This is a genomic window from Jeotgalibacillus malaysiensis, assembly GCF_044789845.1.
GTDB lineage: Bacteria > Bacillota > Bacilli > Bacillales > Jeotgalibacillaceae > Jeotgalibacillus > Jeotgalibacillus malaysiensis_A.
The window spans coordinates 2495621-2553291 of sequence record NZ_CP085252.1; the positions used below are offsets into that span (position 1 = coordinate 2495621).

A 57671-nucleotide genomic window follows, 5' to 3' on the forward strand; every position below is an offset into this window, starting at 1 on the left:
TCGGCAGTGATTCCCTTTCATCTGTGATCGCAGTTGTCATCCTCACACAGATTACTCTTAAATCCTGCTCCTCTACCCCATCGGATTATGATGTGGTGATTATTCATTTTACTGAACTATTATAACAAGCGACTCTCTTCAATTCAAGATTAATTTGTTGGAATCGGGACTTCTAATGAAGGAGACATGCCATCTCCGACATTGTAAATTTCAGGTACCTGTCCCTGAATGAGCCCCATCGCAACCGGAATGTCCTGTTCGATTGTCGTTTCCTCTGTCGCAAACGGCACAATGATCTGTACTTTAACGACAAGATGGATGTTGATTTCTACAAAAGCGTTATTTATGCCGAACTCTGTAATATTGGATTTTATGTTTGATGTCACATTTCCTACTGCATGAAAGCGGATCGGCACTTTGGGGCCCAGGTTCCCGAGCAGTGCATTTCCGGTTGCCTGACCAAGTGGCACTGTATAGACAATCCCCTCAAGATTCCCTGCATCCTCCACTTCAAGATCCAGCTCAGTCAGTGATTTTAATATACTCGTATCTCCTCTTTCAATTGCCCTCAGCTGCTCCTGTACAAGTTCGGTTGTTTCTGCGAGTACTCTGTTGATGATTTCTGTATTAAACTTTGTTGTAACCATTTCAGCTGAATCAGTCGGTACATTTTCAATGATTTCGTTAATATCCATGACGTTTGCGATTTCTCTGTTGACTGCTTTACTAATAACGAGTGCACCGATCTTTTTTGTCTGCGACTCTGCATAGATCATCAGTGTCGGCTTCACACCTGTGTTAATCACGGCAAGTCCGATGACTGTCATCAATAGAAACAGCAGTAAAGACAGCAGCCAGACAGAACGAGCTGTGAGCGGCTTGATCATTATTCTTTTTCTGCGCATAAAAAAGCCCTCCTATAACGCAGTGTATGCGCCCAGGGAGGGTTTTTTACAAAGAATTATTCAGTTACGAATGCAATATCAGTCTGAGCGATTGTACAGTCTAAGTGGGTGGCCAGATCAATTTCATAAGTAGCAGGGACAATAGCGCCATTTTCTTCAACAACCCTGATGACCGGCCTCATTGAAACAGCTTTATTCTGTCTTGCCACAATTCCTTTACGTCCATCACTCAGCTGAACTGTCAGCCCGTTCGGATAAATAGCGATTCCTTTTTGAAAAGCCTGAATGACTGTCGGATCAAATAATGTGCCGGAGCCTGCGAGCAAAGTCTCCACTGCATCAGCAGGCAGCATTTTCTCCCGGTATACCCGGTTAGAGGTACAGGCATCAAACACATCTGCAACCGCAAGAATTTTTGCATACGGATGAATATCCTCAGCGGTTATTCCTCTTGGATAACCCGAGCCGTTTAACCGTTCATGATGCTGAAAAGCACAGTGAGCAGTCAGTAATGAGACATTGTGAAGGTTTTTCAGCACTTCAAAGCCATGCACCGTATGCATTTTAATTTCTTCAAATTCCTCCTGCGTGAGAGGGCCTTCCTTCATTAAGACGGATTCATCAACCATTGTCTTCCCGATATCATGCAGCATAGCTCCAAGTCCCAGCTGCTCAAGCTGCTTAACCGGAAGCTTCAGCTCTTTTCCGATTGCAAGTGTATAAAGCGTAACATTATAAGAATGGTCAAAAATGTATGAATCATATAGATAAGTATCTGATAAAATCATCAGGAGGTCCTGATTTGCATCCATTTCACTCATAATGTTTTTCAGGATATGCTGAATTTTTGATGCCTTGCTTTCAAGCATATCTGCCATGTTTTTTTGCTTGCAGCCTTCAATCGATGAGAAAGCCTGTCTGATTTCCCTGATTGATTCCTGTCTGACAAAAATCGGTACACTTTCTTTTACTTCAATTCCTTTTGACTGCTCATCTGCAATGTAGACGTACTGCACTTTTAAAAGACGCAGCCGTGCAATCATTCCATCTGTCAGCATCACACCCGCCTGAAGTAATGGCTTTTCATTTACGTTATAGATTGTATGTCCCAGCACCATGCCTGCCTTTAGAACCTTTGTGGATATTAACCTCATTGACTGATCACCCTTCTCTATCTGTTTCTATTTTTAACGGGCTGTATTGCTCAGCTTGTCTTTTAAAATATCACGCAAAAATTCAGGCATGAAATACTGTTTTTTTGCACGCTGCATTCCCGGGAAAAAGAACCCGAACGTAAACATATCAACCGTTGCAATTTTGTACACCTGATCTGCACGGACAGCTTCCCCATCTATGTAAAACTGATGATCCTTCTCTTCCAGCCCTTTATAAATAAACTCTCCGAGGATCGTTCCTCTGAACCCAAGCCCTCTGATCACAGTTGTCGGCCAGTTCTGGTGGCGCGACTCCCTGATGACTTCTTTCAGTTCACTCCCGGTCAGTTCAACAAGGCACGGGTTGATCGGGTGGGGCAGGATTTTATGAAGGTCGTATTCTGTAACCGGACCCGCTTCAAGCGGATGAAGCAGCAGTCCTCCTGTCACGATTGACAAATCCGCATTACACCAGTCAAGAATGGCTTCAGCCAGTAAATTTGATAATGGTGATGCAGCCTGGAGCGGGTTATGCAGAATCGGCTGATCGAGCACTGTAATTTCATTTGATAATAGCTCCTTGCCTTCTTCAAGCCACGTTTCATTCAGGTCTTCCGCTTCAGGAAGCTCACTTGTTTCATATAGTGTAGCCGTTTTGCCTGATACTTCTCTGCTGACATGATCAAACTCAATTTCCACTTTTCCAGTATACATTCCGTATTTCCCTGCGGCAGCTAACAGCACCTGATTATGCAGCCTGCCGTTTTCGAGCACATGGTGTGTGTGGCCGCCCATGATCACGTCAATATCAGGGCACTCCTCTGCCACCCACTCATCCTCTCTGATTCCAAGGTGTGATAGCAGAATCACAATATCCACTTTATCCTTCATCGCCCTGACCTGCGCCTTCAGCTCGTCTTTTGCAGACGTAATATGCCATCCGAGCTTTTCATAAAAAACGGGGTATTCAGCTGTTACAGCCGTGATTCCGATTTTTATTCCACTTTTGGTTGTCTTGATGAGATAAGGACATGCCCAGTCCGGTCGATTCCCTTCTGTCGTAAAAAGGTTCGCCAGGATGACTTCAAAGTCTGCGTGCTGATACAGTTCATTCAGTTCTTCATATGAGAACGTAATGCCTTCATTGTTTCCAATTGTGACCGCATCATAATGGGCTTCATTCAGCAGATCAACATTCCGCTTACCCGCTGACCCCTCAGTTAATGGATGAGAGCGGTCAGCGTGATCCCCTATATCAAATAGAAATACATCCTCCCCGTCCTGTTTGAGCATATTTCGCTCCTGCTCCAGGAACTGATGAATGCGGGGCCAATTCTCAAAATGACTATGTAAATCATTTGTATGAAAAATTGTAATTCTTTCTTTCACGATTCATCACCTCTCAAATCCAATTAACCTAATCCCTCGATAATCGATCTGATGCCGATCAGTACGAGTATGATTCTAAGCACAAATACCAGCTTGTCTGACTGAAGCTTCTGGTTCATCCAGGCACCAAGCTTTGCACCAAACCACGCGCCTGGCGCAAGCAGTGCCACATAAAGCCAGTCCACATTGCCAAGCGCAATATGTGAAGCAGAGCCGAGTATTGCCGAAAGAAATACCATTAGCATCGATGTTCCCACTGCTACATGAGGCGGGAATAAAAATGCAATGATCATAATCGGCACCATAACGGATCCGCCACCGATACCAAATAATCCTGATGCAAATCCGACTGCAAATGCTGCAATAACCCCTGCAACCGGCGGAAAGCCGTATTTCCATTGTACGCCCTGCGGATCTGTAAAATGCCGCTGGTAGGAAGCCGACTTGAACTTTTCAATTGGCCTGATTTTGTTGCGGATCAGCAATATAAAAGATAAAAAGATCATAAACAGTCCAAAATACAAATGAAACGATCCTAATGTCAGATACTGATTCGCATAGGACCCTGCAACTGCACCGGGACCGCTTCCTGCAAAAAAGATCAGTCCGCTTTTTACATCAACGGTTTTCGTTTTTAAATACGCAAGTGTCGATGATAATCCTGTAAAAATCATCACAACTAAAGAAATCCCGACAGCGGTCTGCGGCGTTATGCCATCGATCCACATGAGTGCCGGTCCAAAAAAGAGCAGCGCAGGTACAACTATCACACCGCCTCCAAGTCCGATCAGCGAGCCGATTGCACCCGCCGCAAGCCCGATTAAAGGCAGTAAAAACCATTCCATTTATTCTTCATCCCAATCTAAAATAAGTCGAGCTGTCTAGGGGCAAGACCTCCATAATCCAGTCCCAGAAGACCGATCATTGTTTTCGCATTGGCTGCTGCATGGCCGCCTGAATTATTATTAAAGAGTACATACACTTTATCGGACGCCCGGTCCAGCTTTTGAAGAATCGGCACAAGATCTTTAAGCTCTGCTCCATTATAATCATAAAGATAGCGAACTTCCCGCCAGCTGTTTTCGTTGCCTTTCTTCGTCCAGCCGGCTACATTCCTGCCGTGCAGTCTGAAAACCGTGACCCCTTTATGCGTGCTTTCAGCAATCAGCGGAATTGACCCTTCACCTGCCTGCGGCTCATCGCAGACACTGTGAATCAGCTCTTCATCCTTTAAAAACTGAAGCGTCCTGTCGCGGAACTCATCTGAAAACCAGGTCTGATTTCTGAATTCAATTGCAAGCGGAAGCCCTTCAAGCTGCTGCTTGCAATATCTTATGTAATCGACATTCTGCTTCTGGCAGTCAAACCACGGTGGATACTGCAGCAATACCACACCAAGCTTATCCGCTTCTATAAAAGAAGTGAGTGACAGGCGAAATGCTTTAAACATGTCCTCCCTAGAATCAAAAGGAATATCTCCCCGCTGATGTCCGGTCATCCCCTGATAAGCTTTTACAATAAACTTGAATGAGTCAGGCGTTTCAGCTACCCACTTTTTCATATTCCGTTCCGGCTGAACCGCATAAAAAGATGCATCCAGCTCAACAATTGGAAAATGACCTGCATAATCCTTCAGCTTATCCTGCTTTGATGAATGCTCATCATACACATCCGGATGATCTCCCCATCCGGTTAAACCGATATAAATCACACAATCACCTTCTTACGCCCAATTTAATATGGTTATTGTATCACAGTTAAGCTGGTGCATGACAAACAGGTGATCGGGTTGTAAATGTCAGATCATTTCTGTTCCAACAACTATTTCCAAAAGGAAGCGCTATCAGAAGAACTCTTTTTAAAAATGAAATTATTGCTATTGTAACCCTGGTAGATTCTTGTTAGGATTACCTTTATCACATCACAGCGTTGCACTTAAAAAGGCACAGGAAAGGAACACGATTATGCAACAAAAGATCCCATTCTCTACTTATCTGATGATCGGCACGATGTTATTCGGGCTTTTCTTCGGGGCAGGAAATCTGATATTCCCGATCCAGCTCGGCCAGCTTGCCGGTACATCATTCTGGCCTGCACTGGCAGGATTTCTCGTTACTGCCATTGGACTTCCGCTACTGGGTATCCTTGCGATCGGATTATCAGGCAGTAAAGGGCTGCACGATTTGGCAAGCAGAGTTCATCCTTTATTCGGTACAGTCTTTGCACTGATTCTATACTTAACAATCGGACCGTTCTTTGCGATTCCTCGTACAGCCACTGTTCCATTTACAGTCGGGTTTGAACCTTTCGTCAGTCCTGCACAGAGTCATTTATGGCTTGCAGTTTTCAGCATTATTTTCTTTGCAATTGTCTATGTGCTGTCACTAAAAGCTGAGAAGGTTATGGACATCGTCGGAAAATATTTAACACCGGTCTTCTTATTTTTCTTATCAATCTTAATCCTTACGGCAATCGTTAAACCGATGGGCAGCTTCCAAGCACCAGCTCCGGGTTATGAGTCACTTCCTTTTATGAGCGGATTCCGTGAAGGCTATAATACAATGGATGCGCTTGGCGCACTGGCGTTTGGCATCATTGTGATTCATGCGATTAAAAATCTTGGGATTACTGATAAAAAAGCCATTGCCAGCACGACATTGAAGTCAGGTCTCATTGCGACCGGCCTGATGATGCTGATCTACGGGCTGCTTACCTACATGGGCGCTTCAAGTCCTTCAGCTGTCGGTACATTCGAAAATGGCGGACTGACTTTTGCCGCAGTTGCCCAGCATTATTTCGGTCCATTCGGCTCAATATTGCTTGCATTGATTATCGTCCTGGCCTGTGTGAAAACCAGTATCGGGCTGATTATCGCCTGCAGTGAATTTTTCCATCAGCTTTATCCTAAAGTCAGCTACAAAATGTTTGTCTTAATTCTGACACTGATGTCACTGGTTATTGCAAACTTCGGCTTAACGAATATTATTCAGTATGCGATTCCTGTATTGATGTTCTTATATCCGCTTGCGATTGTGCTGATCTTACTTGGCATGACTTCGAATCTGTTCGGTCATAAGCGCAGCATCTATGCAGGCGCAATGTTCCTGACATTCTTCGTCAGTCTGATTGACGGCTACAATGCACTGGTTGGCACGCTGCCTGGCATTGCAAACGGGGCACTAGATGCTGTAACAGATTTTTATATGATTTACCTGCCTTTATATGAAATTGGACTCGGCTGGATGCTGCCGGCATTGGTTGGTGCGGCGATTGGCTTTATGTGGAGACCTGCTTCTGGTGGGAAGGTTTCGGAGGATTTGTCTTATTAAAAAGTTATCACTGCATATGGAGTACGGTGATTTACGTTACAGGGGGACGCTTTCCGCGGCCGGGCGGTGAGCCCGCAGGCTTCGCCATGCCTGGTCTCACACGTCCCTTCCTGCCGCAGGAGTCGCCCCCTTCCACTCCAATCACCTGTTGTGCAGGGATATAGATGATCTTTAATAAAGTAAACTCCAAAGACTGCCGCGGCAGTCTTTTTTTTTGGCTGTTGATAGTTACTGGTCAGGGGTCGGTGGTAAATGCTGCTGTTTCTGCCGGAGTTGTCGCGGTTTATGCTGAATTTGTAGCGGTACGCCCGGGGATTTGTTGCAATCGCCACCCGAATTGTCGCAATCACTTCAGAGCTTGTCCAAGTCCCAGTCCATATAAAAAACCCGCACTTCAAAAAGTACGGGTTTTTGTCATATTAACCGATAGAACCTTCCATCTCGAACTTGATCAGACGGTTCATCTCTACTGCATATTCCATTGGAAGCTCTTTCGTAAATGGTTCAATGAAGCCCATTACGATCATTTCAGTTGCTTCCTCTTCAGAAATTCCGCGGCTCATCAGATAGAATAGCTGCTCTTCAGAAACCTTAGACACTTTCGCTTCATGCTCAAGTGAAATGTTGTCGTTCAGAATTTCGTTGTATGGAATTGTATCAGATGTTGATTCGTTATCCATAATCAACGTATCACACTCAATGTTAGAACGTGCACCGTGTGCTTTACGTCCGAAGTGTACAATACCGCGGTACGTTACTTTACCGCCCTGTTTAGAGATCGATTTAGATACGATTGTTGAAGATGTGTTTGGCGCTAAGTGATGCATTTTAGCTCCTGCATCCTGGTGCTGACCTTTACCTGCAAGTGCGATTGACAGTGTCATACCACGTGCACCTTCACCGCGAAGGATGACTGCAGGGTATTTCATTGTCAGCTTAGAGCCGATGTTTCCATCTACCCATTCCATCGTTGCATTTGCATCACATACTGCACGCTTCGTTACCAGGTTAAATACGTTATTTGCCCAGTTCTGAATGGTTGTGTAACGGCAGTAAGCGTCTTTTTTGATAATGATTTCAACAACGGCACTATGAAGTGAGTTCGTTGTATAAACTGGTGCTGTACAACCCTCAACGTAGTGTACGCTTGAACCTTCATCTGCAATGATCAGTGTACGCTCGAACTGACCCATATTTTCAGAGTTGATTCGGAAGTATGCCTGTAGTGGTGTATCAACTTTTATGCCTTTAGGGACATAGATGAATGATCCACCTGACCATACTGCTGAGTTCAGTGCTGAGAATTTGTTATCACTTGATGGAATAACTGTTCCCCAGTACTGTTTGAAAAGCTCTTCGTTTTCTTTCAGCGCTGAATCAGTATCCTTGAAGACAATACCCATTTCTTCAAGATCTTCTTTCATGTTGTGGTATACAACTTCTGATTCATACTGTGCAGATACACCTGCAAGGTACTTTTGCTCAGCTTCAGGAATACCAAGCTTGTCAAATGTACGCTTGATTTCCTCTGGAACCTCGTCCCAGCTGCGCTCGCTTCGCTCTGATGGCTTAACGTAGTACGTAATTTCATCAAAGTTCAGTCCGCTTAAGTCGCCGCCCCACTGAGGCATTGGCATGTTGTAAAACTGCTCAAGAGCTTTTAGACGGTAGTTCAGCATCCACTCCGGCTCTTCTTTCATACGTGAGATTTCTTCCACGATTTCACGTGTCAGTCCACGCTTCGAACGGAAAATCGATACGTCTTTATCATGAAAGCCATATTTATAATCGCCAACTTCGGGCATTTTTTTAGCCATGATGATTCCTCCTTCTTTGTTTGCAGTTATTCAGACTGCTGGTCAATCCCTCTCTCCATTGCTTTCCAGGAAAGTGTTGCACATTTGATACGGGCAGGGAATTTTGCTACACCCTGCAGTGCTTCAATATCACCAAGGTCTACTGAATCATCGTATTCTTTACCAAGCATCATATCTGAAAAGATTTGAGAATATTTAAGTGCTTCCTCTACGGGCTTGCCTTTGATCACCTGAGTCATCATAGAAGCAGACGCCATTGAGATTGAGCAACCTTCACCATCGAATTTCGCTTCTTGCACAATTCCATCCTGCACATCAAGTGTTAAATGAATTCTGTCACCGCATGTAGGGTTATTCATATCAACAGTCACACTGTCTTCGATTTCACCTTTATTACGTGGATTCTTATAGTGATCCATAATCACCTGACGATACAGCTGGTCTAAGTTATTAAAAGACATCGCTGAAATACTCCTTTGTTTTAACGAGTCCACTTACTAAGCGGTCAATATCTTCTTCTGTGTTATACAGATAGAAGCTTGCACGGGCTGTTGAAGAGACATTAAGCCATTTCATCAGCGGCTGTGCACAGTGATGACCTGCACGAATCGCAATACCGTCTGCATCAAGTACAGTGGCTAAATCATGTGGATGAACGTCATCAAGATTAAATGTCACAAGGCCTGCGCGCTTAGATGGATCTTTAGGTCCGTAGATGGTCAGGCCATCGATTTCAGACATTTTCTCCATCGCATAAGCTGCAAGGTGGTGCTCATACTTCTCAATTTCATCCAAACCGATTTCATTCAAGAAGTCGATTGCTGCCCCAAGACCGATTGCTCCGGCGATGATTGGAGTACCGCCTTCAAACTTCCACGGAAGCTCTTTCCATGTGGAATCCTGAAGACCGACAAAGTCAATCATTTCTCCGCCGAATTCTACCGGCTCCATTGCGTTTAAGTGCTTCTTCTTACCATATAAAACGCCAATACCAGTCGGCCCAGCCATTTTGTGGCCTGAGAATGCAAAGAAGTCACAGTCAAGATCCTGCACATCCACCTTCATATGAGGTGCAGCCTGTGCACCGTCCACCACCATCACTGCGCCATTTTCATGTGCAATCTGTGTGATTTCTTTAATCGGGTTCATTGTGCCGAGTACGTTTGAAACCATCATGATCGAAACAATTTTCGTGTTTGATGTGATTGTTTCACGTACATCATCAAGTGACAGCGTGCCGTCTTCCTGAAGCGGTACATACTTCAGTGTTGCACCGGTTCTTTTCGCCAGCTGCTGCCATGGAATGATGTTACTGTGGTGCTCCATGTGTGTGATGACGATTTCGTCGCCTTCTTTTACATTGTCCTGACCATAGCTTTGTGCGATGGTATTAATCGCCGTTGTTGTACCGCGCATGAAGATGACTTCTTCAGAAGATGCGGCATTAATGAATTTACGAACTTTTTCGCGAGCTCCTTCATACCCGTCTGTCGCCCGGGTTCCAAGCGTGTGTACACCGCGGTGCACGTTTGAGTTGTACCCTTTATAGTACTCGTCAAGCGCCTGGATCACAGACAGCGGTTTTTGAGAAGTAGCTGCGCTGTCAAGATAGACAAGCGGCTGACCGTTTACTTCCTGGTCCAATATTGGAAACTGTCTGCGGATCTCTTCGACATTCATACATTCACTTTCCTTTCAATGACTTCTGTAAGCTGCTGCTTTACGCCTTCAATTGGAAGCTTTGTCACAACTGGTGCAAGGAAACCGTGGATGACAAGACGCTCTGCTTCTCTTTGAGAAATACCACGGCTCATCAGATAGAATAGCTGCATTGGATCTACGCGGCCTACTGAAGCTGCGTGACCTGCAGTTACATCATCTTCATCAATCAGAAGGATCGGGTTTGCATCACCGCGTGCTTTTTCACTTAACATCAGTACACGTGATTCCTGCTCGGCATTTGCTTTTGTCGCGCCGTGCTCGATCTTACCGATTCCGTTAAAGATAGAAGAAGCTGCATCCTTCATTACACCGTGCTTCAGGATATATCCTTCTGAATTTTTACCCCAGTGTCTGATATTTGTCGTAAAGTTCTGCTTTTGATTTCCACGTCCGACTACAACCATTTTCGTGTCGCCGTGTGAATTATCGCCAATCAGGTGCGTGATGTTTTCTGAGATTGTATTCCCGTCATTCATCATGCCAAGTGCCCACTCGATTTTTGCATCACGTGCTGCTATACCGCGGCGGTTCACGTAAGTTGTTGTACCTTCTGACAGGTTATCAACCGCTCCGTATACAACGCGTGCGTTATCTTTTGCTACAACTTCAGTGATGATGTTCGCAAGCGACTCACCCGCACCCTCAGTTGCAAGATAAGATTCAACATAAGTGACTGCAGAATTTTCTTCAGCCACAACCAATACGTGATTGAAAAGTGCTGCTTCTGCATTGTCGTGAACGTATACAGCCTGGATTGGCTCTTCAAGTTCAACATTCTTAGGAACATAAAGGAATGCTCCGCCATTTACAAGTGCTGCATGAAGTGCAGTCAGCTTATGCTCATCAACCTGCACTGCATCCTTCATAAAGTACTGTTCTACAAGCTCAGGATGTTCCTTCGCTGCAGTTAAAATATTTGTGAAAATAACACCTTTACTTTTCAGGCTGTCAGACAGCTTCAGGTATGCTGGTGTATTGTTGCGCTGAATATACAGGTTTTCCTGCTTCTCAGCGTCTACAAGAGACTTCACTGATTCAGGAAGCTCTTCTAATGAAGCATAAGCTTCGCTTTCTACAGTATGGCTTGCAAACTGTGTGAAATTCCATTTATCAATTTTCGTTTTATCCGGCTTCGGCAATGGCAGCTCTTCTGCTTTCGCAAGTGCGTCCAATCGAAGGGACGACAGCCAGCCAGGCTCGCCGTTCTTTTCTGAGAAAGCCTGCACCGCTTGCTGATCAACCGGCAATTTCATTTGTGTCGTCATATTCATCCTCCTATCAGTTACGCTTCTTGTCCTACAGTTTCGTCTTCAATACCAAGTTCCTGTTTGATCCAGTCATAACCTTCACTTTCAAGGCGCTGAGCCAGTTCAGGTCCACCCGATTTAACTACGCGGCCCTGCATCATAACGTGTACAAAATCAGGCTCGATGTAGTTAAGAAGACGCTGATAGTGAGTGATAATCAGGCAGCCGAAGTCTTCGCTGCGCATCTGATTAATTCCTTTAGATACAACTTTAAGTGCATCAATATCAAGACCAGAGTCAATCTCATCAAGAATACCGAATTCAGGTCTGATCATCATCAGCTGAAGAATTTCATTACGTTTCTTCTCACCGCCTGAGAAACCTTCATTCAGGTAACGCTGTGCCATGTTCTGATCCATTTCAAGGAAGTCCATGTTTTTATCTAATTCTTTAATAAATTTCATTAAAGAGATTTCCTGACCTTCTTCACGGCGTGCATTGATTGCAGAACGAAGGAAGTCTGCATTTGTTACGCCAGTGATTTCACTTGGATACTGCATTGCAAGGAATAGACCTGCAAGTGCACGCTCGTCCACTTCCATTTCAAGAACGTTTTCACCGTTCAGCAGTACTTCACCTTTTGTTACTTCGAACTTAGGGTGTCCCATAATTGCTGAAGCAAGCGTGGATTTACCCGTTCCGTTTGGTCCCATAATAACGTGAATCTTACCGCTATCTAATTCAAGGTTTACACCTTTTAAAATTTCTTTGCCTTCGATCTCAACATGAAGATCTTTAATTACTAAAGTTGAAGCCATTGTCTAATTACCTCCGTTTGTATATGAATTTGAAATGGAAGAACCATTCTCAATTTATTCTCATTCTAATCTTATAACAAATTAAAACTAGAATCAAATGTCGCTGACCCTTGCCTTTACAATCAAAAAAGTCAGTGTAAGATACACTGACTTTTTCACTTCATTACTATTATAAATGATTGATGACTTTACCTTCAAGTTCCTGGACTAAGTCCTGTGACTTTTTATAATCTTCTTCACGTTTCATTTCCACATTCATACGCACATTGTGATCTCTCATATACGTTTCGTAACCAATTCCGTGCGAACTTAGCATCTGCTTCTCCATGTCAGTTGTAAAATCAACTTTAATAGGATGGATAATGAATCATTCCTTTTCGATTTTTTGTCCGTGACTCCGTTTCCATATTTTTTCTAAAACTGTTTGCTAGTTGGTGTATTACCCGCTAGAAAACTTACTAAACACACTATCATCTTTTTTTGACTATTACAAATATTCACCCGGTATATGTAAGGGTTTACATTGTTTTTATAGCAATGGATGCGCTATTTTAAAAAAATTTTTGGAGGGAGGTTTTTGTTTTTGGTAAATATAACAGCCGGATATCGGAATTACTACAATCTCAGGCGTGAAAACAGAAAACTTCCCAGGTGTATTGCGACAACCTGAGAAGTGATTGCTACAACTCCGGCCAAAATAGCGACAAAAAGCAGCAGCCCTGCATGTCCTTCGGAAGCTGGCTTTTGTTACTTAAGGTCATTAAGAGGGCGTCGTGCAATGCAGGCTTGAGATGGAAACCGATAAGTAGAGAGATGAATTGCAGCAACCTCCACTCCATATAAAAAACTGCCCAGTCATAGACTGAGCAGTTACCAAACAATTATTCAGCGTCAACCGGTACGACAGCGCCGCCCCATTCTTCAAGAATGAAATCCTGAATTTCTTCAGAAGTTAATACTTCTACAAGCTTCTGAACAGCTTCGTTTTCTTCTTCACCGCTGTTAACTGCAATCACATTTACATAAGGTGAATCTGAATCTTCAAGGGCAATTGAATCCTCAAGCGGGTTAATACCAGCATCAATTGCGTAGTTAGAGTTGATCAGTACAGCGTCACCTTCTCCGTTTTCATATAGCTGTACAAGAAGTGCTGCTTCATAATCTGCTTCAAATTGAAGGTTTTTAGGGTTGTCCTGAATATCAGAAATTTCTGCTGCTGTTTTTTCAACTTCAGGATCAAGTGTGATCAGCCCCTGTGCTTCAAGCATTGTCAGGATACGGCCGTGGTCAGCTACTGAATTACTCATTAAGATTTCTGCACCATCAGGAAGGTCTTCAAGTGAAGCGTGCTCCTGAGAATATACGCCGATTGGCTCAATGTGAATACCGCCAGCGTTTGCAAAGTCATAGCCGTGTTCTGCGATCTGTGACTCAAGATATGGAATGTGCTGGAAGTAGTTCGCATCAATTTCTCCTGATTCAAGATCCTGGTTTGGCAGGATATAGTCCTGATACGTTTCGATCTGAAGGTCTACGCCTTCTTCTTCAAGGAGCGGCTGTGCCTGCTCAAGGATTTCAGCGTGAGGCACGTTAGATGCGCCGACTCTCAGTTCAACCGGCTCGCCATCTTCGCTTGTACCGATACCTTCCTCTGAATTATCTGAACCACAAGCTGCCAGTGCGAAAATACTTGTTACTGCGAATGTCCCTGCTACGAATTTTTTCATGTTTAAATCTCTCCCTTTAATGTGTTTTTATAATTAGCTAAATTAGCGTTTATCCAGTTTGTTGGTGAAGAAGTCTCCAAGGAATTGAATGATGAAGACGATTGCTAAAATGATGATTGTTGCTGCGAGTACTACGTCATCACGACTCCTCTGGAAACCGTCAAGAAATGCCAGGTTACCAAGTCCTCCTGCTCCGATGACACCAGCCATCGCCGTATAACCGACCAGCGCAATGGCTGTAACAGTAATTCCTGAGATCAGAGCTGGCATTGATTCCGGAATTAATACTTTAAATATAATGGTGCTTATTTTGGCCCCCATTGATCTTGCTGCCTCAATGACGCCCTTATCAATCTCACGTAATGCAATCTCAACCATACGTGCGTAGAAAGGTGCTGCACCGATAATCAATGCCGGTAGTGCTGCCTCTGCTCCCCTGATCGTCCCTAGTAGAAAACGTGTAAATGGGATGAGCAGAATGATCAGGATAATGAAGGGGATCGACCTGAAAATATTCACAACTGCTGTTGTAATTGTGTAAGCAATTTTATTTTCCAACAGGTTCCCTTTAGAGGTAAGGAATAAAAGTAAGCCGAGACCGATTCCAAGAATAAATGTAATGACAACTGAAATGACCGTCATATAAATCGTTTCATAAGTTGCTTCCCACATGACCGGCCAGTCAACGTTCGGAAAAATCTGTTCAATCATGTGTCATCACCTCCACTCCAACACTTGCCGCTTCTAAAAATTCAATCGCACGCGCCAGCTCGTCGGACTTCCCGTGTAAATGTATAAACAGGGATCCATATGCACCATTTTGCGTTTGAGAAATTTTTCCCTGCAGAATATTCACCTGCAGATCAAACGAACGGATCAGGTTAGTGACAACCGGCTGCTCTGCTGATTCACCAACGAACGTCAGCTTGACAACTTTTCCGTCCTGATATTCCTTCAGCAGATGTTCAATTGTATCTTTTGTTTCTTCAGGTTCCGTTACCTGCTGAACGAAACGTTTTGTGATATTTTCTTTCGGCTGTTTAAAGACGTCAAGCACATCTCCAAGCTCTACAACCTTCCCGCCTTCCATAACAGCAACGCGGTGACAAATCTTTCTGATCACGTGCATTTCATGTGTGATCAGTACAATGGTCAAACCGAGACGTTTGTTGATATCAACCAGCAGTTCAAGGATTGAATCAGTCGTCTGAGGATCAAGTGCTGACGTAGCCTCATCACAAAGCAGTACTTCAGGGTCATTTGCAAGCGCTCTTGCAATCCCTACTCTCTGCTTCTGACCGCCACTGAGCTGAGATGGATAGGCATCCCCGCGCCCTTCAAGTCCTACGAGTTCAATCAACTCATCTACTCTTTTTAATCTTTCCTCTTTTGGAACGCCTGCGATTTCAAGAGGAAATGAGATATTCTCTCTCACCGATCTTGACCAAAGAAGATTAAAATGCTGAAAGATCATACTGATTTTCTGTCTCGCTTTGCGTAAGTCTCCTCCTTTGATAGAGGAAATCAGCTTACCGTTTATATCAACCTTACCTTCTGACGGCTGTTCAAGACCATTCAGCATACGGATTAATGTACTTTTACCGGCACCACTGTAGCCAATCACGCCAAAGATTTCGCCTTCCTGAATTTTCAGGTTAACTTTGTCAACTGCAGTCAGTGAACCGCTTTTTGTTTTAAATACTTTTTTCACATCTGAGATGGTAATCATACCATCACCCACTTTCGTAAATTAACTTATTATCCCGTTAAAGCAGGAAGTTAAAGTGCTGCCATTAAATAGCCCTTTATATATAAAAAACGCCTCTCTGCGTGATGAGCAGAAAGGCGTCAAAAATTAAACGGCTTTCTCTCATCTGCCAGGTTTAAACCTGTGTGACTTGGCACCTTTCCAGTAAACTGTCGGTTGCCGGGCTTCATAGGGCACTTCCCTCCGCCGCTCTTGATAAGAGTTACGCGTATTCAGTTAAGATTCATTAAGAGTACGAGACAAATCGTATCATGTTCTTAAATTTACTGTCAACGAATTTTTTTCAAAATTGGACATTTACTGATTTGCCGGCTGTCTTGACAATTCTCCGAATGCTTCAAAAATCGTTGGTACAGATTCAAATTTATATATTTTGCGGACCATTTGTCCATCCTTGAATAACAGCAGACACGGTACACTCTCGATCTGGTAACGCTCAGCCAGCGGTTCAACATAATTCAGGTCAGCTTTTCCGATCTCAGTATCCTGAATCGCCACAGCCGTTACCTCAAGCATTTTACCGGCAAGCTTACACGTTCCGCACATCGGGGTGTATAAATACATCGCTGACTGCTTTTTTTCCTTCAATCGCTGGTCCAGATCTTCTATTGTCCATTCTTTTATCATTAAAGATTCATCCTTTTTTCTAAAAACTCAGTATAAATATCAATGTTCGCACCGGCTAAAATGACTGCCAGGTGCTGCTCAGGAGCTGTTGCGACCTCACGATAGGCTTTGTCGATATACAGATGATCCGCTTCAGGCATCTCTCTTTTAAACTGTTTTCTGAGCTTCTCACCTGCATCATCCGCATCCACAAGCACATAAACATCTTTTTCATACAATTCATCAATCAGTTCATCCATTTTCGTCAGGCTGATTGTACCATTTGTACAAATGATATCAACCGGCTCTCTAATAATCGGCTGAACCTTGCGCTTATCAGACTTACCCTCAACAATAATAACCTTTTTGCACTGCATTTCCCATCACACCCTCACCTAAGGATCGCACGGCTTTCTTACATGGTATGCTGCTGATTTAATTGTCGCCTGTACTGTGGATAATTGCAAGTAAATGAGATGGCTGGTGATGTTACTTCCATTATTTATGCGGCGCAGGCGGGACGGAGTTGAATGTGTCGTTTTTAGAATGATTACAAAAATGAACCACTCAACTCCGTCCCCACTGTGCCGGTTACAAAAAAACCGCTCACCCTACCAGGTGAACGGCACTTCAATCAGTCTTCGTCTGTCATTTTGTCATATGCTTCAGCATCCATCAGTGCGTCAACTTCTGAGTCATCAGAAAGTTCCACTACGACCATCCAAGCTTTTTCATATGGAGATTCGTTAACGTATTCAGGGCTGTCTTCAAGGTCTTCGTTCACCTCAACGACTTTACCGCTGACTGGTGCGTAAAGTTCTGAAACTGTTTTAACAGATTCAACGCTGCCAAACGGCTCGTCTGCCTGCAGCTCGTCGCCTACTTCCGGAAGCTCAACGAATACGATATCGCCAAGCTCTGACTGTGCGAATTCAGTGATACCAATTCGTGCTTTACCGTCTTCAACTTTTACCCATTCGTGTTCTTCTGAATAACGTAATTCTTTTGGTGAACTCATGTGTTTTCCCTCCGCATATGAATGATTTCTATACTACTTCATATTGGCATAACAGGTGCCCGAAAACAAGAATTGTTTCTGATTTAGCCCTGCCATTTTTCCTCGAATTCAGGTTCTTTGAATCCGACTGTTACCTGACTGCCGTCAGTTGTCAGCGGACGCTTGATCAGCTTACCGTCTGAAGCCAGCAGTTCAAGCTTTTCATCATCTGACATGTCAGTAAGCTTATCTTTCAGACCAAGCTCGCGGTACTTTACGCCGCTTGTGTTGAAAAACTTTTTCAGCTCAAGCCCGCTCTTTTTATATAGCTCAGAAAGTTCCTCTTTTGAAGGCGGTGAATCAATTAAATGAATTTCTTCGTATGAAACCTCATTTTGATCCAGCCATTTTTTCGCTTTGCGGCATGTTCCGCATTTTGGATAAGTATAAAAAGTAATCGACATGTTCATTCCTCCCTTTTAATAACACCGGTCTTCCACGGTAATAATCAGATGCTTTAACGTTTCCAGCGCTCCCTCAAGAGCAAGGGAATAATTGCGCTGCGTTCCATGCTGTTCCATTTTTAAAATACCCTGTTCACGAAGAATTTTCAAATGATGAGAAACAGCAGGACGGGAGAGTGGCAGCTTGTCCGTTAATTCGTTCACTGTCATTGAATCTGTTTCTGAAAGCATTAAGACAATATCCTGACGGTAAGGATCACTCAATGCCTGAAATAACGGTATACAATCCCGAAATGCTTTTTCTGCCTGTTCACCCATTGTTGTCACCTCACTACTCTCTTTCCTGTGTTTTCCTGACAATATTTGCAGCTACTGACCTGGATATGAGACGGCTCGCTCTGGACTGAAGCTTGTTCATGCCTCCAGGAATAATCTGCTTTTTCCCATTCATAAATTCGATAAACGCAATTTTTGCTACCGCTTGCGGCTTCATGGTGCCGTTATTAAATAACTTTGAATCATTCAGTTCTGCCGTATCCTTAAACCCTGTACTCGTAGGACCGGGATATAATCCTGAAACCTGCACGCCATGTTCAGCCCACTCGTTATCAAGTGCTTCGGTAAATGATTTTACGTATGCTTTAGATGCATAGTACACTGCCATTAATGGCCCCGGGAAGAATGCTGCAGTTGACGCCACGTTCAGTATTCTTCCTGACTTCGCATTCACCATCTCCCGTCCAAAAAGCTTTGTCAGTTCAGTTAAGGATGTCACGTTCAACTGAATCATTTCCTGCTCCTTTTGAAGATCTGTCTGATGAAACTCTCCAAAAAGTCCCACGCCTGCATTATTGATTAAAATATCGACCTTCATATTTTCTGATTGAACCTGATCAAAAAGTGCCTGAGCAGATCCTGTCTTAGATAAGTCGCTTTTAAAAATATGTGTTTCAATCGTATATTTCCCAGCAAGCTCAGCCGTCAGTTCATTCAGCTTATCCTCACTTCTCGCTGCAAGAATCAGTGTATGACCCTTCTCAGCAAAAAGCTTCGCCAGCTCTTTCCCAATACCACCTGATGCCCCGGTAATTAACACATTCATCTAACCACTCTCCTTATGTCTATACGTTTAAAAGTTTAAACATATCGTAAGGATTTATGCATTATAAGTCAATTAAAGATGCTTTCCACACGAAAAAACCGCCTAAATTGTAGACGGTTTCTTACTTAGAATTATTTCATTAAAGTTTATCGTACAAACCAGCTAGTGATTGGAGTGGGGACGGAGACTCCCGCCCCGGGAAAGGGCAGGTGAGATCCCGCAAGGCGAAGCCTGAGGAAGCTCACCGGCCGGGGGCAGGAAAGCGCAGTCCCCACGGAAATCATTAGCGGCTTACAAGGGTATGATTAAACGACAAACTTCTCAGCATCAATCAGCTTCGCAGCCGCTTCACGCTTTGTTGGAATCAGGTTCACCGGTGTGAAACGAGTGAACTTACGAAGTGCAGAAAGCATCATGCGAAGTGAATCTCCGCTTTCAGCAGCAATCAGTGTTTCTTTTGCATGCTGTTCAATCTCATTGAACGCTTCCTGACAGAAGATCTGTGTATAAAGAACCTTCTGCTGGTTCTTTTCAAGACCGGACTTTTCAACAGCCTTTTGTGTACGAAGAAGTGAAGATTCCATCGCATATGCAAGTGATACGATATCAGCAATGTTCACAAGGATTTCCTGCTCTGCTTCAAGCGCTTTGCCGTACTTTTGTGCAGCAAGACCTGCAGCCAGCAGACCAATTTTCTTCGCATTCTTTACAAGATACTCTTCCTGCTTTAACGGCTCATCGCTGATTTCTTCAGGCATCATCGACATCAGTTCTTCCTGAAGCGCCTGTGCTTTTTGAAGTAATGGCAGCTCGCCCTTCATTGCTTTACGAAGATAAGTCCCTGGAACCAGCAGACGGTTAATTTCGTTTGTTCCTTCAAAGATCCGGTTAATACGTGAATCACGGTAAATACGCTCTACTTCATACTCCTGCATGAAGCCGTAACCGCCGTGCAGCTGAACTGCTTCATCTGCAATATAGTCAAGTGATTCAGTACCGAATACTTTGTTTAGAGAGCACTCAATTGCATATTCAGCAATTGATTTCGCTACTTCTTTACCATCTTTGATTTCTTCATCAGACAGCTGGCTCATACGATCTTCAAACAACCCTACTGTTCGATATACTGAGCTTTCTGTTGCATAAAGCTTTGCACCCATTGTCGCAAGCTTTTCCTTCGTCAGGTTAAAGCTTGAGATTGGTGTGTTGAACTGTTTACGCTCGTTTGTATATTTCACAGCAAGCTCAAGTGCACGTTTTGAGGCTCCAACTGTACCTACACCAAGCTTGTAACGCCCGATGTTCAGGATGTTAAATGCAATGACGTGACCTTTTCCAGCTTCCCCAAGCAGGTTCTCAACCGGAACTTGAGCGTCTTCAAGAATCAGTGTACGAGTTGAAGAACTCTTGATCCCCATCTTCTTCTCTTCAGCACCAACTGAAACGCCGGAGAAGTCGCGCTCTACGATAAATGTAGAGAAGTGCTCGCCGTCGATTTTTGCATACACAACAAATACATCAGCAAAGCCTGCATTTGTGATCCACTGCTTTTCACCGTTTAATACGTAGTGAGTGCCTGCTTCATTTAGCTTAGCAGTTGTTTTTGCGCCGAGTGCATCAGAACCTGAACCTGGCTCAGTCAGAGCATAAGCAGCAATCTTCTCACCAGTAGCAAGTAGTGGCAGATACTTCTGCTTCTGATCTTCGTTACCAAAAAGAACGATCGGCAGTGAACCGATTCCTACGTGTGCACCGTGAGTGATTGAGAAACCGCCAGCGCGAGACATTTTTTCAGCTATTAAAGCTGAGCTGACCTTATCAAGTCCAAGACCGCCGTACTCTTCAGGTACATCAGCACCTAAAAGACCGAGGTCCCCTGCTTTTTTCAGAAGTTTAACTGAACGGTCAAACTCATGGTTTTCGATGTGCTCAACTTCAGGAACAACTTCATTGATAACATAGTCCTCAGTTGTTTTAGCGATCATTTTCTGCTCGTCAGTGTAATCCTCCGGTGTGAATACGCTTGAAGCTTCAACATCCTCAATCAGAAAGCTGCCGCCTTTAACCAATGCTTTTGTTTCGTTTGACATGAAAAATTCCTCCCTTTATGTTCTTATTATTAAAATTGACATTAGTACCAAGTAACTTTCCAGGCTGCGAACGCAGCGAAAGGCGGCGACTCCGGGACGATTAGTTGGAAGCTGAGACCCCACAGCCGAAGGCGAGGAGGCTCAGCAACAACCGTCCGGAAAGCGTCCGCCTGAAGCGGAGTGAGCAGCCGGTCTATGGAAAGTTAATTAATCATTTCAAAGACGCCTGCTGCGCCCATTCCGCCGCCGATACACATTGTAACTACACCGAATTGCTGTTGTCTGCGCTTTAGTTCATGAAGCAGTGACAAAGTCAGCTTTGTTCCTGTACAGCCCAGTGGGTGACCAAGTGCGATCGCACCACCGTTTACATTAACAATCTCTTCATTCAGGCCAAGCTGTCTGATGACCTGGATTGACTGAGAAGCAAAGGCTTCATTCAGCTCGAACAGGTCAATATCAGATAGAGAAAGTCCTGCAAGCTTCAACGCTTTTGGAATCGCTTCAACCGGTCCGACACCCATGATCTCAGGTGGCACGCCGCCTACTGCAAATGAACGGAACTTAGCGATTGGCTTTAGTCCAAGTGATTCTGCTTTTTCGCGCTCCATCACCATGACAGCTGCAGCCCCGTCACTTGTCTGTGACGCATTACCCGCTGTTACTGACCCGGTCATTGAGAACGCCGGACGAAGTTTACCAAGGGATTCTACTGAGGAGTCAGGGCGTACGCCTTCGTCTCTTGAGAATGTAAAAGTCTCTTCTTTCAGCTTATGATCTTTCCCAACTGTTCGGCGTGTCACTTCCACCGGCACGATCTCTTCATCAAATACGCCGCCGTGAACCGCTTTAGCTGCTTTTTGATGACTTCTGACAGCAAATGCATCCTGGTCTTCACGCGAGATGCCGAATTTCTTCGCCACTTCCTCCGCTGTGTGACCCATGCTCATATAATATTCAGGCATTTCTTCTGCGATTTTTGAGTTCGGCCGCACTGTATGACCCATCATTGGAACAAGACTCATTGATTCTGCTCCGCCGGCGATAATTGTATCTGCATGGCCAAGCATAATCCGCTCTGCACCATATGCAATTGACTGAAGGCCGGATGAGCAATAGCGGTTAATTGTGATCGCCGGTACTGTGTAGTTCAGTCCTGCAAGTGCACCGATATTACGCGCCATGTTCATACCCTGTTCCGCTTCCGGCATTGCACAGCCGAAAATCAGATCATCAATTTCCCCGTCATAGTTTCCTGCACGCTTCAATGTTTCTCTGACAGCAAGTGCGCCCAAATCATCCGGACGTACATGAGCCAGCGATCCTTTTTTTGCTTTACCGACCGGAGTTCTCGCTCCGGCAACGATTACTGCTTCACGCATAATGCTCCCCCTTAAATGCTGGTGTGGTTTTTCAAAACCGTCGATTTCCGCTTCAAGGGGACGCTTTCCGCGGCCGGGCGGTGAGCCCGCAGGCTTCGCCATGGCCTCACACGTCCCTACCTGCCACAGGAGTCGCCCCTTACGCTACAATCGACTAAATGATTTATCCAAATAAGATTGTTATTCGTAATCTGTATGCTGAATCGTAAAGTTATTTCACTCTATTAGCTGTTGATCTTCGTTACGGACGGAGACTCCTGCGTCATAGGAGCGGTGAGACCCTGGAGACGCAAAGCATCGGAAGGGGCTCACCGCGCGGACGCGGAAAGCGTAGTCCTCCACGGAAATCAACAGCGGTTATTAACTACAAATTAGTTACGCAGCGGCTTTCCTTTTACAAGCATGTGCTGCATGCGCTGTTGTGATTTAGGCTGTTCGATCAGGCTGAGGAATGCTTCTCTTTCAAGCTGAAGCAGATATTCTTCATCCACTTCTGTTCCATAAGGTACTTTTCCGCCTGCGATCACGTATGCGAGTTTCTTAGCAATTTTCAGATCGTGCTCTGAGATAAACCCTGACTGATACATCGACTGTGCACCAAGAAGCAATGTTGCGTATCCCGGCTCCCCGACAACTGGCACCTTCTTCTTCACAGGCTGCGTATAGTTTTCAGCTAGATGAAGGACTGCCTGCTTCGCGTCATAGATCAAATGGTCTCCGTTCACACTGATGCCGTCAGACTGGCTCAGGAAGTTATAGTCTCTCGCTTCAGCTGCAGAAGTTGAAACTTTCGCCATGGCGATCATTTCGAACACCTTGTTTGCTACTTTCTGAAGATCGAAGTCTACACCTTTTGGCAGGCTGTTGTAGTAATTCAGGTAAAGTTCTTTGTTGCCTCCTCCACCCGGGATGAGTCCAACGCCAACTTCCACAAGACCCATATACGTTTCAGCGGACGCCTGAATATGGTCAGCCGGCAGACAAACCTCTGTTCCACCGCCTAATGTCATGCCAAACGGCGCAGCCACAACCGGGAATGAGCTGTATTTCAGCTTCATCATTGCCTGCTGGAAGTGCTTGACGACCATATCAATTTCAAAAATATTATCATCCTGTGCTTCCATCAGGATCATCGCAAGGTTTGCACCAACACAAAAGTTTTTACCCTGGTTGCCGATCACAAGACCTTTATAATTTTTAGATACTTCATCTACTGCGTAATTGATCATCTGGGTAATATCCATACCAATCGCATTGTTAGGAGAAGTAAATTCAAGCAGCGCTACGCCATCTCCAAGATCAATCAGGCTTGCACCTGAGTTTTTCTTAATGACACCGTTTCTTTTCTTCAGACGCTTCAGGTTGATTACTTTTTCGTTTTCTTCAACCGGATGATATGAACCGTTATGATAGAAGAAAAGGTCACCATTTTCTTCTTTATAGAATGAATCATGGCCTTTTGCGATCATGTTTTCTACCCATTCAGGTACGTTCAGCCCTTCAGCCTTCATGCGCTCAACTGATTTTGCTACGCCGATTGCATCCCACGTTTCAAATGGTCCTTTATCCCAGCCGAAGCCCCATTTCATTGCCTGGTCAATACCTGTGATATCGTCAGCAATTTCACCATTTAGCTCAGCTGAATAAACGAGCACCGGTGAAAGGATGGACCAGAGCAATTCTGATGCACGGTCTTTTCCGTATACGAGCGTCTTCATCTTGCCTGAGAAGCCTTTTTCCTGCTTAGCCATCTCAACTGAAGCTGCCTTCAACTTACCGCGCGTTTCATATTCAAGCGTCTCAGGGTTTAACTGAAGAATTTCTTTTCCTTCTTTCTTAAAGAAGCCCTGACCTGATTTGCTGCCAAGCCAGCCGTTATCACGCATTTTCAGCATAAAGTCCGGCACTTCAAATACTTCCTTTTCCTGACCTTCCACCTGATCGTAGACGTTTTTCGCTACATGGATAAATGTATCAAGTCCAACAACGTCAAGCGTTCTGAAAGTGGCACTCTTCGGACGGCCGATTAATGGGCCTGTTACCGAATCAACTTCACCAACGCTGTAGCCGCCTTTCAGCATTTCTTTTACAGTCACCAGTAAACCATATGTTCCAATTCTGTTCGCAATAAAGTTAGGCGTATCCTTTGCAAACACGACCCCTTTACCAAGCGTGTCTTCTCCAAATGTCTTCATGAACTGAACAACTTCCGGGTCTGTTGACTGAGCTGGAATCACTTCAAGAAGCTTCAGGTAACGCGGCGGGTTGAAAAAGTGTGTCCCAAGAAAGTGCTTACTGAAATCCTCAGATCTGCCTTCTACCATTGCTTCTATTGAAATACCTGATGTGTTCGAACTTACAATACTGCCAGGCTTTCGATACTGATCTACTTTTTCAAATACTTTCTTTTTAACATCAAGGTTTTCGACAACCACTTCAATGATCCAGTCGGCTTCACCAAGCTGGTCCATGTGGTCATCCAGGTTACCTGCTGTAATGAGTGCTGCATGGGATTTTGATGATAGTGGTGCAGGCTTTTGTTTAAATAGTTTTTGTACAGCTCCCTGACTCAGGCGGTTTCTGACCTGTGGACTTTCAAGCGTCAGCCCTTTTGCCTGTTCCGCTTCTGTTAATTCCTTTGGAACGATGTCCAGCAGAAGCGATGGAATACCGATATTTGCAAGGTGGGCAGCAATGCCTGACCCCATGACACCCGAGCCGATTACTACTGCTTTTTGAATGTGTCTCATCTGTTAAAGATCCCCCTTTGAACTGAATCCGTAATTTTTGAATGAATACTCATTCATTTTACGGCAAAAAAATATAAGAAAATTCTCTACATTTCTATCTTAATAAAGTTTTCAGAATAAAGCAACAGAAAATTAGAAGCGCTTTCATAAAATCATGGAAAAATTTTCAGCATGTAATTTTGGGTGTGAGGGGCAGGGTTGTACCTTTTATTGGCCGGGATGTAGCAATAGGGATTTAGGTTGTCGCGATACACCCTCAAAACTTGTTTCACTCCACCAGCACAATCAAAAAGACTGCCCAAAATCTGGGCAGTCTCACGTTTATTTACTGATAATCCCTTTTGCCACAAACGCCACATTCTGCGGGCGTTCTGCAAGGCGGCGCATAAAGTAGCCGTACCAGTCAGTACCAAATGGCGTGTACACACGCATTTTATAGCCCTGCTTATGTAACTCTCTCTGGCGTTCTTCGCGAATGCCGTAAAGCATCTGGAATTCAAATTGGTCCTTTGAAATCCCATTCTTTTCAACAAGCATCAATGTATAGTCAATGATTGCATCATCATGTGTGGCAACAGCTGTGTAGTTACCATTTAATAAATGCATTTCAATGATCTTTTTGAAGTTTTCATCTACATCTCTTTTTTCAGGAAATGCTACTTCAGATGATTCCTTGTAAGCCCCTTTTACAAGTCGCAGGTTTGGAGAGAATTCATTCAGCATTTTCATATCTTCTTCCGTCCGGTAAAGGTAGGCCTGGATCACTGTGCCGATGTTATCATATTCTGATTTTAGCTGTGTGAACACGCCGAGCGTTTTACCGCATCGCTTATAGTCTTCCATATCAATTGTGACAAAAACACCGTGCTCAGTTGCCGCATCAAGGATTCTTCTCATATTTTCAAGGACAATCTCCTCTGAGAGATCAAGCCCTAAAGATGTCAGTTTAAGTGAAAGCTCTGAGTCCAGATTGTTTGTACCGATTGCTCGGACGGCTTCAATACAAAGCTCTGTGATTTCTTCTGCCTCCTGCTCATTATCTACAAATTCACCGAGACAATCGAGGGTTACACAAAGACCTTCTTCGTTCAGTTCTTTAATTGTTTTTACTGCCTGTTCAACTGTTTCTCCTGCAACGAATCTGTTAGCACCAAACTTTAAACCATACTGCTTAGCTGCTTTCGTCATCGGTTTGTTAGAAGATAAGAATAAAAAGAAATCACGCATCACTTTTTCCATGATGACAAACCCCCTGAATCATAAATTTTGCAACCGCTTTCTATTTTTCTAAAATAAAGAATACTTTAGCGGACTAGCATAATCTTATCATGCCATTCAGCATTTGAATACAAAAATCGACGCATGTATTTCCAAAACCTGCACAACATAATGTTGACGAAAAAGGAGGCGAAAAATATGACGCAGCAACAACTGTCAACAAAAGACCTTTTATACTTAAAAGACGTACTTGAATGGAATCTGCTGGCTGCAAAGAAAGCACATTTTGCAGCTTCCCAGTGCACAACACCACAGTTAAAAACCATGTTTGAATCATGCTGCACGATGCACAAGAATCACTATGAGAAAACGTCTGCTTTCCTGTCAGGTCAGCCGCTTCAATAAACTAAATACTCAGGAGGAATTTCAATGCAGGACATTCAACAGACTGCCACAATGTCTGAAAAAGACTGGGCAACTGATCTTCTTATTTTAGAAAAACATCTGGCTGTCAGTTACAGCGTTGCTTCTAATGAAGCGAGTACTAATCAGCTTTTTCAGTTTCTACAGTCAGTTCTGAACGAAACATCAAGACAGCAGCACACGCTCTACAGTTATATGGAGCAGCAAAACTGGTACAATCCTGCTCAGGAGACACCTGTTAATATTCAGAAAGCTGCCAGTCAGGCACAGTCAGATAAAAGTCAGCTGCCTGTTCATTAAAAGTCTGAAAAGCCGAAAAGTGTGTAGGCACTTTCCGGCTTTTTTATGCAATTTTAATCTTCCTGATCCTTGTTTTCAGCTCTTACGGCTTTATTCTTTTGTTGAATTTCTCTTACAATTCTTTTCATTTCCTCTTTACCTTCAGGATAGAGGCTATTCCAGTGTCTTGCGAGTGCCGGCATGGTTTTTGCAATATGATTGTAGAGCACATACATTTTAATTTCTTCTATTGATTGTTCAGATGTGTCACCTGTTAACAATTCAGCATATTTTTCTACCATTGCATCCATTTTTTCATTCATCATTGTACTTACATCCCTTCCCTGTTTAGTTTTATTTAATCGTCATTTGGTAAATTGATGTTAATTGAATCATGCTTTTAAAAGTTGGCTTGTGATTTACGCTTTAGGGTGGGGGCTTTCAGCGGCCGTCCGGCGACCCTTCCCATTCCAATTATCTGCTGTGCAATCACATTTACGGGCTGTTTACAATGATCATAAAAACAAAAACCGCCTAAGGGTAGACGGTTTTCAGATTATGACACTGCGTCTGCAGTCGTTTTTGTTTCCTGAACGATGCATCGGCCTCTGCCGTGCGGGATGCATAGCGGTGTGCCGAACAATGGGTCAGTTGTAACCTGGCAGTTCATTTCAAATACGTGTCTGACAAGGTCGCAGCTGATGACTTCTTCAGGTTTCCCCTGGCTGTATACTTTACGGTCTTTCACTGCGATCAGGTTATGGGCGTATCTGCATGCAAGATTCAAATCGTGAAGCACCATCACAATTGTACGGTTTTCACGTTCATTTAATTCAAATAATAAATCCAGAATTTCAATCTGGTGTGTCATATCTAAGTAAGTCGTTGGTTCATCAAGTAAAATCAGGTCTGTGTCCTGTGCAAGTGTCATGGCGATCCACGCACGCTGGCGCTGTCCGCCTGACAGTTCATCCACAAAACGTCCCTGAAGCTCTGACATGCCTGTTGCTTCTAGTGCACTGTTCACAGCTTCTTCGTCCTTTTTAGACCATTGCTGTAAAAAGCCCTGATAAGGATATCTCCCCTGCTTCACAAGCTGCAGGACAGTCAGGCCTTCAGGTGCAACGGGTGATTGCGGCAGAATCGCCATTTCCTGGGCTACTTTACGGGATGAATAGCGATTGATTTCTTTACCATTAAGTAAGACATCACCATTCTGAGGCTTCAGCAGGCGGGCCATTGAGCGCAGCAGCGTTGACTTACCGCAGCCGTTCCCCCCAATCAGAACAGAAATTTCTCCCTTTGGAATGGTCAGATCAAGCTCTTCTATAATAACGGAATCTCCGTATCCTAATGTTAATGACTGTGTCTTTAGCATCTCATCCGAACTCCTTTAGTTTCCTTCGCAGGCTTCAGCAACTTCTCTCCTATTCAGTCTAGCCTCTTTTAAAGATTCAGTCAATGACTTTGAGAATCATTATCAGTAAATTTATAGAGTTTTATCAAAGACAATATTAGTTTTCCTAAGATGGTGATTTACGTTTCAGGAGGCGACTCCGGGACGATTAGTTGGAAGCTGAGACCCCGCAGCCAAAGGCGAGGAGGCTCAGCAACAACCGTCCGGAAAGCGTCCCCCTGAAACGTAAATCACCAGCCAGCTTATATAAAACATATTATTTTTGCGTTTTCATTAAAAAACTCTTATGATTCCTTTATGGAGGGATGAACTATGCAAGGAATTAAAAATAACGATCAATTTAGAGAAACGGTGAATCAGGATGAACCTGTCATTGTAAAGTTTACAGCAGACTGGTGTCCTGACTGCCGCAGAATGGATATGTTCATTGATGAGATCATGGACACTTACAATGAATACGGCTGGTATGAGCTGAACCGTGATGAACTGCCTGAGATTGCAGATGAACAGGAAGTCATGGGGATTCCAAGCCTGCTAATTTTTAAAAATGGTGAAAAGAAAGCACACCTTCATTCAGCTAATGCGAAAAGTCCTGAACAAGTAAAGGAATTTCTGGACGCGCAAAAGTAACCAGAGGAGAGATCAGCTATGACATCCAGAACGATTCAGGTCGGTGAAACCCCTGTTTCAGCTTCAGTCGTCGCTTTCGACAAGGATGGCACGCTGTTCCAGGCAGAACCCTTTTGGAAAGCTTTAAATAAAGAAAGGAAAAAGCGCTTCGTCTCCATGACTGGTCTCCACCACGGTGAAGAATGGGACCGGATTATGGGTGTAAATGAGACTGGCGTAGATCATAGCGGTCTTTTGGCAGTCGCAAGTGAGGCTGAAGAAAAAACAGTCATTGCTGCACTGCTCTACCAATATACCGGCAAGCCCTGGATCGAATCTCTGGCGCTTGCTGACAAGCTGCTTGATGAAAGTAATCAATCTTTAAATATCAAAGAAGCCTTTATTCCTGTAAAAGGGGCCACTGAGCTTCTGCATGATTTGAAACAAGCAGGATACTTAGTCGGAATCGCCACTTCTGATAATAAAGAACGGGCAGCTGCGTGTATGAAATTACTCGGTTTTCATGATGCAGACTTTATCGTAACACCTGAAAATGTGTCTCACGGTAAACCCGCTCCTGATATGCTTGAGAAAATCTGCCGTGATTTTACTGTGCCGCCTGAAGAAGTATTAATGGTCGGTGACAGTATCGTGGACTGTATGATGGCAAGAGCGGCTGGCTGCAAATCAATTGCTGTGAATGAAAATCCTGAACTGCTTGAAGAGCTGTCACAGACTGCTGACTTCTGTCTTGCGAGCGTAGCAGATATTATTATTAAATGGGAATCATAATTATTTTTAATGTAGAGCATATTCTGATGAATGTGCTCTTTTTTTGTGCAAAAATCTGACCTCATGATGCTAACTCGGCGGTTTACCGGCTTCAAGTGACGGGATAGCTACTTCAACTGGGAACATACCTACTTCAACTTGTTGGAGTCCCTACTTCAAACTGATGGGTCACCTACCTCAACCGACCGTATACCTACTTCAACCCAAAAATCACCTGAATTAATCACCTCCACACTCCCCCCCAACACTCCAATCTTCTTTAAAAATACCCTTTTACACATCCGAGCATCTTCATTCTTGACACAACTGTCGGTTTTGTGAAAAAGTTAGTTTATTGATAGAACAATTGGAGGTGCAACCATGTTTGAATGGGTGCTGAAAAGATCAAAAATATTCATGATTTTATTTGTATTATTCCTCATTGTCGGTGTGCTGACGTTCCTTCAGCTGCCGCAGCGTGAAATTCCCGAGACGTCCATTAACATTTCGACGATCTCCACTCCGTACCCTGGTGCGACACCGGAAACGGTTGAGCGGACGGTTACAAATCCGATTGAAAGAAACCTTGATGGTCTTGATGAAATTGACAGTATTTCCTCATCTTCTGCTGCTGGGTTCTCTCAAATCATTGTGACTCTGACAGACGGAGCTGATCAGCAGGAAACATTATCTGCGATCAGACAGGAGGTTTCAGATGCCGGCGCTTCCTTCCCGGAAGAAGTGCTTGAGCCGACTGTCAGTGAAGCGGCTGCCAATTTCCCCGTAACTTCCTATATGCTGACTGCTGACAGCCGTGAAGATTTTGAGGGCCTCAGAAGCGTGATGGATACGTGGGAAGAAGAGCTCACAGCGGTTCCCGGTATTTCAAGCGTCACTGTAAAAGGCGTGCAGGAAGAAGAAATTATACTTACATTAAACAGTGAAGACCTTGGGGAAAATGGACTTGCTTTCCCGCAGGTGCTTACAGCAATTGAAGAAGAATTCAATCCGGTACCGCTTGGCAAACAGGAGGCTGACGGCACCATTTACCAGCTTGCAATTGAATCTTACAGTTCTGTAGATGAAATGGAGCAGGTTGTAATCGGTCAGAATCCACAGGGTGAATCTATTCTGCTGTCAGATGTTGGAACTGTTGAGATCCAGCCAAAACAGACAGAGGATCTGATTACATTAAACGGACAGCCTGCTGTATCAGTTACAACTTACTTAGAATCAGGTGAAGATATTCCTTCAGTCAATGAAGCAGTAGATGAAAAAATCGCTGAGCTTGTACCGCTTTTACCTGAAGAAATTACATTTGAATCATATTACTCTCAGGCAAACCTGGTAAATGATATTTTCCAGGGACTATTCTTCTCGCTTGCAATTGCAGTACTCGCAGTTATTGTGACAAGCTCACTCGGTCTGACTGCCGGCGGTGCGATTGTTGTGGCGATTGCCGTACCAATGTCTGTATTAATGGGGATTATCCCGCTCCCGGGTGCAGGGGTTGACCTGAACCAGATTTCAGTGATCGGGGTGATCATCGCACTCGGTATCCTGGTCGATGATTCCATTGTAGTGAATGATAATATCCAGCGACGATTCAAACTAGGTGATAAAGCGCTCCCTGGTGTTGTCACCGGTGTGAAGGAAGTTTGGGTATCCATTGTGACTTCCTCACTTGCAATCGTATTTACCTTCCTCCCTCTTGTTTTTTTATCAGGCGGGAACGGTGACTTTATCAGAGCGTTGCCAACAGTACTGATCACCACGATTATTGCATCAACGATCGTTGCATTGCTGCTCGTACCGATGCTCAGATACAGTTTTTACAGAAACACAACTAAAAAAGTGTCAGATTCACCTGGTCTGCTAGGGAAGCCGCTGAATATTCTTGCTGATTTCTATGCAGATAAAGTGTTAAAAAGAACAGCTAAAAAACCTTTATTAACAGGTGCAATCGGCCTGATTGTGACTACTCTATTATTCGGACTGGTTGTCTTAACACCATTTGAATTTTTCCCGGCTGCTGACCGAGAAGAAGTAACGGTGGATGTCACACTTCCGATCGGAACACCGATTGAGGAGACTGAAAGTACGTTACTTGAAATGGCAGATGTACTTGAGCAGGATGAAGGCGTGTATGAAACGTCAGTCTTTGCGGGTACCGGACTGCCGAACCTCTTTAACAGCTCGCTCGATACAACCGGTGACTATACCGGTCAGATTGTTGCAAGAGTGGACCGTGAGAACCAGACGGCCCAGGGACTGATAGAGGACTGGACTGATGAATTAAGAAGTGAGTACCCTGATGCGATTGTGTTCATGAATACGATTGAACAGGGACCGCCTTCAGGTGCACCGGTTACAGTAACTGTAAAAGGACCTGAGCTTGATGAACTCGTTTCGATCCGTGATGAGGTCATGACTCAAATTGAAGATCTTGGTGTAGACCTTGTTCTTGATAACATTGGTGAAGAAGAGCCGGTCATTTCTTACGTACCGGATCGAGGGGCACTTGAAGAGAATAATATTAGTATTCAGACGATCAGCCAGCAGATCAGACTTGTCACAGAAGGAATTCCAATGGCCGCGTTTGACGATGGTGTCACGCAGCGTGACATGAAGCTGCTTGTAGACCCGGTTGAAGAAGGTCAGGACATTCCACTTGATGAGATTGAAGTGCCGTCTGCTTCACAGCAGGAAGGACCGCCGCAGCTGATTCCGCTTTCAGATCTGGTAACAGCTGAAGAAACTTCCCAGCTACAGCGTATTCAGCACGAAAACGGTGAACGCGCGATTACGATTCGCGCATTCCCTGGTGAAGTGGAAGACCTTGAAGCACAAACGACTGACATTGTAGAAGATGTACGCTCTTCGTTAAATGATGATTATTCACTGACAATTGGTGGGGAAAACGAATCACAGGATGACTTCTTCTCAGAAATCATCTTACTATTTACAATCGTGATTTTCCTAGTGTATCTGCTGATTGCATTCCAGTTCAACTCACTGTCACTGCCATTCCTTGTGCTGACAGCAGTGTATCTGGCGATTGCAGGAGCAATACTCGGACTATTTGTAACACAGACCCCGATCAGCTTCCTTGCTGTGATGGGTATGGTTTCACTGACCGGTATCGTTGTCCGGAACTCTGTTGTGTTAATTGACTTTATCGAACAGGGTGTCGCAAACGGGATGAATGTATTGGACGCCGTCATTGAATCAGGACGCGTCAGAATCCGTCCGATTGTACTGACTGCTGTTACTTCGATTGTCGCGCTGATCCCAGTTGCCGTAAGCGGTGATGCGTTATTTACGCCGCTAGCAGTTACGATTATTGCCGGCATTGCGTTCTCAACTTTACTAACATTGATCATTGTACCGATGCTCTATCTTGTATTCCTGCGTTTTAGACGTAAAGGAAAAGAACTGAAGAAGAGCGGTCAATATTAATGTTGCAGAGTCGTCCTTGATGGGCGGCTCTTTTTAATACACTTCTTTCAGCTCAGATTTCAATTCAACTCCCCTCTTTTGATATAATAAGGATCTAATGCTTTTTCAAAGGAGATCACAATGAATATTATGATAACCGGTGCTACAGGCTTTGTAGGTTCAAAGCTTGTACGTTCACTTTTAGATAAAGGTCATACGCTTTACCCGGTCGTACGCAGCGAGCAGAAAATCAATCAGCTGATTGAACAGCTACCTGCTGATCAGACTGACAGAATCCACCCGGTCACAGGTGATATTACACAAACTGATTTCGGTATCAGTGAAACAGATTCTCTTGCTGGTAAAATTGATATCCTTTATCATACAGCTGCCTTTTTATCTTTTGATCCGGCTGATCGTGAGAAGACATTTTTGGCAAATGTGGATGGGACTGTTCACGCACTGGAGCTCGCGGAGAAACTGCAGATCCCTGCCTTTTATCATGTCAGCACAGCTTATACTGCCGGAATTGAAGATATTGCTGAAGAAGAACTTCATTCAAAGGACAGAGTATTTGTAAATGACTATGAGGAAAGTAAGAATCACGCTGAACACCTTGTGTGGAATAAACGCCATGAGTTGAACGTCAGTATTTTCAGGCCTGCGATCATTGTCGGTGATACAAATACCGGCGAGGCTGACACAACATTTGCGCTTTATGGTCTGCTGAAGGCTGTTGCATTACTGAAAAAGCTGATCAGACGCGGTCGTGTTGACGGAGACAGAATGATTAAGCTGTTATGTGATCCGGAAGCTTCAAATAATGTTGTCCCGGTCAATTATGTCGTGGACGTCCTGACAGCCGCTGCCACTCATGCCAAGAGAGATCATATTTATCACATTTCAAATAATGCGGCTCCGGATAATGCAGATGTGATGAAGTGGATTAAGGAACAGAGTGGTGTAGATAACCTGGCTGTTACAGCAGATACGATGGATTTATCTGATGAGGACGCTGTCATTAATGCGCCAATGAGCGTATTCCACTCGTATCTTTCGCGCACGGTTGTTTTTAAGGATGAAAATACGAAGTCTCTATTACAGGATGCCGGCTACCCTGCATTCCAGCTGACAGATGATCAGTACCAGTTTTTAATTAAGACGTATTTTGCACATGCATAACAAAAAGCACGCCGCGATGGCGTGCTTTTTGTGTTAGATATCACATGAATCATCTGTGCAGGCATTCCCCTGTCCGCCAACATTCACAAGCGGTGATTGATTCGTTTCTTCCCATACTTTTTCAAGCGCCTGAGTGAACACTTCATCAGGCTGTGCCCCTGAAATGGCATATTTATTATCGAGTACGAAAAACGGTACGCCTGATACGCCGATTTGTGCAGCCTTCTGAATATCCGCAGTCATCTCTTCTGTGTACTGATCAGATGTAAGGACTTCACGCGCTTTTTCCCCATCAAGACCGGCTTCTTCAGCGATCGCAACAAGCTGATCGTGATCACCAATATGCTTTGATTCAAGGAAATAAGCACTTAACAGTTTTTCAGTCATCTGCTGATCTTTTCCGTGCTCAGCTGCGTAATGAGTCAGTCTGTGTGCATCCTGCGTATTGGTGCGCTTCATTTTTGAAAAGTCGTAATCAAGGCCGACTTCTTTTGCCTGCGCTACAACATTGCTGGTCATTTCAACGGCCTGATCATAGGACATGCCATATTTTTTCGCAAGTGCTGAGATGGTGTCCTCAGATGCGTTTTTCGGGGCATCAGGATCAAGCTGGAAGCTGCGGTAGACGACTTCCACCTGGTCTTTATGTTCAAACTTGTTCAGTGCGCTTTCAAGCTTTCTTTTGCCGATATAGCAAAACGGGCATACGTAATCTGACCATACTTCAATTTTCATCGGTGAATCCCTCCTGAAATGTTCATATTCTTATCTTACATTGTTTAATTTTGTTTATCGAAAGATCTGCCTGTAGGGTTTAAGGTGGCCGGTTGACTTACGCTGCAGGCGGAGGCTTTCCGGGCGGCGGGCGCCAAGCCTCCTCGGCTTCGCCTGTGGGGTCTCGGCTATCCCGCTTTATCGCCCCGGAGTCCCCGCCTTCCGCTTCAGTCAACCTATTCTTATATAATTTGAGACTGCTATACACCTATTTTTTCTCATAAAGTAGATAGGAGAGTTAGATTATAAAATATAGTTCTTTTTTAAAAAGAATGTGGGCTCTTAGAATGAATATCTTAGTGTAGCGAAGCGTAAGGCGGCGACAGCAGGAGAAGTGTGACAGGTGAGACCCCGCAGGCGCGCAGCGTCGAGGAGGCTCACCGCACACCCTGCGGAAAGCGTCCGCCTGGAGCGCAGAGAAACGATTATAAAAGCCAAGACAATATATGTCTTGGCCTCAATAAGTTACTCTTCAAATAAATCTGTTACTGCACCTTTAGATGAAGAAGATACCGTATTTGCGTATTTTGCAAGGATACCGCGCTTGAATTTTGGTTCAGGCTTTTTCCATTCACGGGCACGTTTTTCGAATTCTTCTTCAGAGATCTGCAGGTTAATTTCCTGAGTATCGCTGTCGATTGCGACGATATCTCCATTTTGCAGCAGGCCGATTGGTCCTCCGACTGCTGCTTCCGGTGCGATATGACCGATTACGAAGCCGTGCGAGCCTCCTGAGAAGCGTCCATCTGTCATGAGGGCTACTTTACCGTTCAGCCCGCGTCCGACGATCATCGCCGTGATAGAGAGCATCTCAGGCATACCTGGTCCGCCTTTAGGTCCCACATTACGTATTACGACGACGTCGCCTTCTTTTATCTGGTTATCTTCAATCGCTTTTGTACATTCAGCTTCACTGTCATATACTTTTGCAGGTCCTTCAAAGCGGCTGATTTTCTGTCCGCTCATTTTTGCAACTGCGCCTTCAGGAGCAAGGTTTCCTTTCAGCACAACAAGTGGACCTGTTTTCTTAAGTGGTTCGTTGAATGGTGTAATGACCTGCTGACCTTCTTTTAATGAAGGAACTTCGGCAAGGTTTTCAGCGATTGTTTTACCTGTAACTGTGATGCAGTCGCCGTGAAGCAGGCCTACTTCTAAAAGAAGCTTCATCACTGCCGGTACGCCGCCTGCTTCGTAAAGATCCTGCATGACATATTTACCGCTCGGCTTCAGGTCCGCAATGTGCGGAACGTTCTGACGTACACGCTCAAAGTCATCCATTGTCAGATCCACTTCAGCCGCGTGCGCCATTGCCAGCAGGTGAAGAAATGCATTCGTAGATCCACCAAGTGCCATAACAACTGTAATTGCATTTTCAAACGCTTCTTTTGTCATGATGTCACGCGGATAGATATCCTGCTCAAGCAGTTTTACAACCATTTCCCCTGCCTGTTCACATTCCTGCTCTTTATAATCATTGATTGCAGGTGTTGAAGATGATCCCGGAATACTCATACCAAGTGCTTCAACTGCTGATGCCATTGTGTTCGCTGTATACATACCACCGCATGCACCAGCGCCCGGACAGGCACTGCATTCTACTTTATAAAGCTGTTCTTCATCAATCAGGCCTTCCTGGTACTGACCAACTGCTTCAAATGAAGAAACAATATCAATATCTTTGCCGTCCAGTTTACCCGGCTGGATTGTACCGCCGTATACATAGACAGAAGGAATATTCATACGTGCAATCGCCATGACACAGGCAGGCGTCGTTTTATCACAGCCTCCGATTGCGACTACGCCATCAAGACGTTCTGCATTCGTTACTGTTTCAATAGAATCCGCGATTACTTCACGGCTCGGCAGTGAGTAGAACATTCCTTCATGCCCCATCGCAATCCCGTCAGATACTGTAATCGTGTTAAAAATCATCGGTGCACCACCGCCCGCTTTTGCACCGCTTTTCGCACGCTGGGCAAGCTTATCAATATGTACGTTACACGGCGTCACTTCACTCCATGTACTTGCTATACCAATCATCGGTTTTTTAAAATCTTCATCTGTAAAACCGACAGCGCGAAGCATCGAACGGTTTGGCACTCTGTTGACTCCTTCACTGATGACTTTACTTCTGATTCTTAGATCTTTTTTTGTCGTATCCATCGTGTAACCCTCCTGATGATTTTCCGCTTTACATCGCTGCAGCGAAACGTTTATATAAAGACCATCATACATAGAGATGTGAGGTTCCGCAATAAGAATTCTGAATTTATCAATATTTCTCTATATTTAAACGCTTACATTTTTTTAAAAGCGTCCTTTTGACAGAATATGTGTGTTCTAATAGAAAACTCAACTTTCGTGCGGTACACTATCACTGAAGGAGATGATCAAATGTTTCATACGTTTACAGTGAAAACGCTCAGCCGTGATGAAATGATTGAGATAACACATGAAGTGCAGCAGTGGATCAGCAGTCAGTCGTTTGAAAACGGCATTGCTGTCGTATCATCAAAGCACACAACTGCAGGCATTACCGTAAATGAAAATGCAGATCCTGATGTGAAAACTGATTTTTTGAGAAGGCTGGATGAAGTGTACCCTTGGGATCATCCAAAAGATCGTCATATGGAAGGCAATACTGCATCACATATGAAAGTAAGTACAGTCGGACATGCACAAACAATCCCGGTTCAGCATGGCGAGCTGGTGCTTGGCACATGGCAGGGTATTTATTTCTGTGAATTCGACGGTCCACGCTCGCGTCAGTATACCGTCACACTGATTTCAAGCTAAAAGGAGAACAATATGAGAGCATATGCAGCACTCGGAGGTCTCAGCCTGATCTGGGGCCTTTCGTTTGTATTTATTAAAATTTTGGCAGAATCATCAGGCGTCTGGGGAACGGTTTTTATCAGATGTGCAGCAGGCGCGCTGATTTTATTGCCAATTCTGATTGTACAGTGGAGAAAAATTGAGCGTCCGATTCCGTGGAAGCATCTGATTGTGATCGGGGTTATGAACGCGGCGCTTCCATGGGCACTCATTGCACTGAGCGAAACGAGAATTGCGTCAAATACAGCATCTGTACTGAATGCCACCACTCCGGTTTTTGCAGGATTGATCGGATTTTTTCTATTTAAACAGCGACTAAAACTGCAGCAGTGGATCGGGATACTGATTGGTTTTACAGGCGTGCTCGTGTTAATAGAATTTAAAATAGGCGGGATCTTCGGTTCACAATTTATCGGGGTTGGTACGATGATGCTCGGGGCAATGTGCTATGGGTTCGGTTCTCATTACGTCAGACGCTTTACACCGGCAACCGGTGTTGTGCTACTGTCTGCTACATCTCTGATTACCGGAGCAATTGTTGGTCTTATCATGATGACAATTAACGGGTATAGCGTAATGAATTTTACATACAATACGTCCTTCTGGCTCTCAGCAATTGGGCTTGGCTGCTTTGGTTCAGGGATCGCCTACCTGCTGTTTTATTATATGATCAGGCAGAAATCACCTGAGTTTGCGACGACAGTTACGTACCTTGCACCGGTTTCTGCGATGATCTGGGGCAGTGTCTTACTTAATGAGCCAATTACGCCTTCACTGGTTGGGGGCATGATCATTATTTTTGCAGGAATTTATTATGCAAACCGTAAACCATGGAAGACCTTTAAAAAACGCACTGCGCTTCAGACTGAATAGAAAAAAGAGCGGCACATTAAGCCGCTCTTTTATTTTTAAACTCTCTTTACATATTGCTTCAGCTGCATTACGATATCCTCTTTCACATCATCAGAGGCATAAAAATGAACACCATAGTGAAAATCATCACCACTTACTCTCTTCCATACTAATTCTGCTTTCATTTCATATACCACTTCATTCAGCATAAACTGTAAATGAATTTTAACCGGCTCATCCTGGTTGCTCACAGGCAGATTGAGCTGAGAGCTCATCTTAGTCCCGCTCGGACTCAAATCATGCATCAGGGCCTTCCCCGGGTGGGAATTCACCTCACGACCATGCAGTTCATAAATTTTAAACGCTGCCTCTAACGGCTTTTTGAATGCGAATCTGAAGCTTTCCTTCCGATTGTACCGCAAAGTCCTCACCTCATTCAGAGAAGTCAAAAATAAAACTTTCGTACTACTTATATCGGTTATTTTTTTATATTATGTATCATTAAATTGTGTTTTTGCAAATTGCTGAATATATTTTTTTAAGTTCTCTCCCTGTGATAACAGAATACTTAAAAACCATTCATAATCTGTCGAATAAAAAAAGGATTTTTTCCAATGGTTCGCCAACTTTTTCATATTAAATCTGGCACAATTTAATTAATCGTTTATGAAGGAGCTGACAGACAACATGTACATTTTACACAGGAAAAACAATGGTACTCATGAAGTATTAAAGGATTCACTTAATAGAGCGTTTAAGTTTTTTGTGGATCAGCATGAGGCCAGTAAACTTTCAAGCAAGCTGAATCAATACACTCATCAGGGAAAGCAGTGGAGAGTAAAGAAGATCAATTTATAGATGGTAAAAAAAGAAACCTGATTGGGTTTCTTTTTTTATGTTTTGCAAAATATATTAAGTACTTTTACACGCGGAAGCTTATTCCCAACGGGCCGTGCATTTTCTTACCGAGGCGAGCGAACCTCTGTTCAAGGCAACATATTATTGAAACTTATGAACCCGGTCTGTATGGAATAAAATTTCAACAAATATATCTAACAACAACCCTTCTTCTTAATTACCAGCTGACAGCATACTCTCCTGCTGGCTTTTATGGAAGAAAGACCTAAGCTGATTTTTCATTGATTCGTTTTCTTCCCAAAGCGGTCATCGTAAATTCGGTGGCCGTTAATCGTGTAATAAGGATAAAATATACTCTAATACAACTCTCTGATCTGGGACTTTATTCTTGTCAGCAACAGATCATTAACCTCCGCACCATTTTCTGAATACTGCCTGACAATACCCCCTTTGTCACGCCCTCTTTAAGATCATCCCGCATTACAACTAAGTGCTTTGCAATTTGTGAATTAATCAGCCCAGCCAGATCAACCGAAAGTTTACCCGTTTCAATCCTTAAATTGATTATTTCAACCTCATGATTTTTCAATTTTAGACTTTTCCGCCAGTTGAATTAAAACTAAATCATTTTATTAATTTTCTAGCCTTTTATTAATTCCTTCTAAGATAACCAGAAAACTTTAATAAGATATATATCCAAAAAGAAGCATTTATATAGATTGCTTATTAATATAATTTTATTTATTTTTAATAATTATTTATTGTTTTTCGATAAATATGGTGATATTATCTAGTTATTCAAAATGTAGCTGAGGAGGGATAGCTATTAACGCGTATATAGAAAGTAAAAGCAAAATTGTTTTAGTTGATATATGGCGCTTCACTTTAGACCAGTTCAGATCTGCAATGTTCCCGATCTATATCTTCGTTTGTTTGGGGATAACACAATTATTTAATCTGCCACTGTTTGACCGTTATGACTGGCTGCTTTTCTTTTGCCTGCTCATGCAGGTTTTGATGGTCCGCCTGGGAATCGAGAGTATTGATGAGTTAAAGGTGATTACCGTCTTTCACTTAATCGGTCTGGCGATGGAGATTTTTAAAGTAAATATGGGGTCATGGAGTTATCCGGGGGAAGCGTTTTTTAAAGTGTATGGCGTTCCATTATTCAGCAGCTTTATGTATGCAAGTGTAGCGAGCTACCTGTGTCAGTTCTGGCGAAGATTTGATGTTGAACTGATCAAATGGCCTTCACTACTTCTTGCGGTTCCGCTGGCAGCGGCGATCTATCTGAACTTTTTTACTCACCATTACATTATGGACCTGCGCTGGATATTGTTTGTGCTTATAGCGCTGACTTTTTCTCAGGCTCAGCTGACCTTTAATGTGAATCGCCGGTACTTTAAAATCCCGATCCTCATGTTTTTTCTGCTGATCGGATTTTTAATATGGATTGGTGAAAACATCGCTACTTTTCTCGGTGCGTGGCAGTACCCCAATCAAAACGAATCATGGGAATTAGTGCATTTAGGAAAGATTAGTTCCTGGCTGCTATTAATGATTGTGAGTTTTCTGATTGTGGCAAATTTGAAGGTTGTAAAAAGTAAAATCAACTAATTTTTCGAGAGGTGCATGATGAAAAAAGGATCAACTTTTTTACTTAAATTGACCTTACTTGTTCTGGCATTACCTATTTTAATCATATGTGTATACGCTTTCCCGGTTTTGTTTTTTGATGTGATTGACGAAGCAATTAACGGAGAGACGGTAGCGATTGTATTAATCGGATTTATTCTGATTATGTATGCAGCGGCTGTTCCTTATTTTCTTTCCTTGTATCAAACCTTTAAATTACTTTTAAATATCGATAAAAATCAGGCTTTTTCATCTCAATCCGTCAGTTCTTTGAAGCTGATTAAAAAATATGCAGTGATCATTAGTCTTCTTTTTTTAATAGCTCTGCCATTCATTATTGTAGTGGCACGGTCGGATGATACCCCGGTATTTATATTAATCGGAATAGTGTTAGCTGGAGCCTCAATGGTGATCGGTGTTTTTGCTGCTATTCTTGAGAAGCTTTTATGGGAAGCAATCGAATTTAAACGTGAAAATGAATTAATAATTTGAGGTGAAATTGATGATCATAATTCATATTGATGTGATGTTAGCAAAGAGGAAAATGAGCGTAACTGAATTGTCAGAACAAGTTGGCATCACGATGGCCAACCTATCAACTTTGAAAAACAATAAAGCAAAAGCAATCCGTTTTTCCACTCTTGAAGGGATATGCAAAGCACTGAATTGCCAGCCCGGAGACATCATTGCATATCAAAAGAAATGAATGAGGTGATCGTATGAGCAACACTGTATTGGAGTTAGACAAAGTGAATGACGGGATGTTACTACTTAAGATACCAATGTGGGATTTAATCTGCCCGTATGTTAAAAACCCTCCGAACAGCTGTTCATCTTCAGCCCACCTTAATTCATGGAGGAAATTATGAATGAACTGGATTTTATGTATTTAATCAACATTATCATCATTGGCTTCGTACAGGGTTTTACAGAACCGATCCCTGTATCTTCAAGCGGTCACGTAATGATTGCGAGTGAATGATTAGGGTTAAGCGAACAGGGGTTCACTTTTGTCATTTTGACAAACACTGCTTCACTTCTCGCTGTTCTCATTATCTACAGAAGTGATGTTTTCAGACTGATCGTAAACTCGATCAGTTATATAAGAACTAAAGAATCAGGTTACAAAAGTGATTTTCAGTTCGTCGTCTTTTTAATCCTTGCAACACTGCCAGCTGGAGTACTTGGACTGCTGCTTAATGACTTTATTGCTGATAAAACGAGTATGACGACTATTGCCATTATGTTATTTTTGACTGGAATTGCTTTATGGTTAATTAAAAATATACAGGGGACAAAAAGTGAAGGTGACATTTCTATTAAGGATTCCTTCATTGTAGGGTTTGGCCAGTCACTTGCCTTAATGCCGGGGATAAGCCGTTCAGGCGCTACAATTATTTCTTCCATTGCTGTAGGAATGAAACAGGATACAGCGCTGAGGTTTTCATTCTTGCTTTATATACCTGTCAGCCTTGGCGGTGTAGTTCTTGGGTTTTCTGATTTCATCAATGAGCCTGACAAATCAGATTTGGTTGTTCCTTATCTGTTAGCATTTATTTCAACACTTTTAATGACTTACGTTGCGATGAAATGGCTTATTGGCATAATGAAAAGCGGTAAACTAATCTACTTTTCTTATTACTGTTTTTTTGCTGGAATCATGCTGTTCATTTTGTTTTAAACTGCTATAAATCCTGAGAATATGTGAAAACTCTGGTGTATTTCCTTTTATCTCAATGTTTTAGAAGTCTATTGAAAATCAATGAAATTAAAAAAACCACCAAATATTTATTTGGTGGAGACGGTGGGAGTCGAACCCACGTCCAGAAACTTCAATACTTAAGCTTCTACGAGCGTAGTCAGCCTATTCGCATTTCACCGTAACTTATGCCAACTGGGTTTGAAGCTTCTGATATATAGTTTTTTAGCTTTAGGGAGTATAACTTTTTTACGAACTCGGTTCAATTCCTCGATTTTAATTATACTCATTAATATTTGGGTTAGTCCAGTAATACCTTTGTTTCTTGTTGGTTGAAGTTTAATAGTGCTTATTGCTATCGCAATGATCTTACACATAAGGAGATACCAATAATTATACATAATGGTTCTACGAACATCTGCCAATTTTTTAAAATACCTTTACATACCTTCATTCCTTTTCTGAATCTTTATAGCAGCATCAATAGCAGATAACAGGTTAAAGAAAATCCACGGGTAAAAGATTTCTTCATCATAATTCGGCTTCTGTTTTGGTTTATAATGTCTAATATTAAAGCCATTTAAGAGATTAAAAATGTCATTTTCATCAGTTTTATTGAAGGGCAACTGATTACTTTTCTGAAGGTTTTCTAGTACCCTACCTAGTTCAATAACTGCGGTTCTTTTATCTTCCAGTGTTGCGGCTGACTTAAAGAAATTTTGTTTTGCCCATTTTATAGCTGAATTTGCACTTTCATCTTCAGGAAATACCTGTTCTGCATCTAGCAATTTTTCCATCCCGTTATCGACTAATTCCCGGACATAACCATCTTCAGTCAATTCGTAGCCATCTTCATATTTGGATAATATTCTATTTGTTTTCTTTCTGTACTTCTCTTTTATTTCAGCCAAAGGAGCCAAGTCGCTATCTGGAATCCGTTTTCCAGGAATCTCCTCACCATCCATAATTGATAGCTGATAATCTTCAGGTAGCGTTATGTTTTCATAGAAATATTCTATAAAGTCGAAAATATCATCATATGAATAAATCTTCTCATTATTAAAAGGCAACAAATGGAACTTGCCGAATTTCTCTGCAGACAGCAATTCAATTTCTACAGATTTAAAACGAGGTACTTCTGATAAGAAACCACCGTCTAAAAACTCTTGATAAAGACCATTAAAATACCTTTGTAAATCATCTTCATCCATATAAAAGTCACCGTCACTGTACAGTCCGTTACGTTGAGAATAATACTGTTTATCTGCCATCATTTATGCCCCTTTGTGTTGTGTGTGAAGGATTAGCGCCCTGCACCTGTACAAGTAGTTACAAAATCAGGTGCTGCAGTGAATGCCTACAGGTAGCAATTTTTTGATAAATATGTAGTAAGCTTCTACGCTTATATCCATATAACTAGCATAATTGATTTCAATAGAATTAGGAAACACCCCAAATTACTTTTCACTACATTTTCAACTAATACTCACTATAAATTTTCTTTAATTTTAAAGTTCTTTGTATTATCTATTCGTTAGTTTTTTAAGTGATTTTTATATAACTTATTTACAACTTCCTGAGCCAAAAAAGTAATCCAAGTTGCAGTTTCTCCATACACTGTACCAATTTTAAATGCCATTAAATTATTTACAACGATAGGAAACTCTACAATATAAAGCAGAACCGCTCCTATGATTAAATATCGTTTTCTATTCAAATTTAACCGTCTCTTCAATCTGAATATATTTTTATAGCAACAATTATTGAGTAATTTTATTTGTGTTAAATAAATTCTCTTTATTGAACTTAAAAACGCATAGATTGTGCATCTATGCGCTTTCAAATATTAATTGTTTACTCTCCAACCATTCCGTCTCCATCATTATCACGCATATATGGGTAAAGCCAGTGGTCACTCATGATCGGCATCGTGAACCCTGCATCCTTTGCTTCCTGTATTGTAACTTGACCATTTCCATTTGTATCAACACTAGAAACATCACCTGTTTCATTTGATTCTGTGGACTCAACAGGCTCACTCTCTGTTAAACCAAGTGATTCGTTAACCTCATCAGGGTTAACATTATCAAATGTATCAACAATGACATTGCCATTTAACGTGTAAGTGTATTGATAACTTGATGGGATCTGTGTTTCGTTGTCAGGGTACGTGATAAGTGCTTCAAAATCGCTTGCTCCACCAGCTCTACGAATTTCGTTTTCCATATACGCTTGATCCCCGTGTCTGTTGAGCGTACTTTCTTGTGGAGTAATATTATAAGCATTTGATACGCCTCCGAGAGAATCGGCAATAATATGACCTTCATCTAACACATCACTTTCAACACCTGGAACTTTTGCTTCATCAGAATAGTACCTTCCAGCTGATGTAACGTCTTCAGTAGTATCATCTTGTAGAATGATTTCTTTGGCAATGACTTTGATAAGCTGCCCATGTTCATTCGTAAACGCCCAATATTCACGATCTCCAAAACCAATATCAACAACAACGTTAGGTTCACGATACCCAGATAAGTCTCCACCATCGACTTCCACAAGTTCGTACCCCTCAAATAATTCACTATTGGAAAGATCTGATGTTTCATTTCCTTCTACTTCCTCAACAGTTGTTTCAATAGAAGTATCTTCTTTACTATCTACGTTACTTTCATCTACGGACTCTTGAAAATCTGTTTCTGTTTCTGTTTCTGTTTCTGTTGCTGCTTCAGCTTCTAAATCTACATCTGTAGTGACATCCTCTACAGTGTTACAACCTACCATAAATACAATTGTTAAAAGTAAGATTAAATAGTTCATGCTCTTTTTCATTCTGTGATTCTCCTATTATATTTATTATAAAAATAACCACTCCTCTGCGCTCGGACAAGCTAATCATTTAAAGAGAAAGTGGTTATTTCTATATTTTAACTTTTAATCGATATTATCTCAATACTCTTTATTTTAGTGCTTGCAAACAATCATTTATATTTTTCACACCAAAACATGAGATAGATATGCATAATTTTAAATAAATTATCGGGTATTCAGATTTCATGGTGGAAAAGGGCTTATAAATCACCCTTCTCCAAATTCTTAATAAGTGTGGAAAAATCGACACCAAAGTTGTCTGTAATGTCGTGATCATTCACTTCATACCAATTGAAAGTATCGTATAACATAGCTTTATTGAAAGCACTTGAATTAAATCGTGGCTTACGCTTTTTATGGAGCTTCTCATTGAAAAGGATTTTGGCTCGTAAGGCATCAAACGAGTAACCTCTACCCATTCGCTCTACCTGCCTAATAATGCTGTTAATTGACTCCGTATAAGCGTTAGTGAGCCTTTTATCAAAGTAGTTGAATATTTCGACATGCCAGTTGTCTACGGCTCTCACGAGGTCTTTATATGCGGCTTTAGAGTTACTGGACATACAACGGTGTCTCCATTGACTATAACGAAGACGACCTTCATCTGGATCAGGAGTATCCCATATCCAGTAAAACTCTTCTTTGAGTTCATAGGCTTCTTTTAAAGCAGGAAGATTACCTAACCAAGTATCTAAGAGGAATGATTCACGTTCATTTAGATCGTGTTTACGCTTTAGAAGGATAAACCTTTCACGCATAAGGGTACGTCTTTCTTTTTGGCTCATATGGGCTTTCAAAGACTTTCTGACGTTATCTAAGGCTTGATTAGCCATTCTAACTACATGAAACTTATCTACGACAACTTTAGCGTGTGGAAGGATAGTGTTCACTGCGTCTTTGTAAGGCTTCCACATATCCATTGTGACGTACTCAATATAAGTCCTGTCACTGATTTCTGAAAGACGTTGGATGACTGTTTCCTTGTTACGGTTTGGCTTGATGTCATAAATAGTCCTGCGTTCAATATTAGTCAATACAAGCCGAGGTCTACGGATAATATGTATCTCGTCTATCCCAAGCCACTTAGGAGTTTCAAACTGGTATTCACGTTCTTTGAGTGCCACATAGTCCTTAAAAACGTTCCTAATAGTTTTCTCGTCAACACCAACGCTTTCTGCGACTTCTACAAAGGTCTTAGACATGGATTGCTCTTGAATGGACTTTAAAAGCCTTTTGGTCATACTACGCTTTTCATCTACAGATATTAGGCGTTCCCAGAAGGTAGATCCGCATTCACGACACTTGTATCGTCTACGGTTCAATTGTAAGCCCACTCGCTTTAAACGAATGGGCAAATCCATAATTAGTTGATTTCTTGAACTGTGTTTGTACAACTTGTCAAAACCACATTCAGGACAACGTTCAGGTGGTCCGACTGCTTCAACTTTAAACATCATATCGGTTTCATTTTCTTGTGGTGGTTCTATTGTTTTAATGTCTGGTAGGGATAATAAGTCTGACATATTGTTCATCCTTTATTACTCTGCGGTGTTAAGGTATCAATTATAGATTTGATGTCGAAATCATCAGTGTTAAATTATTTTTGTGACCACAAATGCACTTAGAAAATCCCTTAAAGCATTTATATAATGGGTGATCGCAAAATAGTGTATGAAATCTTTTGTAGACTTTGCTAAACTACTGCACACCTTTAGTACAGTATTAGCTGGTTCACTTGAATAGGGAGTTGTAAAAAAAGTTCCCTTAGCCTGCACAACAAGATAATTTCGAAACATCTTTATCGAACGTAAGTGCAGCTAATTTTAGCCCTTCAGCCATTGTTAAATATGGTGCTAGGGTTTCTGTTAAATCTTCTATCGTTAAGCCAAATTTAACAGCTAATGATGCTGCATAGATGACATCTCCTGCATTCTCAGATACAATATGAACCCCTAATAATTTTAGTGTTTCTGCATCTGCTACTAGTTTAAATACACCGGTTGTTTCACGGTTTACAATTGCTCTTGGAACAGCATCTAAAGGTAATACAGATGTCTTCACATCATACCCTTTCTCTTTTGCTTGTTCTTCTGTTAAACCAACCGTTGCAACCGTCGGATTCGTAAACGTAACAGCAGGAACTACCGATAAATCTATTTTTTTGTTTAATCCACCGATAGCATTATCAGTAATAATTCCACCTTCATAGGCTGCTACATATACAAATTGCGGTCCTAACGTCACATCTCCTGCTGCATAAATCTTTTCATTACTTGTTTGACCAAAATCATTGATCAGGATTTCATTATTTTTTCCAGTTTCAACACCTGCTGCACTTAAATTTAAAGAATCCGTATTTGGTTTTCTTCCAGTGGCAACAAGTAACTGATCTGATTCAATGACTTCTTTACTGCCATTTACTGTTATGTAAACCTTTTTTATCTCTCCACTTTGTTCAACACGCTCAAAAGTTGCCCCTTTGACAAGGTTTATACCCTGTTTAATTAACGCTTTTTCAACTGACTCTGAAATCTCAGGATCATACTCCTTTAAAAGTCGCTCACTTCTTTGCATAAGCGTTATTTCTGAACCTAAATGATGAAATAGTTGTCCAAGCTCCATTCCAATGTATCCTGAGCCAATTACAGTTAATCGTTTTGGTATTTTCTTTAACTCAAGAAGTGTTGTACTAGTTAAATAGTCCATTTTTTCAAGTCCTGAAATTTGGGGCAACGAAGGCGATGCACCTGTTGCAATTAAAAAGCGTTTTGCAGATAACTTTGCCCCATTGACCTCAACCGTACTAGCATCAACGAATTTTGCTTCACCTTTAATTAAATCAAAATTATATTCATCAATTAAATCCATATATTTTTGATTCCGAAGTTCGCTCACCAATTTATCCTTTTGCGTGATTAAACTAGCTAAATCCACTTCTCCAGCGGATGTTTGTAAACCTTTAAACGGATTGTCTTTTGATAAATGATTGATTTCCCCTGCCCTAAGAAGAGTTTTTGACGGAACACAGCCAATATTCACACAGGTTCCCCCAACCGTTCCACGCTCAATCATTCCAACTTTTGCACCGTATTCTATAGCTTTAATTGCCGAAGAAAAGGCAGCAGCACCAGAACCAATAATAAGAAGGTCATAATCGTCTTCATTAATTAACGCCACGTTTTCTAGTGATGATACTTCTTCAATTTCTCCGGCTTGGTAATTTGCTTCATCAATCGCCTTTATTGCACTTTCAACCTCAATATCATCGGGCAGTTCAAATACTGCTTCACCACGACGAAAATTAGACTCAATATTTTTAGCACCTATCTTTTCAAGTGCTGATTCTACGTGTTTTTCACAACCCGTACAAGTCATTCCTTGAATATTTACCTTAAATTTATTCATAAAAAAGCCCCTTTCGTTAATGTCTCATGTTAATGTTTCTATTATTGGACACGAATGTAATTGCTTTTCATCTGGACATCGTTGTTTTAAGTCGTCTAACATAGTTTCAATTCGTTTTAAATCCTTTATTTGTTTTTGCACTTCCTTTTGTTTTTTAGAAACAAATTCGAACATGTCTTGACAACGAACTTCATCTTTATCTACAACACCAAGTAATTTATAAATCTCGCTTAAAGAAAAACCAAGTTCCTGTATTCGTTTAATAAACCCAACACGCTTAACGTCATCATATGAATATATCCGATAACCAGCTTCCGTTCGGTGAGGTTCTTGTAATAAATTTTTTCTCTCGTAATATCTAATCGTTTCTTTATTAACTCCACATTTATCTGCAAACTCACTAATGCGATAAATCATCTTATTTCACCCCATGAATATTATAAACCGTGTACCATAGTACGCGGTCAAGTAAATTGGACTATTTTATTTTTCCCCAACGTATCACTCGTATGTGATTGATACTTTTATATAATACTATTGATTGTCCTAACATCCCACCAGAAAATCCGATTTAAACACCAGTTGTTTTTAAACTATTAAGAAAGTAATTCCACTATATATTCCGAAGACCCAAATTATCAGTTGAATAGATTGAATTATATGATTATTATTAATTTATTACATAAAAAGGGGTAAAACTTATGGGATATAAACGAAACATTATGAAGAGCTTTTTTGAAGGGGAAATTGAAGAACAGAAAGTCACTATGGAAATAAAGAAAAGCTTTTATAGTGATGTAGATAATACGGTGACATTTTCTCTGGATAGCAAAGATTACTTTAAAAATGATTTAATTGAAGAATGGATTAACAAATTTATTGATGAGGGATTTGCTGAAGAGGAGATATTAAAGGAGAGGCTTGCCAAAAGCCCATTAAGTCAATATGCGACCTTAATCTTCTAACAAAAAGTCTCTATCTAATTTTATAAAAGTGATTTTCTTCAAAAGAAATCTGACCACATGGCTACCAAATATATTTATAAAGCGAACTGTTATTAATAAATGAATTCCAATAAAAATAACCACTCCTCTGCGCCACGGCAAGCTAAAGATGAAAAGAGAAAGTGGTTATTTCTATATTTTAATTTTTATTCTAATTGATTACAACAATAATTTTCTCAATATTCTTTAATTTAAATAATGCAAATGCTATTTATACAAAACAGTAATGTGTGATTTAACCTACTCCGTACCCTTTACTTATCACCCGCTTATAAATATGTGTTAATTGTCCCCCACTCTTTTAGCTTCTCTATACAAAGTTGCTCTACTAATCTTAGTAATCTCGCATATTTGATTAACAGTCATTTTATTGATATCTCTATTACTATAAAGATCCAATGCGTGTTGCAAACCATTATGTCGATCGGAATACTTTTTAGGTCTGCCTTTATATACACCACGAGATTTAGCGAGCGCTATACCTTCTGCTTGTCTTTCACGTATCATATCCGCTTCAAACTCAGCTATCCCACTCAACACAGTAACCATTAACTTACCGATAGGTTTAGATGTATCTAATTTATCTCCACCCATATTTAAAACAATCAAGTCCACACCACTTTTATTCAACTCATCTATTATATGTAAAGCATCTTTTGTACTTCTAGCAAACCTATCCAACTTGGTAACAACTACAACATCACCATCTTTTACTACTGATAACAATCGATTAAATTCCGTTCTATTCTCTTTTTCACGACCACTTAATTTTTCTTGAAAGACTTTATCGCAACCTGCCTCTTTAAGTAGCTTTATCTGAGAGTCTAACTTTTGACCAGAAGACGATACACGAGCATAACCATACTTCATTTCACTCATCCTTTTTGATACATGTATTTGAGACGTTATACACATAGAATACACCATCACCATAATATGTATCAATAGGGTAAACCCATATGATACATATTGATATAAGTAGTCTTAAAGATTAGATTAACTGACTCGAAGTTATCTATTACTTTGCAGTAGAAAATCAATAGTAGCGAGTTTGATTATAGCGATATACTTCAGTCGAATCGGTAAATTTCAAGAGCTTTGCGTGAAACAAGGTAGTTATTCAGTTTCCATTCCCTATTAATTTTGCAACATTAACGGAAATACGCTGTAGGACTAACGCAGTTACAGTAGATACTAATGAGGTTAAAATTAAGAGAAGTCTTATTATTGTAAGAGTTAGTGATATCAGTTTTCAACAGAATACGTAAATATAGAAAACGCTTTTAAGTCTTTCAATTATTATTTAGCTTTTGAAGACTTTTTATAAAAGCAGCTTTACTCCAGTCAAAAAATGGTGTTAAAAGTAGAATTTATCTACTTTTAACACCTCATTATAAGTAATCGCAAAATCTTCAATTTTCCTCGTTATTCATTAACCTAATTTTCTTTGTTTTATAAAAGCAATAAAGTCTTCTGGTGTCACTGAATCTTCTTTTAGAATCTTCATTGCTTCTTCTCTCCACAACAGATTACCTTGACTACTAAAAGATCTTTTAATTTTTCTTATTGCTTCGATGGCTTTTACTGACCATTTGACAAATTCATCCCGATCAACCCACCAAACTTTCTCACCATAGGTAACTGCAGTCTGATCGACATTAGAAGCATTAGTTAGCATTATAGTAATAATTTCAGCATCTCTTTTGAGAATCTTTATTTTATCTTTAATCCAGTTTTCATGAGAAGCTGCTTGTCTCACATGATTTGTTGGAATGCTTTTATTAGAGGATTCATATATTTTATCTTCTGCTACTATACAAAGTGATTCATTTAAGATCCACCACGGATCAGGATCCGCATTACCCTTACCATTTTCAGACTGATATCCCAATAATAACCCCAACCTCAAATGTCCTCTTTCGAATTCGTTGCCATCTTGACTTTTTAATAAGCTTAAAATTTCATCTGCTTCTTTTTCAAAAGTTCTATGGCTATGATACCCATTCTTAATAAACTCATCTTCAATTCTTTCTAAGCAATCATATATATAGTTATCTTTTTGTTCATCAACATCTTTAATTTCTTCTTCAACTATTTTTGAGAACCAGTTTATACTATGAGTAGTTGTTGATGCTTGTCTTAGGTTCTCTATTGCTACTTGTTTATAAAAGGAATCTCCGTTTTTATATATTTCATTAGCAACAACACCAGCTAAATAGTGCCAATACGCTTTATAACCTTTTAATTCAGGAGTTACAATAATCGCTAAAATCTGTTCAATTAATTTTATCGCTTCTATATAATCTTCTCTCCAAATAGCGTATTGATATCTCACTTCATACTTTACACACTCTTGAAGTTTTTTATTATTCTCATTGTCTGTGGAACTCTGATCAGTAATAAAACCATCTCTAGTTGAAATAATTTCATCATCTGCCTTTTCCCATTCTTCTCCCTGCTGCAAAAATAATTCTAATAATTCTAAAAAAGTATCTATATCTGGTTGCTCCTGTGATTGTGAATATCCAAATTCTAACTCAGCTCTAAGTTCAGGCGGAAAACCTTTTAATTTTTTTGGTGAGACTAATTCATTTTCTAATTCATTTCCAAAAACACAAACTGCAGAATAATCTTCATTTGACCTAGTGCATCTCCCTATAGCTTGAATAATACGAGTTTTAATACGTTCATTAAATAATAAAGATGCTGCCATTTTTCTTGATAAGAATTTTTCTTGCAAATGAGTAGCATTAGGCATATTAGCAATTATCATCATATTGCATGAATCTCCTGCAAAATCTATACCGTCGTACCTGTTGGCTAAAATAGCTACAGAATTATCTGATTTTACAAATGATTCCTTGCTTTTCTCTATATCCTTACTTGTATATATTTCAGTAGATGTTCCTTCATAATATTTTTTAACTTTTTTTACAGTAGAATCGTCTTGAGTAAGAATTAAATTTCTTTTAGACAATTCCTTGATTCTTAAATAAATTTCTTTATTTTGCTCTTCTTTAAACGAAGCATTAGGAAACATAAAAAACCTTCTTCCAATACTTCTCTTATCCCACTCAGCCACCATTGGAAGCCGATGGATCTTTTCAACACCAAAAACTCTTTCTAACTCCCCACTTTTACCTAGTGTAGCTGACATATATAATCTCTGACCTGCATTTACAAAAGAATCACAGGTTTGGGTTGGAGGTATTAATGGACGGATTAGTATGTTGTTCCAACTAATAAACATGCTGCAAGCCTTTAAATGTGATTTTATATTGCTCCAAGGGTAAACTAAATTTGTTTCTTCTGTTTGTGCATCTATTATAGGACTAATATTGCTAATTGCATCTATAAATTTTGATTGAGGTACTTTATCAACCCACTGTAAATCATTAGTTGACGGTGAGTCATCAGCAATTTTATTATAGACACCTTCTCCAATTTCATCTTTTAATGCTTGAATTAATGAGACAAACAAATTTTCATCTTCATGCCTAGAGATGTTTAAGCTCCAATTACTGGATATGTAGTTTTCTGCACCATGGGCATCATCAAAAATCAATAAATCTGCATCATCAAAGAAGGAATTAGTATTAAAAATACTACTATAATTGGTTACCGCAATTGTTTGAGCGGTAGTATATTTAGATACAGAATTCGGATCATAATCTCTCCTCTTTCCGGTAAATGCGGTTGCTTTAATTTCATATTGATTGTTAGCCATATCAACTACTTGATTTACTAACTGATTATTAGGACAGACAAAAACGACTTTCTCTTTGTTTTTTCTTCTTCGATATTCTGCAATTAATAATCCAATCAATGTTTTCCCGCTGCCTGTAGGTAGTTCGAGAGCAACATCTGACTTCTTAAATCCGTCTTTCATGTAAGATTCTATCATTGCAGACTGGTAATCTAGCAACCCCATAATTTTCTTCTTTTTATAATCATTATACATTTCAATTGGTGAATCAAAATTTGCTGAATCTACTTTGTTTAATCTAAATGCCATACTTTTATTCTCCTTTAAATAGAATTTTTAATATTACAGACCTATCTATTAATATTATAAATAGTTAAATAGGCTTACACAACTGAATTACATAATATGGTGAATAATTATCCAGGAGAAATTTACAAAAAAGATGAAATCCTGCGACTGAATAAAATCAACATTTTATTATTAAAAACTTTATATTTAAAAGTAATTTCTTAAAAACCTGCCATAAAGGCATAATATTTGGTATTCATTAACATCTAAGTAGACCAAACTTCTAGATTACACAACATTTTTACCTATAAAAGTATCGATATTTATTCAGCAATATAGTAGAATTTTCTATATTGATTTATTTCTAGTCGAGAGGAGAAAGAATGAATATATTTCAAACCGTAGAAATTTTAAACAGTATGATTTTAGCATATGCTGCTATGACAATTGCTTTAGGAATTTTACTATTATTACGACATTTGAAAAGACAGCAAAATTTTAAAAGAATTGAGTTTACACAACGTATAATTGAACAAAATCAAGAGGTTAAAAAAACTGCGAGCAAATTAATCTCTTCATTAGCAGGAAATAATAATATTGAATTTTGGAAAGTGGAGAATGAGACAAATAGTTCTCATTTCAAAACCTATGATAATGGTAATGAAAATCTCATTGCAGATATTTATTCACTTGCGAATTTTTATAATACTTTAGCGGATGGAATTTATCTGCAAATTTATGATGAGGATTTAATTAGAATAAACTTTGAACAGGACATTAAATCATTTTATCATTATTCCAGACCTTTATTTAGGTATACATTCTTCTCTGATTCTGACCAAATGTTATTAAGGATCGAGTTTTTAATACTTGAGTGGGATAAAAAAGCGCAAAAAAAGAAGGTGACTCTTTTTGGATAAGTCTACCTTTACTAAAATCAATGAATTTTGCGACAAGCAAGAAGTGGTGACACAAGCTGTAAGAGACACGGTTATTAGAAGGTTTTTAGATACAATGTTCCAAGCAGTATCAAAAAAAGAAGGTGAAAAAGGAAGTTCTCTAAGTAATCAAGAAATAAAAGATATTCAAGATGCATTATTAACAGATAATCACCTCGACAATATCTTAGTAGCTGCAAAACAATTTCACTCAACAGCTGAAGAAGTCTTGCAGCAACAATTTCAGAAGAACAATGGTAAAAGTAACTTTTGGCATTCTGTTTGGACAAGTATAGCAGCAAATACAATTTATTCGTTATTTCTAATTGTTGGTTTCGTTTTAGGGAAAGACTTAATATCCAGTTGGTTGACCTCTCTTTTAGATAAATAAAATCCCTTACTGCTTTGAGTAAGGGATTTTTTAATTTGAATTACTTTTTATTGTAATAACTTTATCTAAAGCCTTCCCTAGTAAATGTGGTACTTAGTATGTTTTAAGTTGAAAGATGTAAAATTTACTTATTTAGATTTCCCCCTAATCTTTTCAAATACTGCGAGAGGATTTTTATGCGATTGTTCATTTAAAACAAGTTTTTCTTTATAATCTTTAGCACTCTCATTTTTAGGCTCTTCAAATTTCATATTGTAGTCTCTATCATTATCAATTTTTGGTTTATCAAATACATCTAGTGTTGTCTTCCCATTTAAATACCTCATTGCAGAATCAAATGTTAAATACTCCATGGCTCGATCACCGTATTTTTGTTCATAGTCTCTAATCTCTTCATTAATTTCTGCCATTGCAGCTTCATATTCACTATTAATATCATTATATATTTTAAGACTTTCTACGATTGTATTATCTTCGTCTTCCCCGAGGTCAGTAGTTACACTTTTTTGACTCTCGTTTATTTCCATAAATTCATCTAATTTTTCTTTATCTTTATTTTCAGGTTTGGTCTCATAAAAGCTCTCAAGAACTACTTTTTGTCTATCTTCAGTCATTACCTTTGTCTTTGACATTTTTTCAATCTCTTCCTCAACCAGCAAGTCATATAATCGAACCTCTTCTTTAATTCTTTCACAGTCCTTAATATTCATTTCGTGCAATATTCCATGGAGATGCTTAACACATTTTACATAATTTTCACTTACCAGTAAATCTAAATAAGGTGAGTTTACATGTTCATCTATTGATACTTCAAACGTATTATGGATTATATATTCATCAGTTTCACTTTTTGAGTAGCCTATACTTAAAAGAAACTCTTTTGTATCTTCGTTATTGATATTTAACTTCTCATTACGCTTTTTAATATAGTTTTTTTGTTTTCTTTCCGCATTATCAATCACGTATTTAAGTAATTGATGATGATATTGAATTTCGTTATAATTTTCGTCAAAATCCTCAGATTCATCAGGGTAATGTGAATCAATATATTTTTTAAAAACATCCTCTGCTAATATTTTTATCTGAAATACTTCATATATATATTGCAAGTTCATTACGTTTCCGTTTAGATCTGTAACGTTTTTGATATATTCAAGCCATTCAGCTTTAAAAGATTTAGTTTTTGAGTCATTCTTATATATAAGAGAAAATGCTTTACTAATCCCATATTTTTTGAGCAACTGATTCTCCATTAAAATAATTTCATTTGCAATAGATGTTTCTACATTAATGGGTGTACTAACGTTCTTTATTTTACCTTTCCAAGAAGAGACTATTCTAATTAAACCCATATTATTTTCAGAAGCCTGCTTAAATACATTAAACAAATGTACTTTACTAACCCTACCTATAGTATTTGCAATATCTTGAAAAACTTGCTCTTCTAAGTCTTCAAGGATACCCATTTTATTCATGTATTTATGATATGGTTTTATAGACTCTTTATTAAAAATACCACTCATAATATCTTGTTCAGCAGGGGAGATAACACCAAAATAAGATGCCCAACCGTTCTTAGTTCTAGCTATGTTATCTACATTAGCAATCTTATTCATTACCATAAGTGCTAAGTACTTTGAGTGAGCAGGTGCTTGTCCCTTATTATATTGTCTGAAGTCTCTTTTTTTAACTTTTTCTTTTCTCTTATTATCTGTATAAAAAACTCGATTTTTACCTCTTCCTTTTTCTTCAACTGACTCATAATAGCATTCCATTTCTTTTATAAGAGAATCTATTTGACGTCTATTCATATT

Annotated in this window: 54 protein-coding genes, 1 pseudogene and 2 riboswitches (2 of these 57 running past the window's edge); of the genes and pseudogenes, 17 read left to right on the top strand and 38 right to left on the bottom strand. The window is 40.9% G+C overall.

Going from position 1 to position 57671, the window contains the following annotated elements; translation table 11 throughout:
* Positions 1 to 83, bottom strand: a riboswitch (Lysine riboswitch); it reaches 102 nt to the left of the window's first position.
* Positions 84 to 149: 66 nt separating this feature from the next.
* The 5 genes from yunB to LG330_RS13425 are packed head-to-tail and all read right to left on the bottom strand — an operon-like array spanning position 150 to position 5159.
* Positions 150 to 905, bottom strand: coding sequence for a sporulation protein YunB (gene yunB / locus LG330_RS13405; protein ID WP_404404603.1), 756 nt, complete (start codon positions 903 to 905; stop codon positions 150 to 152).
* 56 nt (positions 906 to 961) lie between these two features.
* Positions 962 to 2059 carry an HD-GYP domain-containing protein gene (locus tag LG330_RS13410; RefSeq protein ID WP_404404605.1) on the bottom strand — a complete coding sequence of 366 codons (1098 nt, stop codon included), beginning with the start codon at positions 2057 to 2059 and terminating at the stop codon, positions 962 to 964.
* Between the two features lie 33 nt (positions 2060 to 2092).
* Positions 2093 to 3448: a bifunctional metallophosphatase/5'-nucleotidase gene (locus tag LG330_RS13415; RefSeq protein WP_404404607.1), complete on the bottom strand. Its 1356-nt coding sequence runs from the start codon at positions 3446 to 3448 to the stop codon at positions 2093 to 2095.
* A gap of 23 nt (positions 3449 to 3471) precedes the next feature.
* Entirely contained in the window at positions 3472 to 4293 is an 822-nt protein-coding gene (locus LG330_RS13420) for a sulfite exporter TauE/SafE family protein (protein WP_404404609.1), read from the bottom strand.
* Between the two features lie 17 nt (positions 4294 to 4310).
* Positions 4311 to 5159, bottom strand: coding sequence for a DUF72 domain-containing protein (locus tag LG330_RS13425; RefSeq protein WP_404404611.1), 849 nt, complete (start codon positions 5157 to 5159; stop codon positions 4311 to 4313).
* 253 nt (positions 5160 to 5412) lie between these two features.
* Here LG330_RS13425 and brnQ point away from each other — a divergent pair, with 253 nt between their 5' ends.
* A complete protein-coding gene (brnQ, locus tag LG330_RS13430; RefSeq protein WP_404404613.1) occupies positions 5413 to 6777 on the top strand; it encodes a branched-chain amino acid transport system II carrier protein in 1365 nt (454 codons plus the stop codon).
* 419 nt (positions 6778 to 7196) lie between these two features.
* Here brnQ and sufB read toward each other — a convergent pair whose 3' ends face one another.
* The 19 genes from sufB to LG330_RS13525 all read right to left on the bottom strand — a co-directional run bounded on the left by sufB (position 7197) and on the right by LG330_RS13525 (position 26506).
* On the bottom strand, positions 7197 to 8594 hold the full coding sequence (gene sufB / locus LG330_RS13435; RefSeq protein ID WP_404404615.1) for a Fe-S cluster assembly protein SufB: 1398 nt from the start codon (positions 8592 to 8594) through the stop codon (positions 7197 to 7199).
* Positions 8595 to 8620: 26 nt separating this feature from the next.
* Positions 8621 to 9055 (bottom strand): Fe-S cluster assembly sulfur transfer protein SufU, encoded by a 435-nt coding sequence (gene sufU, locus LG330_RS13440; protein WP_404404617.1) that lies wholly within the window; start codon positions 9053 to 9055, stop codon positions 8621 to 8623.
* Positions 9045 to 10274, bottom strand: coding sequence for a cysteine desulfurase (locus LG330_RS13445; RefSeq protein WP_404404619.1), 1230 nt, complete (start codon positions 10272 to 10274; stop codon positions 9045 to 9047). Before LG330_RS13445 ends, sufU begins: the two co-directional genes overlap by 11 nt.
* Positions 10271 to 11581 carry a Fe-S cluster assembly protein SufD gene (sufD, locus tag LG330_RS13450; protein ID WP_404404621.1) on the bottom strand — a complete coding sequence of 437 codons (1311 nt, stop codon included), beginning with the start codon at positions 11579 to 11581 and terminating at the stop codon, positions 10271 to 10273. The genes LG330_RS13445 and sufD overlap by 4 nt, the downstream gene beginning before the upstream one ends.
* 17 nt (positions 11582 to 11598) lie before the next feature.
* Complete coding sequence (gene sufC / locus LG330_RS13455; RefSeq protein ID WP_404404623.1) at positions 11599 to 12381, bottom strand: Fe-S cluster assembly ATPase SufC; 783 nt, start codon at positions 12379 to 12381, stop codon at positions 11599 to 11601.
* 169 nt (positions 12382 to 12550) lie between these two features.
* The gene (locus tag LG330_RS13460; RefSeq protein WP_404404625.1) at positions 12551 to 12697 is read right to left on the bottom strand and encodes a hypothetical protein; all 147 of its coding nucleotides are present in this window, start codon (positions 12695 to 12697) and stop codon (positions 12551 to 12553) included.
* A 565-nt stretch (positions 12698 to 13262) separates the two neighbouring features.
* Positions 13263 to 14108 (bottom strand): MetQ/NlpA family ABC transporter substrate-binding protein, encoded by an 846-nt coding sequence (locus LG330_RS13465; protein WP_404404627.1) that lies wholly within the window; start codon positions 14106 to 14108, stop codon positions 13263 to 13265.
* Positions 14109 to 14150: 42 nt separating this feature from the next.
* On the bottom strand, positions 14151 to 14819 hold the full coding sequence (locus LG330_RS13470) for a methionine ABC transporter permease (protein WP_404404629.1): 669 nt from the start codon (positions 14817 to 14819) through the stop codon (positions 14151 to 14153).
* Positions 14812 to 15837 carry a methionine ABC transporter ATP-binding protein gene (locus LG330_RS13475; protein ID WP_404404631.1) on the bottom strand — a complete coding sequence of 342 codons (1026 nt, stop codon included), beginning with the start codon at positions 15835 to 15837 and terminating at the stop codon, positions 14812 to 14814. Before LG330_RS13475 ends, LG330_RS13470 begins: the two co-directional genes overlap by 8 nt.
* Positions 15838 to 15975: 138 nt before the next feature.
* A riboswitch (SAM riboswitch) is annotated at positions 15976 to 16078 on the bottom strand.
* A gap of 95 nt (positions 16079 to 16173) precedes the next feature.
* Positions 16174 to 16503 carry a thioredoxin family protein gene (locus LG330_RS13480; protein ID WP_404404633.1) on the bottom strand — a complete coding sequence of 110 codons (330 nt, stop codon included), beginning with the start codon at positions 16501 to 16503 and terminating at the stop codon, positions 16174 to 16176.
* The gene (locus LG330_RS13485) at positions 16503 to 16859 is read right to left on the bottom strand and encodes a toprim domain-containing protein (RefSeq protein ID WP_404404635.1); all 357 of its coding nucleotides are present in this window, start codon (positions 16857 to 16859) and stop codon (positions 16503 to 16505) included. The genes LG330_RS13480 and LG330_RS13485 overlap by 1 nt, the downstream gene beginning before the upstream one ends.
* Positions 16860 to 17116: 257 nt before the next feature.
* Positions 17117 to 17500: a glycine cleavage system protein GcvH gene (gcvH, locus tag LG330_RS13490; RefSeq protein WP_039810781.1), complete on the bottom strand. Its 384-nt coding sequence runs from the start codon at positions 17498 to 17500 to the stop codon at positions 17117 to 17119.
* 83 nt (positions 17501 to 17583) lie between these two features.
* On the bottom strand, positions 17584 to 17943 hold the full coding sequence (locus LG330_RS13495) for an arsenate reductase family protein (protein ID WP_404404637.1): 360 nt from the start codon (positions 17941 to 17943) through the stop codon (positions 17584 to 17586).
* A gap of 15 nt (positions 17944 to 17958) precedes the next feature.
* A complete protein-coding gene (locus LG330_RS13500) occupies positions 17959 to 18261 on the bottom strand; it encodes an ArsR/SmtB family transcription factor (RefSeq protein ID WP_404409609.1) in 303 nt (100 codons plus the stop codon).
* 13 nt (positions 18262 to 18274) lie between these two features.
* Positions 18275 to 19045 (bottom strand): SDR family NAD(P)-dependent oxidoreductase, encoded by a 771-nt coding sequence (locus LG330_RS13505; protein ID WP_404404639.1) that lies wholly within the window; start codon positions 19043 to 19045, stop codon positions 18275 to 18277.
* Between the two features lie 305 nt (positions 19046 to 19350).
* Positions 19351 to 21135 carry an acyl-CoA dehydrogenase family protein gene (locus LG330_RS13510; protein WP_404404641.1) on the bottom strand — a complete coding sequence of 595 codons (1785 nt, stop codon included), beginning with the start codon at positions 21133 to 21135 and terminating at the stop codon, positions 19351 to 19353.
* Between the two features lie 203 nt (positions 21136 to 21338).
* Positions 21339 to 22517 carry an acetyl-CoA C-acetyltransferase gene (locus LG330_RS13515; protein WP_404409611.1) on the bottom strand — a complete coding sequence of 393 codons (1179 nt, stop codon included), beginning with the start codon at positions 22515 to 22517 and terminating at the stop codon, positions 21339 to 21341.
* A 371-nt stretch (positions 22518 to 22888) separates the two neighbouring features.
* Complete coding sequence (locus tag LG330_RS13520; protein ID WP_404404643.1) at positions 22889 to 25267, bottom strand: 3-hydroxyacyl-CoA dehydrogenase/enoyl-CoA hydratase family protein; 2379 nt, start codon at positions 25265 to 25267, stop codon at positions 22889 to 22891.
* A gap of 321 nt (positions 25268 to 25588) precedes the next feature.
* Positions 25589 to 26506 carry a proline dehydrogenase family protein gene (locus LG330_RS13525; RefSeq protein ID WP_404404645.1) on the bottom strand — a complete coding sequence of 306 codons (918 nt, stop codon included), beginning with the start codon at positions 26504 to 26506 and terminating at the stop codon, positions 25589 to 25591.
* 177 nt (positions 26507 to 26683) lie between these two features.
* On the opposite strand from LG330_RS13525, the gene LG330_RS13530 reads away from it, so the two are divergent.
* Both LG330_RS13530 and LG330_RS13535 read left to right on the top strand, forming a co-directional pair.
* Complete coding sequence (locus LG330_RS13530; protein ID WP_404404647.1) at positions 26684 to 26890, top strand: hypothetical protein; 207 nt, start codon at positions 26684 to 26686, stop codon at positions 26888 to 26890.
* A gap of 24 nt (positions 26891 to 26914) precedes the next feature.
* Positions 26915 to 27208, top strand: coding sequence for a spore coat protein (locus tag LG330_RS13535; RefSeq protein WP_404404649.1), 294 nt, complete (start codon positions 26915 to 26917; stop codon positions 27206 to 27208).
* Between the two features lie 53 nt (positions 27209 to 27261).
* Here the strand turns inward: LG330_RS13535 and LG330_RS13540 are convergent, their stop codons facing one another.
* Entirely contained in the window at positions 27262 to 27513 is a 252-nt protein-coding gene (locus LG330_RS13540) for a DUF2573 family protein (RefSeq protein WP_404404651.1), read from the bottom strand.
* Between the two features lie 230 nt (positions 27514 to 27743).
* Complete coding sequence (locus LG330_RS13545; protein ID WP_404404653.1) at positions 27744 to 28565, bottom strand: ABC transporter ATP-binding protein; 822 nt, start codon at positions 28563 to 28565, stop codon at positions 27744 to 27746.
* A gap of 351 nt (positions 28566 to 28916) precedes the next feature.
* Between LG330_RS13545 and LG330_RS13550 the strand changes: the two genes are divergently transcribed.
* The 4 genes from LG330_RS13550 to LG330_RS13565 all read left to right on the top strand — a co-directional run bounded on the left by LG330_RS13550 (position 28917) and on the right by LG330_RS13565 (position 34604).
* Positions 28917 to 29234 carry a thioredoxin family protein gene (locus tag LG330_RS13550; protein ID WP_404404655.1) on the top strand — a complete coding sequence of 106 codons (318 nt, stop codon included), beginning with the start codon at positions 28917 to 28919 and terminating at the stop codon, positions 29232 to 29234.
* A gap of 18 nt (positions 29235 to 29252) precedes the next feature.
* Positions 29253 to 30005, top strand: coding sequence for an HAD family hydrolase (locus tag LG330_RS13555; protein WP_404404657.1), 753 nt, complete (start codon positions 29253 to 29255; stop codon positions 30003 to 30005).
* Between the two features lie 360 nt (positions 30006 to 30365).
* A complete protein-coding gene (locus LG330_RS13560) occupies positions 30366 to 33443 on the top strand; it encodes an efflux RND transporter permease subunit (RefSeq protein ID WP_404404659.1) in 3078 nt (1025 codons plus the stop codon).
* A 120-nt stretch (positions 33444 to 33563) separates the two neighbouring features.
* Positions 33564 to 34604: an SDR family NAD(P)-dependent oxidoreductase gene (locus LG330_RS13565; RefSeq protein WP_404404661.1), complete on the top strand. Its 1041-nt coding sequence runs from the start codon at positions 33564 to 33566 to the stop codon at positions 34602 to 34604.
* Positions 34605 to 34637: 33 nt separating this feature from the next.
* Here the strand turns inward: LG330_RS13565 and LG330_RS13570 are convergent, their stop codons facing one another.
* Complete coding sequence (locus tag LG330_RS13570; RefSeq protein WP_404404663.1) at positions 34638 to 35339, bottom strand: DsbA family oxidoreductase; 702 nt, start codon at positions 35337 to 35339, stop codon at positions 34638 to 34640.
* 504 nt (positions 35340 to 35843) lie between these two features.
* Positions 35844 to 37541 (bottom strand): dihydroxy-acid dehydratase, encoded by a 1698-nt coding sequence (gene ilvD, locus LG330_RS13575; protein ID WP_404404665.1) that lies wholly within the window; start codon positions 37539 to 37541, stop codon positions 35844 to 35846.
* A gap of 231 nt (positions 37542 to 37772) precedes the next feature.
* On the opposite strand from ilvD, the gene LG330_RS13580 reads away from it, so the two are divergent.
* Together LG330_RS13580 and LG330_RS13585 are read left to right on the top strand one after the other, a co-directional pair.
* The gene (locus LG330_RS13580; protein WP_404404667.1) at positions 37773 to 38174 is read left to right on the top strand and encodes a secondary thiamine-phosphate synthase enzyme YjbQ; all 402 of its coding nucleotides are present in this window, start codon (positions 37773 to 37775) and stop codon (positions 38172 to 38174) included.
* 12 nt (positions 38175 to 38186) lie between these two features.
* Entirely contained in the window at positions 38187 to 39086 is a 900-nt protein-coding gene (locus tag LG330_RS13585) for a DMT family transporter (protein WP_404404669.1), read from the top strand.
* A gap of 35 nt (positions 39087 to 39121) precedes the next feature.
* On the opposite strand, the gene LG330_RS13590 is transcribed toward LG330_RS13585, so the two are convergent.
* Positions 39122 to 39496, bottom strand: coding sequence for a PilZ domain-containing protein (locus tag LG330_RS13590; protein ID WP_404409613.1), 375 nt, complete (start codon positions 39494 to 39496; stop codon positions 39122 to 39124).
* A 256-nt stretch (positions 39497 to 39752) separates the two neighbouring features.
* Here LG330_RS13590 and LG330_RS13595 point away from each other — a divergent pair, with 256 nt between their 5' ends.
* The 5 genes and pseudogenes from LG330_RS13595 (at position 39753) to LG330_RS13615 (ending at position 43239) form a co-directional block, all read left to right on the top strand.
* Complete coding sequence (locus LG330_RS13595) at positions 39753 to 39923, top strand: hypothetical protein (RefSeq protein WP_404404671.1); 171 nt, start codon at positions 39753 to 39755, stop codon at positions 39921 to 39923.
* A 906-nt stretch (positions 39924 to 40829) separates the two neighbouring features.
* Positions 40830 to 41540 (top strand): DUF817 domain-containing protein, encoded by a 711-nt coding sequence (locus LG330_RS13600; RefSeq protein ID WP_404404673.1) that lies wholly within the window; start codon positions 40830 to 40832, stop codon positions 41538 to 41540.
* A gap of 18 nt (positions 41541 to 41558) precedes the next feature.
* The gene (locus LG330_RS13605) at positions 41559 to 42050 is read left to right on the top strand and encodes a DUF2975 domain-containing protein (RefSeq protein WP_404404675.1); all 492 of its coding nucleotides are present in this window, start codon (positions 41559 to 41561) and stop codon (positions 42048 to 42050) included.
* A 7-nt stretch (positions 42051 to 42057) separates the two neighbouring features.
* A complete protein-coding gene (locus LG330_RS13610; RefSeq protein WP_404404677.1) occupies positions 42058 to 42264 on the top strand; it encodes a helix-turn-helix domain-containing protein in 207 nt (68 codons plus the stop codon).
* Between the two features lie 159 nt (positions 42265 to 42423).
* Positions 42424 to 43239, top strand: a pseudogene (locus LG330_RS13615) (undecaprenyl-diphosphate phosphatase).
* 458 nt (positions 43240 to 43697) lie between these two features.
* Here the strand turns inward: LG330_RS13615 and LG330_RS13620 are convergent.
* The 6 genes from LG330_RS13620 to merR form a co-directional block, all read right to left on the bottom strand.
* On the bottom strand, positions 43698 to 44528 hold the full coding sequence (locus tag LG330_RS13620; protein WP_404404679.1) for a hypothetical protein: 831 nt from the start codon (positions 44526 to 44528) through the stop codon (positions 43698 to 43700).
* A 263-nt stretch (positions 44529 to 44791) separates the two neighbouring features.
* A complete protein-coding gene (locus LG330_RS13625) occupies positions 44792 to 44974 on the bottom strand; it encodes a hypothetical protein (RefSeq protein WP_404404681.1) in 183 nt (60 codons plus the stop codon).
* Between the two features lie 137 nt (positions 44975 to 45111).
* Complete coding sequence (locus tag LG330_RS13630; protein WP_404404683.1) at positions 45112 to 46086, bottom strand: DNA/RNA non-specific endonuclease; 975 nt, start codon at positions 46084 to 46086, stop codon at positions 45112 to 45114.
* Positions 46087 to 46325: 239 nt separating this feature from the next.
* Positions 46326 to 47648 (bottom strand): ISL3 family transposase, encoded by a 1323-nt coding sequence (locus LG330_RS13635; protein WP_404404685.1) that lies wholly within the window; start codon positions 47646 to 47648, stop codon positions 46326 to 46328.
* A 241-nt stretch (positions 47649 to 47889) separates the two neighbouring features.
* Positions 47890 to 49530 carry a mercury(II) reductase gene (gene merA / locus LG330_RS13640; protein WP_404404687.1) on the bottom strand — a complete coding sequence of 547 codons (1641 nt, stop codon included), beginning with the start codon at positions 49528 to 49530 and terminating at the stop codon, positions 47890 to 47892.
* A gap of 24 nt (positions 49531 to 49554) precedes the next feature.
* The gene (gene merR / locus LG330_RS13645) at positions 49555 to 49947 is read right to left on the bottom strand and encodes an Hg(II)-responsive transcriptional regulator (RefSeq protein WP_404404689.1); all 393 of its coding nucleotides are present in this window, start codon (positions 49945 to 49947) and stop codon (positions 49555 to 49557) included.
* Between the two features lie 284 nt (positions 49948 to 50231).
* On the opposite strand from merR, the gene LG330_RS13650 reads away from it, so the two are divergent.
* Positions 50232 to 50495, top strand: a complete 264-nt coding sequence (locus LG330_RS13650; protein ID WP_404404691.1) for a hypothetical protein — start codon at positions 50232 to 50234, stop codon at positions 50493 to 50495.
* A 321-nt stretch (positions 50496 to 50816) separates the two neighbouring features.
* Here LG330_RS13650 and LG330_RS13655 read toward each other — a convergent pair whose 3' ends face one another.
* On the bottom strand, positions 50817 to 51404 hold the full coding sequence (locus LG330_RS13655; RefSeq protein ID WP_404404693.1) for a recombinase family protein: 588 nt from the start codon (positions 51402 to 51404) through the stop codon (positions 50817 to 50819).
* Between the two features lie 562 nt (positions 51405 to 51966).
* Entirely contained in the window at positions 51967 to 54549 is a 2583-nt protein-coding gene (locus tag LG330_RS13660; protein ID WP_404404695.1) for a DEAD/DEAH box helicase family protein, read from the bottom strand.
* Positions 54550 to 54911: 362 nt separating this feature from the next.
* Here LG330_RS13660 and LG330_RS13665 point away from each other — a divergent pair, with 362 nt between their 5' ends.
* Positions 54912 to 55448 (top strand): hypothetical protein, encoded by a 537-nt coding sequence (locus tag LG330_RS13665; RefSeq protein ID WP_404404697.1) that lies wholly within the window; start codon positions 54912 to 54914, stop codon positions 55446 to 55448.
* The gene (locus LG330_RS13670; RefSeq protein WP_404404699.1) at positions 55441 to 55857 is read left to right on the top strand and encodes a hypothetical protein; all 417 of its coding nucleotides are present in this window, start codon (positions 55441 to 55443) and stop codon (positions 55855 to 55857) included. Before LG330_RS13665 ends, LG330_RS13670 begins: the two co-directional genes overlap by 8 nt.
* A gap of 128 nt (positions 55858 to 55985) precedes the next feature.
* On the opposite strand, the gene LG330_RS13675 is transcribed toward LG330_RS13670, so the two are convergent.
* Positions 55986 to 57671, bottom strand: partial view of a hypothetical protein gene (locus tag LG330_RS13675; RefSeq protein WP_404404701.1) — the 3' portion only. 81 nt of this gene lie beyond the right edge of the window; only the last 1686 of its 1767 coding nucleotides appear in the window; its start codon lies beyond the right edge, outside the window; the stop codon is at positions 55986 to 55988.

Excerpts from the sequence above, each read along its gene's own strand:
- yunB (WP_404404603.1), bottom strand. The coding sequence starts at position 905 with ATGCGCAGAAAAAGAATAATGATCAAGCCGCTCACAGCTCGTTCTGTC.
- LG330_RS13410 (WP_404404605.1), bottom strand. The coding sequence starts at position 2,059 with ATGAGGTTAATATCCACAAAGGTTCTAAAGGCAGGCATGGTGCTGGGA.
- LG330_RS13420 (WP_404404609.1), bottom strand. The coding sequence starts at position 4,293 with ATGGAATGGTTTTTACTGCCTTTAATCGGGCTTGCGGCGGGTGCAATC.
- brnQ (WP_404404613.1), top strand. The coding sequence starts at position 5,413 with ATGCAACAAAAGATCCCATTCTCTACTTATCTGATGATCGGCACGATG.
- sufB (WP_404404615.1), bottom strand. The coding sequence starts at position 8,594 with ATGGCTAAAAAAATGCCCGAAGTTGGCGATTATAAATATGGCTTTCAT.
- sufU (WP_404404617.1), bottom strand. The coding sequence starts at position 9,055 with ATGTCTTTTAATAACTTAGACCAGCTGTATCGTCAGGTGATTATGGAT.
- LG330_RS13445 (WP_404404619.1), bottom strand. The coding sequence starts at position 10,274 with ATGAATGTCGAAGAGATCCGCAGACAGTTTCCAATATTGGACCAGGAA.
- sufD (WP_404404621.1), bottom strand. The coding sequence starts at position 11,581 with ATGACGACACAAATGAAATTGCCGGTTGATCAGCAAGCGGTGCAGGCT.
- sufC (WP_404404623.1), bottom strand. The coding sequence starts at position 12,381 with ATGGCTTCAACTTTAGTAATTAAAGATCTTCATGTTGAGATCGAAGGC.
- LG330_RS13460 (WP_404404625.1), bottom strand. The coding sequence starts at position 12,697 with ATGCTAAGTTCGCACGGAATTGGTTACGAAACGTATATGAGAGATCAC.
- LG330_RS13465 (WP_404404627.1), bottom strand. The coding sequence starts at position 14,108 with ATGAAAAAATTCGTAGCAGGGACATTCGCAGTAACAAGTATTTTCGCA.
- LG330_RS13470 (WP_404404629.1), bottom strand. The coding sequence starts at position 14,819 with ATGATTGAACAGATTTTTCCGAACGTTGACTGGCCGGTCATGTGGGAA.
- LG330_RS13475 (WP_404404631.1), bottom strand. The coding sequence starts at position 15,837 with ATGATTACCATCTCAGATGTGAAAAAAGTATTTAAAACAAAAAGCGGT.
- LG330_RS13480 (WP_404404633.1), bottom strand. The coding sequence starts at position 16,503 with ATGATAAAAGAATGGACAATAGAAGATCTGGACCAGCGATTGAAGGAA.
- LG330_RS13485 (WP_404404635.1), bottom strand. The coding sequence starts at position 16,859 with ATGCAGTGCAAAAAGGTTATTATTGTTGAGGGTAAGTCTGATAAGCGC.
- gcvH (WP_039810781.1), bottom strand. The coding sequence starts at position 17,500 with ATGAGTTCACCAAAAGAATTACGTTATTCAGAAGAACACGAATGGGTA.
- LG330_RS13495 (WP_404404637.1), bottom strand. The coding sequence starts at position 17,943 with ATGTCGATTACTTTTTATACTTATCCAAAATGCGGAACATGCCGCAAA.
- LG330_RS13500 (WP_404409609.1), bottom strand. The coding sequence starts at position 18,261 with ATGGGTGAACAGGCAGAAAAAGCATTTCGGGATTGTATACCGTTATTT.
- LG330_RS13505 (WP_404404639.1), bottom strand. The coding sequence starts at position 19,045 with ATGAATGTGTTAATTACCGGGGCATCAGGTGGTATTGGGAAAGAGCTG.
- LG330_RS13510 (WP_404404641.1), bottom strand. The coding sequence starts at position 21,135 with ATGTCAAACGAAACAAAAGCATTGGTTAAAGGCGGCAGCTTTCTGATT.
- LG330_RS13515 (WP_404409611.1), bottom strand. The coding sequence starts at position 22,517 with ATGCGTGAAGCAGTAATCGTTGCCGGAGCGAGAACTCCGGTCGGTAAA.
- LG330_RS13520 (WP_404404643.1), bottom strand. The coding sequence starts at position 25,267 with ATGAGACACATTCAAAAAGCAGTAGTAATCGGCTCGGGTGTCATGGGG.
- LG330_RS13525 (WP_404404645.1), bottom strand. The coding sequence starts at position 26,506 with ATGGAAAAAGTGATGCGTGATTTCTTTTTATTCTTATCTTCTAACAAA.
- LG330_RS13530 (WP_404404647.1), top strand. The coding sequence starts at position 26,684 with ATGACGCAGCAACAACTGTCAACAAAAGACCTTTTATACTTAAAAGAC.
- LG330_RS13535 (WP_404404649.1), top strand. The coding sequence starts at position 26,915 with ATGCAGGACATTCAACAGACTGCCACAATGTCTGAAAAAGACTGGGCA.
- LG330_RS13540 (WP_404404651.1), bottom strand. The coding sequence starts at position 27,513 with ATGATGAATGAAAAAATGGATGCAATGGTAGAAAAATATGCTGAATTG.
- LG330_RS13545 (WP_404404653.1), bottom strand. The coding sequence starts at position 28,565 with ATGCTAAAGACACAGTCATTAACATTAGGATACGGAGATTCCGTTATT.
- LG330_RS13550 (WP_404404655.1), top strand. The coding sequence starts at position 28,917 with ATGCAAGGAATTAAAAATAACGATCAATTTAGAGAAACGGTGAATCAG.
- LG330_RS13555 (WP_404404657.1), top strand. The coding sequence starts at position 29,253 with ATGACATCCAGAACGATTCAGGTCGGTGAAACCCCTGTTTCAGCTTCA.
- LG330_RS13560 (WP_404404659.1), top strand. The coding sequence starts at position 30,366 with ATGTTTGAATGGGTGCTGAAAAGATCAAAAATATTCATGATTTTATTT.
- LG330_RS13565 (WP_404404661.1), top strand. The coding sequence starts at position 33,564 with ATGAATATTATGATAACCGGTGCTACAGGCTTTGTAGGTTCAAAGCTT.
- LG330_RS13570 (WP_404404663.1), bottom strand. The coding sequence starts at position 35,339 with ATGAAAATTGAAGTATGGTCAGATTACGTATGCCCGTTTTGCTATATC.
- ilvD (WP_404404665.1), bottom strand. The coding sequence starts at position 37,541 with ATGGATACGACAAAAAAAGATCTAAGAATCAGAAGTAAAGTCATCAGT.
- LG330_RS13580 (WP_404404667.1), top strand. The coding sequence starts at position 37,773 with ATGTTTCATACGTTTACAGTGAAAACGCTCAGCCGTGATGAAATGATT.
- LG330_RS13585 (WP_404404669.1), top strand. The coding sequence starts at position 38,187 with ATGAGAGCATATGCAGCACTCGGAGGTCTCAGCCTGATCTGGGGCCTT.
- LG330_RS13595 (WP_404404671.1), top strand. The coding sequence starts at position 39,753 with ATGTACATTTTACACAGGAAAAACAATGGTACTCATGAAGTATTAAAG.
- LG330_RS13600 (WP_404404673.1), top strand. The coding sequence starts at position 40,830 with ATGTTCCCGATCTATATCTTCGTTTGTTTGGGGATAACACAATTATTT.
- LG330_RS13605 (WP_404404675.1), top strand. The coding sequence starts at position 41,559 with ATGAAAAAAGGATCAACTTTTTTACTTAAATTGACCTTACTTGTTCTG.
- LG330_RS13620 (WP_404404679.1), bottom strand. The coding sequence starts at position 44,528 with ATGGCAGATAAACAGTATTATTCTCAACGTAACGGACTGTACAGTGAC.
- LG330_RS13630 (WP_404404683.1), bottom strand. The coding sequence starts at position 46,086 with ATGAAAAAGAGCATGAACTATTTAATCTTACTTTTAACAATTGTATTT.
- LG330_RS13635 (WP_404404685.1), bottom strand. The coding sequence starts at position 47,648 with ATGTCAGACTTATTATCCCTACCAGACATTAAAACAATAGAACCACCA.
- merA (WP_404404687.1), bottom strand. The coding sequence starts at position 49,530 with ATGAATAAATTTAAGGTAAATATTCAAGGAATGACTTGTACGGGTTGT.
- merR (WP_404404689.1), bottom strand. The coding sequence starts at position 49,947 with ATGATTTATCGCATTAGTGAGTTTGCAGATAAATGTGGAGTTAATAAA.
- LG330_RS13650 (WP_404404691.1), top strand. The coding sequence starts at position 50,232 with ATGGGATATAAACGAAACATTATGAAGAGCTTTTTTGAAGGGGAAATT.
- LG330_RS13655 (WP_404404693.1), bottom strand. The coding sequence starts at position 51,404 with ATGAAGTATGGTTATGCTCGTGTATCGTCTTCTGGTCAAAAGTTAGAC.
- LG330_RS13660 (WP_404404695.1), bottom strand. The coding sequence starts at position 54,549 with ATGGCATTTAGATTAAACAAAGTAGATTCAGCAAATTTTGATTCACCA.
- LG330_RS13665 (WP_404404697.1), top strand. The coding sequence starts at position 54,912 with ATGAATATATTTCAAACCGTAGAAATTTTAAACAGTATGATTTTAGCA.